We start from the raw sequence: 57,013 nt of genomic DNA, 5'->3' as shown, positions 1-57,013 counted from the left end.
GCGCCTGGGCTTCATGTCGTTCTTCGTCAAGGCTGCTACCGAAGCGCTGAAACGCTTCCCGGCTGTCAACGCCTCGATCGACGGCAACGACATCGTCTACCACGGCTTCGCCGACGTCGGTGTTGCCGTGTCCAGCGACCGTGGCCTGGTGGTGCCGGTGCTGCGTAACGCCGAGTCGATGAGCCTGGCTGAAATCGAGAACGGCATCGCTACCTTCGGCAAGAAGGCCCGTGACGGCAAACTGTCCATCGAAGAGATGACCGGTGGCACCTTCACCATCACCAACGGTGGCACCTTCGGTTCGATGATGTCGACCCCGATCGTCAACCCGCCGCAGGCCGCCATTCTCGGCATGCACAACATCATCCAGCGCCCGATGGCCATCAATGGCCAGGTCGTGATTCGCCCGATGATGTACCTGGCGCTGTCGTACGATCACCGCCTGATCGACGGCAAGGAAGCGGTAACCTTCCTGGTCACTATCAAGAACCTGCTGGAAGATCCGTCCCGCCTGCTGCTGGACATCTAACCCTCTGGCTGCGTACCGTGCCGGGCCTGGCTTCGCAAGAAGCCAGGCCGCGCGGTTCGCGGCTTGTAGCTTGTAGCTGATAAGGAATCTTTTATGACCCAGAAATTCGACGTAGTGGTAATCGGTGCAGGCCCAGGCGGCTATGTGGCTGCCATCAAGGCTGCCCAACTTGGTCTGAAGACTGCCTGTATCGAGAAGTACACCGACGCCGAGGGCAAACTGGCCCTGGGCGGCACCTGCCTGAACGTAGGTTGCATTCCTTCCAAGGCGCTGCTGGACAGCTCCTGGAAGTACAAGGAAGCCAAAGAGAGCTTCAACGTCCACGGTATCTCCACTGGCGAAGTGAAGATGGACGTCGCCGCGATGGTTGGCCGCAAGGCCGGCATCGTCAAGAACCTGACCGGTGGCGTTGCCACCCTGTTCAAGGCCAACGGCGTCACTTCGATCCAGGGCCACGGCAAGCTGCTGGCCGGCAAGAAGGTCGAAGTCACCAAGGCTGACGGCACCACCGAAGTCATCGAAGCCGAGAACGTGATCCTGGCTTCCGGCTCGCGCCCGATCGACATTCCGCCGGCCCCGGTCGACCAGAATGTCATCGTCGACTCCACCGGCGCCCTGGAATTCCAGGCCGTACCGAAGCGCCTGGGCGTTATCGGTGCAGGCGTGATCGGCCTGGAGCTGGGCTCGGTATGGGCTCGCCTGGGTGCTGAAGTGACCGTCCTGGAAGCCCTGGACACCTTCCTGATGGCTGCCGACACCGCCGTGTCGAAAGAAGCCCAGAAGACCCTGACCAAGCAAGGCCTGGACATCAAGCTGGGCGCTCGCGTCACCGGCTCGAAAGTCAACGGCAATGAAGTCGAAGTGACCTACACCAACGCCGAAGGCGAGCAGAAGATCACCTTCGACAAGCTGATTGTTGCAGTCGGTCGTCGCCCGGTGACCACCGATCTGCTGGCTTCCGACAGCGGCGTGACCATCGACGAGCGTGGCTACATCTTCGTCGACGATTACTGCGCCACCAGCGTTCCGGGCGTGTACGCCATCGGTGACGTGGTACGCGGTATGATGCTGGCCCACAAGGCTTCGGAAGAGGGCATCATGGTCGTCGAGCGCATCAAGGGCCACAAGGCCCAGATGAACTACGACCTGATCCCGTCGGTCATCTACACCCACCCGGAAATCGCGTGGGTCGGCAAGACCGAACAGGCCTTGAAGGCCGAGGGCGTTGAGGTTAACGTGGGCACCTTCCCGTTCGCGGCCAGCGGCCGTGCGATGGCTGCCAACGACACCGGTGGTTTCGTCAAGGTCATCGCCGATGCCAAGACCGACCGCGTTCTGGGTGTTCACGTGATTGGCCCATCGGCTGCCGAACTGGTGCAGCAGGGCGCAATCGCAATGGAATTCGGCACCAGTGCCGAGGATCTGGGCATGATGGTCTTCAGCCATCCAACCCTGTCCGAAGCGTTGCATGAAGCAGCGCTGGCGGTGAATGGCGGCGCCATTCACGTGGCCAACCGTAAGAAGCGTTAATTATAAGAAACCACGGCGGGCTGCCCGTCGTGAGTCTTGCGTGCATGACTCACCGCGGAAAGTCCGCCGGACCGGATCACACGGGAAACCCGGGGTCAACGGTCACAGGTGGTGCGGCGCCACTGATGGCGCAGCGCCGAAGCGCAGTACCTAACGAAGACGGTAAAAAGCATGAATCTTCACGAGTATCAGGGTAAGCAGCTGTTCGCTGAGTACGGCCTGCCAGTTTCCAAGGGTTTCGCAGTCGACACCCCTGAGCAAGCTGCAGAAGCCTGCGACAAGATCGGCGGGAACGAGTGGGTTGTAAAAGCCCAGGTTCACGCGGGTGGTCGCGGTAAAGCGGGCGGCGTAAAGCTGGTTCGCAGCAAGGAAGACGCCAAGGCGTTCGCTGCACAGTGGTTGGGCAAGAATCTGGTTACCTACCAGACCGATGCCAACGGTCAACCCGTCTCCAAGATTCTGGTCGAATCCTGCACTGACATCGCCAAAGAGCTGTACCTGGGCGCTGTAGTCGATCGTTCGAGCCGCCGTATCGTGTTCATGGCTTCCACCGAAGGTGGCGTGGACATCGAGAAAGTCGCTCACGAAACGCCTGAGAAAATCCTCAAGGCCACCATCGACCCACTGGTTGGCGCTCAGCCGTTCCAGGGTCGCGAGCTGGCTTTCCAGCTGGGCCTTGAAGGCAAGCAAGTTCAACAGTTCGCCAAGATCTTCGTTGGTCTGGCCAAGCTGTTCAAGGATCATGACCTGGCGCTGCTGGAAGTGAACCCGCTGGTGATCAAGGCCGATGGCGACCTGCACTGCCTCGATGCCAAGATCAACATCGACGCCAACGCCATGTACCGTCAGCCGAAGCTGAAAACCTTCCACGACCCGTCGCAGGACGACGCCCGTGAAGCCCACGCTGCCAAGTTCGAACTGAACTACGTTGCCCTTGAAGGCAACATCGGCTGCATGGTCAACGGTGCCGGCCTGGCCATGGGTACCATGGACATCGTCAACCTGCACGGCGGCAAGCCGGCCAACTTCCTCGACGTTGGCGGTGGTGCTACCAAAGAGCGCGTTACCGAAGCGTTCAAGATCATTCTGTCCGACAGCAATGTCGCGGCCGTTCTGGTCAACATCTTCGGCGGCATCGTTCGCTGCGACATGATTGCCGAAGGCATCATCGGTGCAGTGAAAGAAGTCGGCGTTAAAGTTCCGGTCGTCGTTCGCCTCGAAGGCAACAACGCCGAACTGGGCGCTAAAGTACTGGCAGAAAGCGGTTTGAACATCATTGCGGCAACCAGCCTGACCGACGCTGCTCAACAAGTTGTCAAAGCTGCGGAGGGCAAGTAATGAGCGTCCTGATCAATAAAGATACCAAAGTCATCTGCCAGGGCTTCACCGGCTCGCAGGGTACTTTCCACTCCGAACAGGCCATTGCCTACGGCACCAAGATGGTCGGCGGCGTAACCCCAGGCAAGGGTGGCACCACCCACCTGGGCCTGCCGGTGTTCAACACCGTCAAGGAAGCCGTGGAAGCGACCGGCGCTGACGCTTCGGTCATCTACGTACCGGCTCCGTTCTGCAAAGACTCGATCCTGGAAGCTGCCTTTGGCGGCATCAAGCTGATCGTCTGCATCACCGAAGGCATTCCTACCCTGGACATGCTGGATGCCAAGGTCAAGTGCGACGAGCTGGGCGTGACCCTGATCGGCCCTAACTGCCCAGGTGTCATCACCCCGGGCGAGTGCAAGATCGGCATCATGCCAGGCCACATCCACTTGCCAGGCAAGGTCGGTATCGTTTCGCGTTCCGGCACCCTGACCTACGAAGCTGTGAAGCAGACCACCGACGCCGGCTTCGGCCAGTCGACCTGCGTCGGCATCGGCGGTGACCCGATCCCGGGCTCCAACTTCATCGACATCCTGAAGCTGTTCCAGGAAGACCCGAAGACTGAAGCGATCGTCATGATCGGTGAGATCGGCGGTTCGGCTGAAGAAGAAGCTGCGGCCTACATCAAGGCCCACGTCACCAAGCCTGTCGTTTCCTACATCGCCGGTGTTACTGCACCTGCGGGCAAGCGCATGGGCCACGCTGGCGCCATCATCTCCGGCGGCAAGGGCACTGCGGACGAGAAGTTCGCCGCCCTGCAGGACGCGGGTGTGAAAACCGTGCGTTCCCTGGCTGACATCGGCAAGGCCCTGGCCGAGCTGACTGGCTGGGAAGCCAAGAAGTAATACTGCTACACCCCCCACGCGCACAGAGGCCACCTTCGGGTGGCCTTTGTCGTATGTGGGGTTCGCAGGAGCGGGTTTACCCGCGAAGAGGCCGGTGCTGGCAATAGAGATTCTTCGATAGGTTTGATAGGAATTTTCACGCAGACGAATGTTTCAATCCGAGGATAATACCTGCCGTCCTCGGTCACACAGACGACAAACATGTACGCACATCGGACAAGCAGCACTGTGCCAGTGCGTTTGACTGACAAACCAGTTACATTACGCGTTCACTCTGTGCCCGTACCCCAAAAGGGAACGACACGCTAAACGGGTCTGGCCTATCAAGCCGGGCAGCATTTCCCCTTACCCAAAGGGAAATCCCCTCTCGAATCCCGATTTCAGCAGTGTGGTACTACCTTAAATGAAAGTTCTCAAAGGCCAGGATATCCTGGCGCTTGGCTTTATGACGTTTGCGCTTTTCGTGGGTGCAGGCAATATCATCTTCCCGCCTATCGTCGGCCTGCAGTCTGGCCCGCACGTATGGATGGCGGCCTTGGGCTTCCTGGTCACTGCCGTGGGCCTGCCGGTCATCACGGTGGTCGCTCTGGCCAAGGTCGGTGGCGGCATGGATGCACTGAGCAGCCCGATCGGCAAGTTCTTCGGCGGCCTGCTGGCAGCCGTGTGCTACCTGTCGGTCGGCCCATTGTTCGCCACCCCGCGTACGGCCACCGTGTCGTTCGAAGTGGGCGTTGCACCGCTGACCGGTGAAAGCCCGCTGGCGCTGTTCATCTACAGCCTGGTGTACTTCATCGTCGTGCTGGCCGTGTCCATGTACCCTGGCAAGTTGCTCGACACCGTGGGCCGCTTCCTGGCACCGTTGAAGATCATTGCCCTGGCAGTACTGGGCATCGCTGCCTTCGCGCTGCCCGCCGGTAGCATTGGTGACGCACAGCCTGCCTATGCCGCCGCTGCGTTCTCCAAGGGCTTCTCCGATGGCTACCTGACCATGGATACCCTGGGTGCCCTGGTGTTCGGTATCGTCATTGTCAATGCCATTCGCTCGCGCGGTGTCGAGTCGCCGAGGCTGATTACCCGCTACGCCATCATCGCCGGCCTGATCGCCGGTGTCGGGCTGGCCCTGGTCTACATCAGCCTGTTCCGCCTGGGTGCCACCAGCCACGACATCGCGGCTGACGCCACCAACGGTGCGGCGGTGCTGCATGCCTACGTACAGCACACCTTCGGCTCCCTGGGCAGCGGCTTCCTCGCCGTGCTGATCGCGCTGGCCTGCCTGGTGACCGCGGTTGGCCTGACCTGTGCCTGCGCCGAGTACTTCAGCCAGATCCTGCCGCTGTCGTACCGCGCGCTGGTGGTGATCCTTGCCGGCTTCTCGCTGCTGATTTCCAACCTTGGCCTGACCAAGCTGATCATGTTCTCGATCCCGGTGCTCACCGCCATCTATCCGCCGTGCATCGTGGTGGTTGGCCTGAGCTTCGTGAAAGACCTGTGGAACTCGCCAACGCGCATCCTGGCGCCCGTGATGCTGGTCTCGCTGCTGTTCGGCATGGTCGATGCGATCAAGGGCAGCAGCCTTGCCCACGTGTTGCCAGACTTCATGGCGCACCTGCCATTGAGTGATGCCGGCATGGCCTGGCTGGTACCTTCGGTGGTGACCCTGGTGGGTGCCGTGGCCTGCGACCGCATGCTCGGCAAGCCGCGCGAGGCGCTGGCCTGACTGAACAAGTTGAAGCCTGAGGGCGGCACCGGCCACAAGCCGAAGGGTGCCCGCCAAGGGTGAAAACAAGAGAGCCCCGTATCCGAAAGGATGCGGGGCTTTTTGCTGTTTGCCGGTTTCGGCCTCTTCGCAACAGGTAATGCATTTTTCAGTGTGCAGGTGTGCCTTTTGCCGCTTGCCAGCGTCGAAATCCGGTCCCTATCCTTTAGGCACATGGCCCTTTCGGTAACCCTGCATGAACTTCATCCAAAGCAACCTCAACAACCTGCTGGCCATCGCCTGGTTCGCCCTGTGCTGGGGTGGCTATACCCGCTATGCGATCTGGAAGGGGCGCGACACCGCGTGCCTGGCCAGCGTGCTGCACTTGTACCGCGAAGACTGGATGCGCCGCATGCTGCTGCGCGACAACCGCATCGCCGATGCCAGCGTGATCGGTAACCTGGAGCGCAACGCTTCGTTCTTCGCCTCCAGCACCCTGATCATTCTGGCTGGCATCCTCACCGTGCTCGGTGCCTCCGACCGGGCACTGTCGTTGCTGGCCGACCTGCCGCTGGTTCAGCAAACATCCCAGGGCATGTCGGAGATCAAGCTGCTGTGCCTGGCCATGGTATTTGTCTATGCCTTCTTCACGTTCAGCTGGTGCATGCGCCAATACAACTTTGCCGCCGTGCTGGTGGGCTCGGCGCCGATGATCGGCGAACGGCTGGTCAATGAGCTGGAGCGCAAGGCATTCGCCTCCCGCGCGGCGCGGGTATTGTCGTTGGCGGCTAACCAGTTCAACCTGGGGCTGCGTTCGTATTACTTCGGCATGGCCATGTTGAGCTGGTTTATCAGCCCATGGTTGTTCATGGCGATGAGTGTGGGAGTAGTGCTGATTCTGTACCGTCGAGAGTTCCATTCGGATGTACTCGATGTGATGGTGTTCACACCGACCGAAAGTGTACTGTCGGAGCCGGCCAAGGAAAGCTCGGTTGTTTCCAACTGAAACGATTAATCGAAAGTTCGCAGGCACAAAAAAACCCGACATCGTCGGGTTTTTTTGTTTTAGCCAATTACTGCTTGGCAGGTTCTGCCGGTGTAGTAGGAGCCGGAGTAGCCGGAGCGGCTTCTTCGGCAGCCTTCTGCTCGGCTTCGGCCTGATCTTTGGCAGCTTCGGCGTTTTCCTCGGCGGCTTCGTTCATCTTATCCTGAGCTTCACCCATTTTTTCCTGGGCTTGCTCGGCGTGTTGCTGTGCGTCCTGGGCTTTGTCTTCGCTCGCTTTATCGCAAGCAGCCAGGCCCATGGCAGCGGCCAGCATCAGAGCAAAAGCAAAAGGTTTACGCATGGGGGTGTTTCTCCTTGGTGGAATAAGTGACTTGTTCCTTCGAGTACAACTACGCGGAATAAGTTCAACGAAGATTACAGATATATAACGTCCCGTTCTACATGGACTTTTTAACGAATTTATGCCGCTGCCCTGCGGCCGATGGGAACAGCCGATGAGCGATTCAACCTTGATGGCAATGGCCGAGCGCTTTCTCTCGGCGTTAAAACATTGTCAGTTGTTGCAGATGCGCGTGGCGCAGGCTGATGGCGATGGCATGACCCTGGTCCTGCCGTGGTCGCCGGCGATTGTCGGCAACCCGCAAACCGGTGCCGTGCACGGCGGTGCGCTGACCACGCTGATGGACACTACCTGTGGCATGGCCACATTGTGTGTGCTGCCGCGCTTCGAAGTGTGCCCGACGTTGGACCTGCGCATCGACTACATGCACCCGGCTGAGGCCGGCAAGGACATCTACGGCCACGCCCAGTGCTACCGTGTTACCCGCGACGTGATCTTCACCCGTGGCACCGCCTACCAGGACGACCCCGACCAGCCCATCTGCCAGGTGGTGGGCACGTTCATGCGCCTGGGCCAGGACATCAAGGGCGGCATCCGTTTCGGCGACAGTCTGAAGGAGGGCAAGGCATGATTCCGCACGCGGTACGCCAACAGCTCAACGCCGCCCATGCGGTGGGCGACTATCGACCGTTGCTGGCACTGATTCCCTATGCCGGGCTGATCGGCATCGAATGCGAGCGTCAGGGCGATGACGTGTTGTTCCGCCTGCCGGCCAGCCCGGACAATATCGGCAACCCACTGCTACCGGCTATTCATGGCGGCGTGATCGCCGGCTTCATGGAGCTGTCGGCAGCGCTGTACCTGCTGATCTACAGCGAGAGCGCAAGCATTCCGAAGATCATCGACTTTTCCATCGACTACCTGCGCGCCGGCCATTTTCGCGATACCTACGCCCAGTGCCAGCTGTGGCGCCAGGGCCGGCGGGTGACCAACGTGGCCATCACCGCCTGGCAGGGCGACAGGCAGTCGCCGATTGCTACGGCCCGTGCGCATTTCAAGATCGAACCGGAAAAGCCCTTGAAATCATCCGGGCAGCCCCCATCTGCATGACATCCGCCGTTAACGCTGGCCGAACCGGCCGCCAGGCGCCAACGCCATCAGATCGGAGTTTCGAAGACCATGACTGTGGAAACACAAAAGGAAACGCTGGGCTTCCAGACCGAGGTGAAGCAACTGCTGCACCTCATGATTCACTCGCTGTACTCGAACAAGGAAATCTTCCTGCGGGAGCTGATTTCCAACGCTTCCGACGCCGCCGACAAGCTGCGTTTCGAAGCCCTGGCCAAGCCAGAGCTGTTCGAGGGCGATGCTGACCTGAAGATTCGCCTGAGCTTCGACAAGGACGCCGGTACCGTGACCCTCGAGGACAACGGCATCGGCATGAGCCGCGAAGACGTCATTGCCCACCTGGGCACCATCGCCAAGTCCGGCACTGCCGACTTCATGAAAAACCTCACCGGTGACCAGAAGAAGGACTCGCACCTGATCGGTCAGTTCGGCGTGGGCTTCTACTCCGCGTTCATCGTTGCCGACAAGGTCGACGTGTACAGCCGCCGTGCGGGCCAGCCAGCGGCCGAAGGTGTGCACTGGTCGTCGAAAGGCGAGGGCGAGTTCGAAGTCGCCACCATCGACAAACCACAGCGCGGTACCCGTATCGTCCTGCACCTGAAGAAGGACGAGCAGGAGTTCGCCGATGGCTGGCGCCTGCGCAACGTGGTCAAGAAGTACTCCGACCACATCGCCCTGCCGATTCAACTGCCGAAAGAGCAGGCCGCCGCCGAAGGTGAAGAGCAGCCGGCCGAAGAGTGGGAAACCGTCAACCGCGCCAGCGCCCTGTGGACCCGTTCGCGCACCGAGGTGAAGGACGAGGAGTACCAGGAGTTCTACAAGCACATCGGCCATGACTTCGAAAACCCGCTGGCCTGGAGCCACAACAAGGTCGAAGGCAAGCTCGAATACAACTCGCTGCTGTACGTGCCGGCCCGTGCGCCGTTCGACCTGTACCAGCGCGAAGCGCCACGCGGCCTGAAGCTGTACGTGCAGCGTGTGTTCATCATGGACCAGGCCGAGTCGTTCCTGCCGCTGTACCTGCGCTTCATCAAGGGTGTGGTCGATTCCAACGACCTGTCGCTGAACGTGTCGCGTGAAATCCTGCAGAAAGACCCGATCATCGATTCGATGAAGACCGCGCTGACCAAGCGCGTGCTGGACATGCTGGAGAAGCTGGCGAAGAACGAACCCGAGAAATACAAGGGCTTCTGGAAAAACTTCGGTCAGGTGCTGAAAGAAGGCCCGGCCGAAGACTTCGCCAACAAGGAGAAAATCGCCGGTCTGCTGCGCTTTGCGTCCACCCAGGACGACAGCGGCGAGCAGAGCGTCGCCCTGGCCGACTACCTGGCCCGCGCCAAGGAAGGTCAGGACAAGATCTATTACCTCACCGGCGAGTCGTACGCGCAGGTCAAGAACAGCCCGCACCTGGAAGTCTTCCGCAAGAAAGGCATCGAAGTGCTGCTGCTCACTGATCGCATCGACGAGTGGCTGATGAGCTACCTCAACGAATTCGACGGCAAGGCCTTTGTCGATATTGCCCGTGGCGACCTGGACCTGGGCAAGCTGGATTCGGAAGAAGACAAGAAAGCTCAGGAAGAAGTCGCCAAGGACAAGGAAGGTCTGGTCGAGCGACTGAAAGGTGCGCTGGGTGACAGCGTGGCCGAAGTGCGCGTCTCGCACCGCCTGACCGACTCGCCGGCGATCCTGGCCATTGGCGAGCAGGACCTGGGCCTGCAGATGCGCCAGATCCTGGAAGCCAGCGGGCAGAAAGTGCCGGAGTCCAAGCCGATCTTCGAGTTCAACCCGAGCCACCCGCTGATCGAGAAGCTGGATCACGAGCAGAGCGAAGACCGTTTCGCCGAGCTGTCGCACATCCTGTTCGATCAGGCGGCCCTGGCGGCTGGTGACAGCCTGAAGGACCCGGCGGCTTACGTTCGTCGCCTGAACAAGCTACTGGTCGAGCTGTCTGCTTGAGTTGATGCACAGCAAAGCCCGCTTCGGCGGGCTTTTTTATGACGAGTGCCAAAGGAGTGCTTGATGAGCAAAGTAATCGTCGAATCGCTGGTTTATCACCTGTCTGGCAAGACCTACGAAAGCCGTTTGGTCTATGAGCCGGGTGCGCTGGGCCGCCCAGGGCTGGTGATGGCGCCGAACTGGATGGGCATTGGTGAAGGTGCTGAGCGCATTGCCAAGGAAGTGGCCGAGAAGGGCTATGTGGTGCTGATCGCCGACCTGTACGGGCAATCGGTGCGCCCGTCCAATGCCGATGAGGCAGGCGTGGCGATGATGCCGCTGAAGAATGACCGTGGCGAACTGCGCAAGCGCATGCAGGAGGCCTTGGCGCAATTGCTGGGGCAGTCGAAGGCGTTGCTGGAGCCTGGCAAGGTGGCCACCTTCGGCTTCTGCTTCGGTGGCTGCTGTGCCTTGGAACTGGCCCGTAGCGGCGCTGACCTGCGTGCGGCCGTATCGTTCCACGGCACCCTGGACACGCCGAATCCTGAAGATGCCAAGCGCATCAAGGGCTCGGTGCTGGTGTTGCATGGTGCCTCTGATCCATTGGTGCCTAAAGAGCAGCTGCCGGCATTCGAAGACGAGATGAACGCAGCCAAGGTGGACTGGCAGTTGCTCAGTTATGGCGGCGCGGTGCACTCGTTTACCGACCCGAATGCCAATATGCCGGGCAAGATGCAGTATGACCGACGCACTTCCGAGCGAGCGTTCCGTTCGATGCATAATCTGCTGAGTGAAGTGTTCCAGCGTTGAGATTGCAGGGGGCTGCTTTGCAGCCCTTCGCGGGTGAACCCGCTCCTACGCGACGGCCTGCGCCCAATCACCAATGTGCGTTCACCCCCGATCAGGCGTAGGAGCGGGTTTACCCGCGAATACGGTAGCGGCGTCAACGGTGAACGGCGGGTGGAAATTGGCCGGCAGGTCCGGCCTCTTCGCGGGTAAACCCGCTCCTACACGACGGGCTGCGCCCAACCGTCGACCTGTGTCCACCCCCGATCACCGAGGTAACTCGATCCTCGAATGTTCCCCCGGCACCACCGGCCAATCCCCCGCAGCCCACCTGGCCCGAGCCCGCTCGATCAGCTCCGGGTCGCTGGCCACGAAATTCCAGTTCATCCGACGCGGCCCATCCAGCGGTGCGCCGCCAATCAGTACCAATTGGCATTCACCCTCCGCATACAACGTCACCTCTTCCCCCTCGGGCAGTACCACCAGGCTGCACGGTTCCACGTCTTCATCGTTCATCGTCAGCTCACCATCGAGCAGGTACAGCGCCCGCTGCACATGCTCATTCGGTACCAGCAAGGTGGTTGCCGGTTGCATCCGTACATGCGCATAAAGGGTAGGGGACAGCACCGGCACCGGCGACACCAGGCAGAACCCGCTGCCAGCAATCATGCAGATACGCACACCCAGGCTGTCACTGACGGGCAAGCTCGCGGCGGGGTGATGGCTGTAGCTTGCCGGGCCTTGCTCAAACTCGCGTGGCGATGCCAGCCATACCTGCAGCCCATGCAGGCGCGAGCCATGGGCCAGGGCATCTTCCGGGGTGCGCTCGACATGGGCGACGCCGCTGCCCGCAGTCATCCAGCTGACATCACCGGGCAGCACCCGCTGCGCCGAGCCGAGGCTGTCCTTGTGCAGGATTGCGCCTTCGAACAGGTAGGTCAGGGTCGACAAGCCGATATGCGGATGCTGGCGGATATCCATGCCATGCCCCGGGGCATAGTCTGTTTCGAGCATGTGGTCGAAGAACACGAACGGGCCGACGCTGCGGCACTGGGCTGACGGCAGCGGGCGCAGGATCGGCTGGCCCTCGACCGTCTCGGCTCGGGGGTGGATGACCAGTGGGCTGCTCATGGGGAAGGCTCCAGGCACGGTGGAAGTGCCTCAAGCATAGCGGTTTGCCCGCCGTGGCTGAACCGTCTTGGCGGCCGCCTGGTCTACTGGGTTCGTACTTGCAAGAGGAGGATGACCATGACCGCCAGAGCGCTGGCTTGTGTGCTGTTGTTCGGCTGGCTGTGCCAGGGGGCCCAGGCGCGCGAGTACCGCTACAGTGATGCCCACCTGCACTACGTGGACTTCTTCCAGGAAAGTGAAGGCATGCCGGCGCTGATCAAGGCCATGGATGCCGCAGGGGTTGAGCAGTCGATGATTTCAGGCATACCGGTGGCCAAGAAATGGCACGAAGACGAACCCAAGCGCCCGCGCTACTACGCCGGTGATGACGCTGATGCCTACTGGTACAGCGCCACTGATACTTACGTGGCGGCGGCGCTGCAGCAATTGCCAAGTGAGCAGCGCAAGCGCTTCCACCCGTTCCTCAGCGGTTTCAACCCGGTGGACAAGAATGCGGTCAGCCATATCGAGCGCATGCTCGATTTGTACCCGGGCCTTTGGCAGGGCATCGGCGAGGTGTTCACCCGACATGATGACCTGACAGCGCTGACCAGTGGCGACACGCCACGTGCCAATAATGAGGCCATGACGCGTATCTACCACCTGGCGGCCGAGCGCGACCTGCCCGTTCTGCTGCATTCCAACATCACCTCCAAGCGCGAGCGCAACCCGCTGTACCTGGCGGAGATCGAAGAGCCGCTGCGCAATCACCCGCATACGCGATTCATCTGGGCGCATGCGGGCAGCAGCATGGAGATACATCGCCACCAGACGCAGATGGACTTTCTACTGCCGGTGCTGACGCGATTGCTGGAGGACTACCCGAACCTGTATGTCGATTTGTCGTGGAGTGTGCTGCAGCCGTATTTGCTGGATGAGCAGGGCGCGCCGCGCAAGGAATGGCTGGCGCTGGTCGAGAAGTACCCGGAGCGGTTCATGCTGGGGTCGGATGTGGTGGGGCGGTTTGGCAGCCTGGGGGAGCAGATGCACGGGTTCAAGCCGTTTCTGGATGCCTTGCCGGAGTCGGTGGCGCACAAGGTGGCCCGGGAGAACTTTCTGGCGGTGTTGCCCAAGGCGCGCCATTAGCCTGCAATGGCCACAAGCACTGCAAATGACCTGTGTAGGAGCGGGTTTACCCGCGAAGAGGCCAGCACAGGCAACCCAAACAAAAACGCCCCGAACCAGTCGGGGCGTTTTCATTTACAGCAGCAGCGTCTTACTTGCCTTCCCAGCGCTTGAGCACCAGGGTGGCGTTGGTGCCGCCGAAGCCGAAGCTGTTGCTCATGACCGTGTCGATCTTGGCGTTTTCTTCGGTTTTACGCAGGATTGGCAAGTCGGCGACTTCCGCGTCCAGCTCGTCGATGTTGGCAGAGCCGGCGATGAAGTTGTTTTCCATCATCAGCAGGCAGTAGATCGCCTCGTGCACGCCGGCAGCGCCCAGCGAGTGACCCGACAGGCTCTTGGTGGAGCTGATCTTCGGAGCCTTGTCGCCGAACACGGCACGCACGCCCTTGATCTCGGCCACGTCACCGACCGGAGTCGAGGTACCGTGGGTATTCAGGTAGTCGATCGGGGTGTCGACAGTGGAGAGCGCCTGCTGCATGCAGCGGATGGCGCCTTCGCCGCTCGGTGCAACCATGTCGTAGCCGTCGGAAGTGGCACCGTAGCCAACGATTTCGGCGTAGATCTTGGCGCCGCGGGCCAGGGCGTGTTCCAGTTCCTCGACCACGACCATGCCGCCACCGCCAGCGATGACGAAACCATCACGGTCAGCGTCGTAGGCGCGCGAGGCCAGTTCCGGGGTTTCGTTGCGCTTGGTCGACAGGGCGCCCATGGCATCGAACAGGAACGACTGGCTCCAGTGCTCTTCTTCACCGCCACCGGCGAAGACGATGTCCTGCTTGCCCCACTGGATCTGCTCCAGTGCGGTACCGATGCAGTGAGCCGAGGTGGCGCAGGCCGACGAGATCGAGTAGTTGATGCCCTTGATCTTGAACGGGGTGGCCAGGCATGCCGAAACGGTGCTGCCCATGGTGCGGGTAACGCGGTATGGGCCGACGCGCTTGACGCCTTTCTCACGCAGGGTGTCCAGCGCTTCCATCTGGTTCAGGGTCGAGGCGCCGCCGGAACCCGCCACCAGGCCGGTACGCGGGTTGGAAACCTGCTCTTCGGTCAGGCCAGCGTCCTTGATCGCGTCCTGCATGGCCAGGTAGGCGTAGGCAGCCGCATGGCCGACGAAGCGGTAAACCTTGCGGTCGATCAGTTCTTCGAGGTTGAGGTCGATGGACCCGGAAACCTGGCTACGCAGCCCCATTTCCTTGTATTCCGGGTTGAAACGGATACCCGGACGGCTGTTGCGCAGGTTTTCGGTGACGGTAGCTTTGTCATTGCCCAGGCACGATACGATGCCCAGACCAGTGATAACGACGCGGCGCATGCGAATAACCCTTAGAAATTGTCAGTGGAGGTGAACACGCCGACCCGCAGGCCTTCGGCAGTGTAGATCTCGCGGCCGTCGACGCTGACCGAGCCATCGGCGATGGCCATGTTCAGCTTGCCCTTCAGGACGCGCTTGATGTGAATGTTGTACGTGACTTTCTTGGCTTCAGGCAGTACCTGGCCAAAGAATTTCACCTCGCCCGAACCCAGGGCGCGGCCACGGCCCGGCAGGCCCTGCCAGCCGAGGAAGAAGCCAACCAGCTGCCACATGGCGTCGAGGCCCAGGCAGCCCGGCATTACCGGATCGCCTTCGAAATGGCAGGCGAAGAACCACAGGTCCGGGTTGATATCCAGCTCGGCGACCAATTCACCTTTGCCGTACTTGCCGCCTTCTTCGCTGATATGGGTGATGCGATCGACCATCAGCATGTTCGGCGCGGGCAGTTGCGCATTACCTGGGCCGAACAGCTCACCGCGACTGCAGCGCAGCAGGTCTTCCCGAGTAAAGGCGTGTTGTTTGGTCATGCGAGCTCCTCAATAACCCCCTGCGGCAGGGGATGAATCTTCCCGGCCGGCCCGAAAACCAAGCGCTTCGAGACGGCAGCCTACAGGTAGACTATTGCGTTGTGGTGAAAGTCACAGCGCACCTGGTGAAAGAAGTACAGGTGTGCACTGAAACGTCTATTTTCAGGTCCGATGAAGGTCCTGTCCAGTGTTTAAGACTGCCGCACTTTAGCATTTATCGCCAGTCGCGGTTGTCTGACCGGGTAACCAGCGCTGCAGCACCTGCTGCAATTCGGTGCGGCGCAAGGGTTTGCTCAGGTAATCGTCCATACCGGCGGCCATGCAACGTTCACGGTCGCCCTGCAACGCGTTGGCGGTCAGGGCGATGATCGGTAGCCCGGCGCCGTTGGGCAACTGGCGGATGCGTCGGGTGGCTTCATAGCCGTCCAGGTGAGGTAGGCGGCAATCCATCAGCACGGCAGCAAAGCGCTGCCGGCCGACCAGCTCGACGGCTTCAAGGCCATCTTCTGCCGTGCATACTGCCAGCCCCAGGCTGCGCAGCATGGCTTCCACGACGCTCCGGTTGACCGGATTGTCCTCCACCAGCAGTACCTGATCATTGTCCGGCACCGTCGTTCGTACAGTCGTTGGCGGCGTCAACGGGACGGGGGCAGGGTTGGCAAGGGCCAACGGCATCTCCAGGGTGAAGGTCGAACCCAGGCCCTCACGGCTTTCACCGCGTAGCTTGCCGCCCATGCGCTCGGCCAGGGTACGAGCGATCGACAGCCCCAGCCCGGTGCCGCCATAACGACGGGAAATCGAGCTGTCGGCCTGCTGGAAGGCGACGAACATCATTTCCAGGCGGTCGCTGTCGATGCCGATGCCGGTGTCGCGCACGCTGCAGGTCAGCCAGATCAACTGCCGGTCGAGTACCTGCCAGCGTGCGTCGACTTGCACCTGGCCGCGTTCGGTGAACTTCAGGGCGTTGCCTATCAGGTTCAGCAGGATCTGGCGGATGCGCGTGGGGTCGCCGTTCACCTGCAGTTGCTCGATGCCGGCCGGCAGTTGCAGGTGCAGGCCCAGGCCGCGTTGCTGGGCGCTGTGCTGGAACGACTGGACACTGTTGGTGATCAGCTCGCCCAGGTTGAAGTCGATGTGCTCCAGCTGCAGCGCGGCGCGTTCGATGCGCGAGAAATCGAGGATGTCGTTGATGACCTTGAGCAAATGCCCGGTGGACTCGCTGGCCACTGCCGTGTAATCGGCCTGTTCACTGCTTAGCGGTGTGGTTTCCAGCAGTTGCAGCATGCCCAGCACGCCATTCATCGGGGTGCGCAACTCATGGCTCATCATCGCCAGGAAATCCGATTTGGCACGGTTGGCCTGTTCGGCCTCCTCGCGGGCCTGGATCAGTTCGGCGATGGCCTGCTTCTGTTCATCGCTGGCCTGCTCCAGGGCGCTGGCCAGGTTATTGATGTGGCGGGCCAAGTGGCCCAGCTCGCTGTCGTCGACGACCGGCAAGGGGGTGTTGTACTCGCCTTGCTGAATCGCCTTGACCGCGTGGCCCATGTCGCTGATCGGCTTGGCCAGGCTCAGGGCCAGGCGGCGTGCCAGCAAGAAGGTGAACAGCAGGGCGAACAACGCCAGGATCCCGGCCTTGATCACGATTTCCTGCTGGCGCTGACTGAAGGCGTCATCGGACATGCCGACGATCACGCGGCCCAGGTAGTCGTCACCGATGGCCGGGGTGGTGGCTTTGCCCTGTTGCAGGAAGTCGTTGTCCAGGCGGATTTGCTGCAGGCGAATGGGCGCCTGGAACACCTCGACCTGTTGCGCGCGGTTGGCACTTTCATCGGACTGCTCGACGTACACCAGGATGTGGTTGCGGCTGTCCTGCACTTCCAGAAAGCGCACGTGCGGGATGCTGAGGGTGGCACGCATCAGCCCTTCAAGCACTTCGTTGTTGCCCGAAATCACCCCATATTCCGACGCCGGTGCCAACTGGTTGGCGATCAGTTGCCCGGTGTGGTTGAGTTCCTGGCGCAGGTCCTGGATGCGTACGAAGGTAAAGAAGCTGATCAAGAGCAAGGTCAGTAGCAGCGCGGGGCCGAGACTGATGATCTGCGTGCGGGTATGAATGTCCCAGCTCAAGCGTTTGCTCATTGGGTGGGTTCTCCCTCGGCCAGGGCCTTGACGGCGGCGTTCTGATCGATTGGTTCAAGACCCAGGGCACGGGCCACCTGCTGGTTGCCACTGACGCCGTAACGCACCGGGTACAGGCTTCGCGGCCAGCGCGTCGGCGGCTGGTCGAGCAACTGGTCGAGCACCCACAGCCAGTCGTCCTGGTCGCTGTAGGTACTGGCCAGGGCGCCGGCGCGAACGAAGCCGGCGTTTGGGCCGATCAGTGCCATCTGCCGGCCATAACTGCTCAACAGCAGGTTCTTTGCAGTCTTGGAGTTGTACAAGTCAGGGTCGTCCAGGCCCAGGAGCACATCGCTGTTGCCCAGCAGGTGCTGCAGGGGCCTGTTGTCACGCGGGTCGGACCAGTCCTGGGCCACGATCTCCAGGCCTAGCGGCCGTGCAGCATGGCGCAGTTCGTCCAGCAGAAAGCTGCTGTGCTCGCCGTACAGCACGCCAATGCGCCTGGCCTGCGGCAACAGGTAACGTGCCAGGCGCAGTTGCCGTCCCAGCGGTGCGTCGCTCCACAGCAGTGTGAGGAACGCGGGGCGCGACTTTCCCAGGCGCTGTTCAGCCTGTACCCGGCTGACCCGCATGACCAGCGCCGGCGGGCCGGCGGTTTCCCCCAGGCGCCATTCCAGTGCTGCGTTGTCGAGCAGGATCAGGCGTTGGTCGGCTTTGAGCTTGCCTGGGCGCGGCAGGTTGGCGGTGGTTTGAAACTGCACATGATCGTGCGGCCGGCGGCTTTCCAGTGCGGCGATGAAGCTGCGGACACCGGGCTGGTCCTCAGCCCCAACCAGCAGGACTTCGCTGGCGGACAAAGGCCCCAACGGCCACAGGCAGAGCAGCAACAGGCGCAGCAGCAGGGCCATCAGAACTCCAGCTCCGCGCTCACGCTCAGGCGGTGACGGCTGTCGTAGCGGTTCTGCAGGGCCGAGGTGGGTTCATCGTCCAGGCGCTGCTGCCACAGCGCCGCCAGCTCCAGGTTGCTGCCATACACCCGAAAACGCTTGGCCAGGCGCAGGTCCAGACGCTCGTAGCGGTACTGGTTGAGGGCATCGTCGCCGTAGTAGAACAGCGCGCTCGACCAGCCGGCACCCCATTCGCGCATCCACCCGGCCGAGCCGCTGTTACGGGCGCTGAGGCGACGGTCGTCGGGGTTGCTGGCCCAGGCATCGACGTAGGCATAGGTCAGGCGCAGGCGGTCGCGCAGGGTGGGGCGCCAGTCCATTTGCGCCTCGCTGCCGCTGAAACGGGCCTTGTTGGCGTTGCTGGCGATGTACTGGTTGTTCCTCAGAGGCTCGCTGATCATGCCGGTGATCTCGTCATAGAACAGCTTCACATCCAGGCTCAGGTCGAGGTCGCTGAAGTAGCCGTTGTAGCCTAGCTCGCGCGAGCGCATGCGCTCCTGTTCAAGGTCGCCAGGGCCACGGGTCTTGACGAAGTACTCACCGTTTTGCAGGCCGAATGAATTGGGGGTGAGGTTCTTGACCGTGTAACTCCAGTTGACGTTGTTCTCGAACATGTCGGGCGAGCGCACCGCTTCGGAGTACACCGCACGCAGGCCGTGGCGCGGGGTGATCAGGTAGTTGACCGCCACGCGCGGGGTCAGCGAACTGCCAGACAGGCGCGAGTCTTCGAACATGGCCCCACCTTGCAGTATCCAGTGCTCGTCGGCCCGCCATTCCAGCTGGCCGAACAGGCGCCATGTCTGGTCGTCGATGCTGCCGTTGAAGTAGGTCTGCGAGTCGGCGCGATCATAGCGGTAGTTCATGCCACTGAGCAGACGCAGGCTGTCGGTCAGGCTCAGGGTGTCCTGGATTTCCAGGTCGTAGCGGGTTTCACGGGTGCTCTGATCGACATCGCCGCAGACCTGCTGCTTTCCACCCTCATCCCATTGTTGCTGCACTTTCTGCAGAAGCCCTTTCAGGGCAGGGTCGTCAGTGGAAAGGGGGGCGCCAGTCGCAATGCCGCGCGCCACTTTTTCGGCGAAGTCGGGGTTCATCTGCCAGAGCTGGGTCAGTTCGGGGCTGAACGACTGCAAGGCATCACAGGCGCGCCACACTTGCTGGCGATCAAAATGCTGGGCTGAGCCCTGGATATAAAGGCTGTGTTCAGCGCTGAAGTCCTTGGTCCAGCGCAACGAGCCCGCATAGTCCTTGGCGTTGACGTCGGCATTGTTCCCGGACTCGTACTGCTGGAACACCGGCTGGTAGGTGTAGGGCCGCTGATTGCTGCCTTCCTTGGCCGCCAGTTGCCACTCCAGGGTCTGGTCGACCGCCAGGTTGTGGTTGGCGCTGAGGTTGAAGCGGGTCAGGCGGCGGCTGTCGCGGTAGTCCTGGCCGAACTGGTTCTCATCGAAGCCGTCGTCCTGTTGGCCCGACAGCGACAGGCGCATGTCGCCACCGTCCCAACCCAAGCCGTGGCTGGCATAGAAGTCGTTGATACCGTCCTGGCCGCGTGTCACTTTCAGCCGCGTACCATGGCTGTCGGCGGGTTTGCGGGTGAGGATGTTGACCACCGCCATCAGCGCGTTGGCGCCATAGCTGACGGTATTCGGGCCGCGGAATACCTCGATGCGCTCGATATCCTCCATGGCCAAGGGGATGTCGCTCCAGTCCACCGTGGCCAGGCCTGCGCGGTATACCGAGCGGCCATCGATCAATACCTGCATGCGCCGTGCGTCGTTGACGTTGCTGCCGTGGTAGTTGACCGTGGGTTGATTACCGGCACCGTAGCCGATCATCATGCCCGGTACCAGGCGCAGCAGTTCGGGGATGTCACGGGCACCGCTGGCGCGAATCAGTTCGCTGTCGAGTACGGTCATGCTGCCCGGGACAGCGGCGGGGGATTGTTTCAGGCGTGTGGCGGTCAGAACCTGTGGCAGGTCGGTGTTGTCGATGAACAGGTCGTCGGCCACGGCCTGACCGCCGAGCAGGGCGGTCAATAACAGCAGGCGCGGGTACGGGGGCGTGCCAGGGAACACGGAGCGGCCTTTGTTTCAGGATTGAAACAGGCATGGTAACTGACCGTGGGGGTTTTGCCAGTGGGTGTCGGGCGTACGTCTTGAAAAGTACCGCGTGGCGGCGCTCGATCTCGACGGCTCCGAAAATGCCATGGCAAATACCGCAAACGCCCAGACACTGGTTCTGTAGCAGGCGAGCCGTATAATGGCGGGGTCGCCACTTAACTTTTGGCTTTAATGGATTGGATATGACTGAACAGCAACCTGTTGCGGTTCTGGGCGGCGGCAGCTTCGGCACCGCCGTGGCGAACCTGCTGGCGGAAAACGGTGTGCCGGTGCGCCAATGGATGCGCGACCCGGCGCAGGCCGAGGCCATGCGTGTGAATCGCGAGAATCCGCGCTACCTCAAGGGTATCCGCCTGCACGATGGGGTTGAGCCGGTCAACGACTTGCTGGCCACCCTGCAGGCCAGCGAGCTGATCTTCGTTGCCTTGCCATCGAGTGCCTTGCGCAGCGTGCTGGCACCGCATGCCGAGCTGCTGCGCGGCAAGGGCCTGGTCAGCCTGACCAAGGGCATCGAAGCGCAAAGCTTCAAGCTGATGAGCCAGATCCTCGAAGAGATCGCCCCCGAGGCGCGCATCGGCGTTTTGTCAGGGCCCAACCTGGCGCGCGAAATCGCCGAACATGCGCTGACTGCCACAGTGGTGGCCAGTGAGCACGAAGACCTGTGCCAGCAGGTACAGGCCGTGCTGCACGGGCGCACCTTCCGCGTCTACGCCAGTGCCGACCGTTTCGGCGTCGAACTGGGCGGTGCACTGAAGAACGTCTACGCGATCATCGCCGGCATGGCGGTGGCCTTGGGGATGGGCGAGAACACCAAGAGCATGCTGATTACCCGGGCCTTGGCCGAGATGACCCGTTTCGCCGTCAGCCAGGGCGCCAACCCCATGACGTTCCTCGGCCTGGCCGGTGTCGGTGACCTGATCGTCACCTGCTCCTCGCCCAAGAGCCGTAACTACCAGGTTGGCTACGCACTGGGGCAGGGCCAAAGCCTGGAAGAGGCGGTCAACCGCCTGGGCGAAGTGGCCGAGGGGGTCAACACGCTCAAGGTGCTCAAGACCAAGGCCCAGCAAGTACAGGTGTACATGCCGCTGGTGGCTGGCCTGCATGCCATCCTGTTCGAAGGGCGCACGCTGAACCAGGTGATCGAGCACCTGATGCGCGCCGAGCCCAAGACCGATGTCGATTTCATTTCCATCAGCGGTTTCAACTGAGCCCTTGGCGGCTCTGACACGAGCAAGGAGCAACACATGAACGATACGCCCGAACGCGCCCAGCGCGAGTCGATCATCCTGCGGGTGCTGTGGATGCTGGTGTTCCTGGTGGTCTGGCAACTGGCCGAGTTGCTGTTGGGTGGCCTGGTGCTGGTACAGCTGATCTACCGACTGGTGTATGGCGCGCCCAGCGCCAGCCTGATGAACTTCGGCGACAGCCTGAGCCAGTACCTGGCACAGATCGGCCGCTTCGGCAGTTTCCACAGCGACCAGAAGCCGTGGCCGTTCGCAGACTGGCCGGCCCCGCGTGCGCCGGAAGGTGAAGCAGCGCACGCCGTGGCACCGGCCGCGCATCCGGTGCGTGACGAGGAACCCAAGCTGTGAAGCTGTGGGTGCTGCGCCACGGTGAAGCTGAGCCGCGGGCCAAGACCGATGCCGAGCGCCGGCTGACTGCCCATGGTCGCGAGCAGGTGCTGCACAGTGCGGCTTACCTGATCGGGCAGCCATTGCAGGCGATTGTCGCCAGCCCTTACGTACGCGCCCAGCAGACCGCCGCGCTGGTGCATGACACCCTGGGCTTCGCCGAACCGGTGCGCACCGTGCCCTGGCTGACGCCCGAGGGTGATGTGCAGCAGGTCATCGGCGAAATCGAGCGACTGGGGCTCGAGCATGTGCTGCTGGTCAGCCACCAGCCGCTGGTAGGTACCTTGGTCGGCGCGCTGGAGCACGGCCACAGGCAGCAGCCGGCAGCCATGAGCACTGCCAGCCTGGCGGAGCTGGAAGGTGAGTGGCCGCTGGCCGGGTTGATGACGCTGCAGGCCATCCACTCACCCGCTTGAACTTCCCATGGCTTGTGCAGGCCACTGTTTCGCTCGCGTCTGAATGCTGGCATGGGTAAAGATCGATAAGGCAACTGGCATTTTTGTCAGTTGTCGCGCTTCACCACCGCTTGCTAGCGTTGCCACATGGCAAATATCAGGGAACGGCGAATGAGGGGTGAAATGCTGGAACTGTTGCGCTCCCTGGACCTGCAACCCACCCTGGAACAGGTTGACCAAGGTACTTCGCTGGATTTCGCCCAATACAGCCTGCTGCGTGAATCGGCCGATGCCAAGCTTTACCACCTGATGCGCAAGGTGACCGACAACCCCGGGCTGGACCCTGCTGCGAGGCAACAATGCGAGCAGGACCTGCGTACGCTGCAGGATGCCTGCCTGCGGGTCTCGCACTTGCTGCAAACCAGTTGTCTGGCCTTGCGCCGCCTGCAACTGGACTACCAGGACCAGCGTCTGGCCCGCGAGGCGCTGGAGAGCCAAGTGGCCTACATGCAGGCCTGCCTGCGTCGGTCGCTGAGCAGTTTCGACCGCTCGGCATGACCTGATCCCCCTCGCCGATGACCTTTATGGACATTGCCGAACTGCCCCGCGATGCCGACAATGGGCCATCATTCCGGTCCGGACCAGGCGCCATGTCGCAGCAGATCTTCTTCGCCCATGCCAACGGTTTCCCATCGGCCACCTACGGCAAGCTGTTTGCCGCGCTGGCGCCGGACTATCAGGTGCAGCACCTGGCCCAGCATGCGCATGACCCGCGCTTTCCCGTGGACGAAAACTGGCAAAGCCTGGTCGATGAATTGTTGCATCACCTGGCGCAGCAGGACCAGCCGGTCTGGGGCGTTGGCCATTCGCTGGGTGGCGTGTTGCACCTGCACGCGGCATTGCGCTGCCCCGAGTACTACCGGGGGCTGGTGATGCTCGACTCTCCGGTGCTCACCCGCGCTGATCAATGGCTGCTGCGCACAGCCAAGCGCTTTGGTTTCATCGACCGCATCACACCGGCCGGGCGCACCCTGGGGCGTCGCGAAACGTTCAATGACCGCGACAGCGCCCGGGACTATTTCGCTGGCAAATCACTGTTCCGCCATTTCGATCCCGATTGCCTCGACGCTTATGTGGAACATGGCCTGCAGGTGGTGGGGCAAGGGCTACAGTTGCGCTTCGACCCTGCTACTGAAATCAGCATCTACCGCAGCATCCCGCATACCAGCCCCGCCCCCGCGCGCCAGTTGCAGGTGCCGCTGGCCATGGTGCGCGGCAACCGCAGCAACGTCATTCGTCGCCACCACACCTTGGCTGTGCGCAGTATGCCCAAAGGTGAATACCACAGTGTACCGGGTGGGCACATGTTCCCGCTGGAGCGCCCGGCCGACACTGCCAGCCTGATCAAGGGCCTGTTCGACCGCTGGAGCCAGGCATGAGCGCACACGTTGAGGAAATTCGTCTGAGCCTTGGCCATATCGAACTGGCTGCACACCTGTTCGGCCCCGAAGACGGGCTGCCGGTGATTGCCCTGCATGGCTGGCTGGACAACGCCAACAGCTTTGCCCGCCTGGCACCGCAGCTGAAAGGTCTACGCCTCGTCGCCCTGGACCTGGCTGGCCATGGCTATTCGGAGCACCGCCCGCTCGGCGCCGGGTATGCCCTGGCCGACTATGCCCATGACGTGCTGCGCGTGGCCGAGCAACTGGGTTGGCCGCGTTTCGCCCTGTTGGGGCATTCGCTGGGCGCGATCATTTCGGTGCAACTGGCCGGTGCATTGCCCGATCGGGTCAGTCACCTGGCGCTCATCGACGGCGTCATCCCGCCGACCGGCGCCGAGCAGGATGCAGGCGAGCGTTTGGGGATGGCGCTGCAAGCCCAGTTGCGGCTGGATGGCAAACGCAAGTCGGTGTATGCGACATTGGAAGCAGGGGTGCAAGCCCGGATTAAAGGCATGGTCGCGGTCAGCCGTGAAGCGGCCGAGCTGCTGGCCCAGCGTGGCCTGATGCCAGTGCCCGGTGGCTATAGCTGGCGCAGCGACAGCCGGCTGACCCTGCCCTCGCCGGTGCGCCTGAGCGAGGCCCAGGCCATGGCCTATGTGCGGCGGGTGAGTTGCCCGGCGCTGTTGGTGGTGGCCGCCGACGGCATGCTGGCGCGCCACACCGGGTTGCTGGAGCAGCTACCCTTTGAACAGGTGACGCTGCCCGGCGGCCATCACCTGCACCTGAACGATGCGCAGGGCGCAGCCCTTGTTGCAGACTGTATCAATCGCTTCTTTGGCTTTGCTTGACTTGCACCGGACAAGTGTCGAGGCTTGGCGGGTTGAACAGGGAGACAACCATGCAACTGCCAGACATCCTGGAGCTTCAATTCGGCGCTGAGCGCCGCCTGGTTCGCCAATGAGCGTGCCTGTTTCCATTCGCACTGCCTTGGCTGCCTGCCTGGTGCTCGCCACCCCCGTGTCGTGGGCCGGCAGCCTGCCGGTCCCGCAGGACGCCAAGGTGGTCGATCAACGCCCGGCGACGGAGCAGGAGCGGGTCTACCCGATGGGCCCGCTACGCAAGATCAGTGGCCGCCTGCGGGTCGATGACAAAGTCGAGAGCCGCGGTCAGGTCAGCTCGGTGACCTACGAATTGCCCGTCGAGCGGACTGCACGCGAGGCCTTCACCAGTGCCCGCGAAGCACTTGTACGCGAGGGTGGCTACCCGTTGTTCTGGTGTCAGGGGCGTGATTGCGGTGAGGCCAGCCTTTGGGCCAATGATGTGTTCGCCAATGCCCGCCTCAACGGAGGCGACGAGCAGCAGGCGTTCATCCTGCTGCGCCGCTCGGCAGACGAGGCCGACACCCTGGTCGCGCTGTACAGCGTTACCCGTGGCAACCGTCGTGCCTATCTGCATGTGGAAGAGTTCATCTCAGGCAGCCCGCTGGGCGAGCTGCTGCCAACCGCCGCTACGATGCTGCGCGAAATGCGTGACACCGGCAAGCTCGACTACCCTGACCTTGCTGCACCGCAAGACGCCTGGGTAAACCTGCTGGCCCGCAGCCTGAACCTTGACAGCACCTTGCGCGTCAGCCTCAGTGGCGCCCAGGCTGAGGCCTGGCGCGAGGCGCTGGTCAAGGCCGGGGTGCGCAATCGCCGTCTTGAAGTCGGCAGTGCGCCTACAGACGGCCTGCACCTTGAACTGATCCCTTGAACGAGCACCCTCATGGTTAACAATGATCGCCTGCTGGTCCAGATTCTGCTGGTGGCATTGCTGGGGGCCGGCCTGTGGGTGATGGCACCCTTCATATCGGCATTGCTGTGGGGGGCCATCCTGGCCTTTGCCAGCTGGCCGTTGATGCGCTTTCTTACGCGCCTGCTGGGCGGTCGCGAGACGCTGGCCGCCGGCCTGCTGACCATGGCCTGGATCCTGATCGTGGCACTGCCGTTGGTGTGGCTGGGGTTCAACCTGGCCGATCACATTCGCGACGCTACGGCGTTCGTGCGTGACGTGCAGGTAGACGGCCTGCCCGATGCACCGGCCTGGCTGGGTGGCATTCCTTTCGTTGGCGAGCGTCTGGTCAACGGTTGGCAATCGCTGGACCAGCAAGGCGCAGCCTTGCTTACCTCGATCAAGCCTTACTTTGGGCAGGTGGGCAACTGGTTGCTGGCGCGCAGCGCGCAGATCGGCAGCGGCGTGCTGGAACTGACCCTGAGCCTGGTGTTCGTGTTCTTCTTCTACCGCGACGGGCCACGCTTGGCGGCATTCGTGCTGCGCTTGCTGCACCGGCTGGTGGGCGAGCGCGCCGAGTATTACCTGGACCTGGTAGCCGCTACCGTGCAGCGGGTGGTCAACGGGGTGATCGGCACGGCGGCCGCGCAGGCCCTGCTGGCACTGATCGGCTTCCTGATCGCCGGGGTGCCCGGGGCGATCGTGCTGGGGTTGGTGACTTTCATGCTCAGCCTGATCCCCATGGGGCCGCCACTGGCCTGGATCCCGGCCACCGCTTGGCTGGTGTGGAAGGGCGAATACGGCATGGCGGTGTTCCTGGGTGTGTGGGGCACGTTCGTCATCAGCGGCGTGGACAACGTGCTCAAACCGTACCTGATCAGCCGTGGCGGCAACCTGCCGCTGGTGATCGTGCTGCTGGGCGTGTTCGGCGGCTTGCTTGCCTTTGGCTTCATTGGCCTGTTCATCGGGCCGACCTTGCTGGCGGTAGGCTACAGCCTGCTACTGGACTGGAGCCGTAACGCGGCACAGCAGCCGCCACAACAATAAGCCTGTAACGGCCCTTTCGCGGGCTTGCCCGCTCCCACAGGTACTGCACAGCCTTCAAGGCCTGTGTGATACCTGTGGGAGCGGGCAAGCCCGCGAAAGGGCCGTTACAGGCAGACCACCACGCTGATTTTTACGCATTCTTTATACCCACCCCCACCCCCCGATCTCGCCCCTTTACGCCTCTCCCTCGGACAATTTCCCCAAAGCGGCCCAAGCCGTAACACGGGGAGATCCACACATGAACATGCTCGACGGGCTGTCACTGCTGCTGGCAGTGGCATTGGCGTTTTATCTGCTGGTGGCGCTGCTGCGCGCCGATCGCAGCTAGGGAGCGGCCATGCACAGTTACGATTTCGCCTTGCTCTTGGCATTCTTTGTCATCGTGCTGCTACCGGCACCCTGGCTCGGGCGGTTCTACTACAAGGTCATGGAAGGCCAGCGTACCTGGCTGACCCCTGTGCTGGGGCCGGTCGAGCAGGGCTGTTACCGGCTGGCGGGTGTGAACGCCAGCCAGGAGCAGAACTGGCGGCAATACACCCTGGCCCTGTTGGCGTTCAACCTGGTCGGCTTCCTGCTGCTGTTCGCCGTGCTGCTGTTGCAGGGCTACCTGCCACTCAACCCTCAGAACCTGCCTGGCCAGGAATGGTCACTGGCGTTCAACACCGCCGTCAGTTTCGTTACCAACACCAACTGGCAGGCCTACAGCGGTGAGGCGTCGGTCAGCTACCTGAGCCAGATGCTTGGCCTGACCGTGCAGAACTTTGTCAGCCCTGCCACCGGCCTGGCCGTACTGGTTGTCCTGTGCCGCGGTATCGCCCGGCGCAGCGCGACGACGCTGGGCAACTTCTGGGTCGACATGACCCGTGCCACCCTCTACGGCCTGCTGCCGCTGTGCTTGCTGCTGGCGCTGCTGCTGGTATGGCAGGGCGTACCGCAGACCTTTGCCGACTACGCCCACGCGCTGACCTTGCAAGGTGCCGACCAGACCATTCCGCTGGGGCCGGCCGCTAGCCAGATCGCCATCAAGCAGCTGGGTACCAATGGCGGTGGCTTCTTCGGCGTCAACTCGGCGCACCCGTTCGAAAACCCAACGGCCTGGAGCAACCTGTTCGAGGTGGCATCGATCATCCTCATTCCGGTGGCATTGGTGTTCACCTTCGGTCACTACGTGAAGGACCTGCGTCAGAGCCGCGCCATCCTCGCCTGCATGCTTGCCCTGTTCCTGATCGGTGGCAGCACGGCGCTGTGGTCCGAGTACCAGCCGAACCCGGCCCTGGAAAGCACGCAGGTGCAGCAGACCGCCCCCCTGGAGGGCAAGGAAAGCCGCTTCGGCACCACCGGTTCGGTGCTGTGGGCGGTCACCACCACCGCCGCCTCCAACGGTTCGGTCAATGCCATGCACGACAGCCTGAACCCGCTGACCGGTATGGTGGCGATGGTCAACATGATGGTCGGCGAGGTGATATTCGGCGGCGTCGGTGCGGGCCTCTACGGCATGCTGCTGTTCGTCCTTATCGCGGTGTTCCTGGCCGGGCTGATGATTGGCCGTACCCCGGAATACCTGGGCAAGAAACTGCAGGCCCGTGAAGTGCAGCTTCTGGTGGCAACCCTGCTGGTGATGCCGGTCGGCGTGCTGGTACTTGGCGCCATCGCCGCCAGCCTGCCCGGCCCGGCCGGGGCGGTCACCAACCCGGGGGCGCATGGTTTCAGCCAGTTGCTGTACGCCTATACCTCGGGCTCGGCCAACAACGGCTCGGCCTTTGCCGGGTTTGGCGCCAACACCGTGTATCACAACCTGATGATCGGCCTGGCCATGCTCATCGGCCGCTTCGGCTACATCCTGCCGATACTGGCGTTGGCCGGCAGCCTGGCGGCGAAAAAAAGCGCGCCGCTGGGGCAGAACAGCTTCCCGACTCACGGCCCGCTGTTCACCGGCCTGCTGCTGGTGACCATCCTGCTGGTCGGTGGGCTGACCTTCCTGCCGACCCTGGCCCTTGGGCCAATCGCCGAACACCTTAGCCTGGGTTTTTGAGGACCGATCATGAACATGCCCATTCCTGAAGTGAATAGCCGGCACAGTGCCAAGGACCAGACCCGCTTCGCCGCGCTGTGGCGCCCGGCGCTGGTGCAGGCGTTCGTCAAGCTCGACCCGCGTCAGCTCAAGCGCTCCCCGGTAATGCTGGTGGTGGCCCTGACCGCGGTGCTGACCACCGTGCTGTGTTTTGCCCCCGGCGGCGGCGTGAGCACCGGTGTTGCGGTGCAGATTGCCCTGTGGCTGTGGTTCACCGTGTTGTTCGCCAACTTCGCCGAGGCGTTGGCCGAAGGCCGTGGCAAGGCCCGCGCCGACAGCCTCAAGGCCGGCAGCCAGGGCCTGACCGCCCAGCGTCGTCTGCGTGATGGCAGCTACGAGACGGTGGCTGCAAGTGCGCTGCGCAAGGACGACGTGGTACGCGTGGTCGCCGGCGAAGTGATCCCCGGCGACGGTGAGGTGATTGAAGGCATCGCGGCCGTCAACGAGGCCGCCATTACCGGCGAATCCGCACCGGTAATACGCGAATCAGGTGGCGACCGCTCGGCGGTGACCGGCAATACGCGGCTGGTCTCCGACTGGCTGCTTGTCCGCATCACCAGCAACCCGGGCGAGTCGACCCTGGACCGGATGATCGCCCTGGTCGAGGGTGCCAAGCGGCAGAAGACCCCGAACGAAATCGCTCTCGACATCCTGCTGATCGGCCTGACCCTGATTTTCCTGATCGTGGTGGTGACCTTGCAGCCGTTCGCCCACTTCGTGGGTGGCAGCCTGCCGCTGATCTTCCTGGCCGCGCTGCTGGTGACGCTGATCCCGACCACCATCGGCGGCCTGCTGTCGGCCATCGGTATCGCCGGCATGGACAGACTGGTACGGCTGAATGTCATTGCCCGCTCGGGCCGCGCCGTCGAGGCGGCCGGGGACGTGCATACGCTGATGCTCGACAAGACCGGCACCATCACCTTCGGTAACCGCCGCTGCAGCGCACTGCATGCTGCACCTGGCATTACCGCCAAGGAACTGGGGGAGGGCGCCTTGCTGGCCTCGCTGGCCGACGACACCGCCGAAGGCAAGTCGATTGTCGAATACCTGCGCCAGTTGCACGACTTCGTCGACCCGCCTGCCGGGCAGTTCGAAGCGGTGGCTTTCAGTGCCGAGACACGCCTGTCGGGCATCGACTTCGAGCAGCACCGCTACCGCAAGGGCGCCGTCGATGCGGTGCTGGCATTCGTCGGTATGCAACGCCTGGAAATGCCGGCGGCGCTGGCCCGTGAAGTCGAACGCATCGCGCAGAGTGGCGGCACACCGTTGCTGGTGTGCGTCGACAAGCGTTTGCTTGGCGTGATCCACCTCAAGGACGTGGTCAAGCCTGGTATCCGCGAGCGCTTCGCCGAGCTGCGCAAGCTGGGCATTCGCACGGTGATGGTAACCGGCGACAACCCGTTGACTGCGGCCGCCATCGCCGCCGAAGCGGGGGTCGATGACGTGCTGGCCGAGGCCACGCCCGAGAAGAAGCTGGCGCGCATTCGCCAGGAGCAGAATGAAGGCCGCCTGGTTGCCATGTGTGGCGACGGTGCCAACGACGCCCCGGCACTGGCCCAGGCTGACGTAGGCATGGCCATGAACGACGGCACTCAGGCTGCGCGGGAGGCCGCCAACATGGTCGACCTGGACAGCGACCCGACCAAGCTGCTGGACGTAGTCCAGGTCGGCAAGGAGCTGCTGGTCACTCGCGGTGCGTTGACAACGTTCTCCATTGCCAACGACGTGGCCAAATACTTCGCCATCCTGCCGGCGCTGTTCGCTGCCATCTACCCGCAACTGGGTGTGCTCAACCTGATGCAACTGGCCAGCCCGCAGAGCGCGATCCTGTCGGCGATCGTGTTCAACGCGCTGATCATCATCGTGCTGATCCCGCTGGCGCTGCGTGGGGTGCGCGTGCAGGCGGCCAGTGCGGCGCACCTGTTGCGGCGCAACCTGCTGATCTACGGGCTGGGTGGCATTGTGGTGCCGTTTGCCGGGATCAAGCTGATCGACCTGCTGCTCAACGCCCTGAACCTGGTCTGAGGAGGCCGCCATGACTGCTTATCTACGCCCGGCATTGAGCCTGGCTTTGTTGATGACCCTGGTGACGGGCGCCCTGTATCCGCTGGCGGTGACCGGTATTGCCCAAGTCGCTTTCCCGAACCAGGCCAACGGTAGCCTGGTACGCGATGCGCAAGGCCAGGTGCGGGGTTCGGCATTGATCGCCCAGGACTTCCAGGGCGATGGCTGGTTCCACTCGCGGCCCTCGGCAGGTGCCTACGCGACTGTGGCCAGCGGCGCCAGCAACCTGTCGCCGAGCAACCCGGCGCTGGCTGAGCGGGTAAAGGGCGATGCGGCCACGTTGTATCAGGCGCAGCAGGGGCCAGTGCCGCAGGCGCTGCTGACCACCTCGGGCAGCGGCCTGGACCCGCACTTGCCACCGGAGGCCTTGGCCTATCAGATCCCGCGGGTGGCGGCGGCACGGCAGCTGCCGGTCGAGCGCTTGCAAGCCTTGCTGGAACAGGCCACCCTCCATCCATTGATCGGCCCGCCGGTGGTCAACGTGCTGGCGTTGAACCAGGCCTTGGAAAAGCTCGCCATTGTCAGGTAATCGAAGCGCTGGCAGGAAGCCTGTAGGAGCGGGTTCACCCGCGAATGCGGTGGTGGTGCCACTGACGTATTCGCGGGTAAACCCGCTCCTACACGTTAAGGGGGCTTTCCCTGAAGTGGCCGACTGCTGGAAAAAGCAAAGGATGAAACATGAGTGACTCCGCCCGCGCCGATGCGCTGTTGGCCAACCTCCCACGCACCGGCCGGGGCCGGCTGAAGGTGTTCCTTGGCGCTGCCCCCGGCGTCGGCAAGACCTTCGCGATGCTCCAGGCCGCACACGCCCAGCAACGCCAGGGCGTGCAGGTGTTGGCCGGGGTGGTCGAAACCCATGGCCGCGCCGAAACCGAAGCGTTGCTCGGAGGGCTGCATCAGCAGCCCTTGTTGCGTAGCCAGTACCGTGGCGTCACCCTCGAGGAAATGGACCTTGACGGCCTGCTGCGTGCCGCGCCGGCCTTGGCCCTGGTGGACGAACTGGCCCACACGAACGCCCCCGGCAGCCGCCACGCCAAACGCTGGCAGGACGTGCAAGAACTCTTGGCCGCAGGCATCGACGTGTACACCACGGTCAACGTCCAGCACCTGGAAAGCCTCAACGACAAGGTCCGCGATATCACCGGCGTGCAAGTGCGCGAGACCCTGCCGGACTGGGTGCTGCAGGAAGCGTTCGAGCTGGTGCTGATCGACCTGCCTCCGCGAGAGCTGCTCGAACGCCTGCGTGAAGGCAAGGTGTACGTGCCCGAGCAGGCTCGGGCGGCCATCGATGCGTATTTTTCGCAAACCAACCTCACCGCCCTGCGCGAGCTGGCCATGCAGACCGCCGCTGCTCAGGTCGATGCCGACCTGGCCCACGGCTATCGTCAGCGCGGCCAGGAGGCGCCGGCCTTGCGCGGCCGGTTGCTGGTGGGCATAGACGGTGACGACCAGGCCGAACGCCTGGTGCGCCATGCCAGCCGCGTGGCCCAGCGCCGCCACCTGCCCTGGAGCCTGGTGCATGTGGACAACGGCCGCCTGCGTGACGAAACCGCACGGCATCGTTTGCAAGCCGCGCAGCAACTGGCCGAGCGACTGGGCGGGGAGGTGGTGCTGCTGCGTGCTGGCGAAGTGGCCCGTACGCTGATCCAGCATGCTGTCGAGCGGCGGGCCAGCCTGGTGCTGGTCGGGCAGTCCCGCAACCGCCTGCGTCGGCGTTTGTTCGGCGCTGGTGTGGCGGCGCGGCTGCTGCGCGAAAGCCGTGGCCTGGAAATCAACGTGCTGGACCGCGACGTGCAGCCGCCAGCGCCGCGTTCAGCCGTGCGGCGGGTGTGGGTGTGGCGTCATTACCTGCTGGCGCTGCTGGCCACCGTGATGGCTGCGGGTCTGGCCTGGGCGGTGTCCAGTGTGCTCGCGTTGCCCAATATCTCGCTGGTGTTCCTGGCGGCGGTGTTGCTGGTCGCGGTGCGCAGTAGCCTGGGACCTGCGCTGGCTTGCGCTGCGCTGTCGTTCCTGGTCTATGACTTTCTGTTCATACCGCCCAACTTCTCGTTCACCATCCAGCGCGAAGAAGACGTGCTGACACTGGTGTTCTTTCTGTTGATGGCTGCGCTCACCGGCAACCTGGCCGCGCGCCAGCGTCGCCAGTTGCAGGCGCTGCGCGAGACCCAGGCGCAGACCAGCCAGTTGCTCGACCTGTCTCGCCGGTTGACGGTAGCCACCGACCGCCAAGCCATATTCAAGGCTGCCGGCCAGCACCTGGACGGCTGGCAGGACGCCCAGGTGTGCTTGCTGGAGCGCAACGCCGAAGGCCAGTTGCAAGTGGCCAGCGGGGAAGCCTGCACCTTCAGCGACACCGAACGGGCTGCTGCCGATTGGGCCTGGCAGCACGGGCAGGCCGCCGGCCACGGCAGCGATACCCTGCCTAATGGCCGCTGGTGGTGGTGGCCATTGGCGGTGGACGATCAGCCGCTGGCGCTGCTGGGTGTGCGCCCGCGCAACGGGCAGCCGCTCAGCGACCCACGCCGGCGCCTGCTCACCGCCCTAGGCCAGCCCCTGGCCCAGGCCCTGGCCCGCGCACGCCTGGCCGAACAGCTGGAAGCCGCACGCCTGCACGGCGAAACCGAGCAACTGCGCAGCGCCCTGCTGGCTTCCGTATCCCATGACTTGCGCACGCCGTTGACCGCCATGCGTGGCAGCATCGACAGCCTGCTGGCTTTGGGCGATGCGATCCCGGCTGAAGACCGCCGCGAGCTGCTGGAGGGCACCCGCAACGAGGCCGAACGCCTCGATCGCTACATCCAGAACCTGCTGGACATGACCCGCCTGGGCCATGGCGGCCTCAAGCTGGCCCGCGACTGGGTGGCCCCGGCGGATATCGTCGGCAGTGCGCTCAACCGCCTGCGGGTGGTGCTGGCGCCGCTGCGTGTGCACACGGACGTGCCGGCCGAGCTGCCATTGCTGTTCGTGCATGCGGCGTTGATCGAGCAGGCACTGGTCAACGTGCTGGAAAACGCCGCACGCTTTTCGCCGGCCAATGGTCGGCTTGAGCTTCAGGTGGCGGTGCATGACGACCAGCTGCGCTTGACCGTCAGCGACCAGGGCCCCGGCATTCCCGAAGCCGACCGCGAGAAAATCTTCGACATGTTCTACACCGCCGCCCGTGGCGACCGCGGCGGGCAGGGTACCGGGCTGGGCCTGGCTATCTGCCAGGGCATGATCGGTGCTCATGGCGGGCAGATTCTGGTGGGCGAAGGCATTGATGGCCAAGGCACCAGCATCACTCTATGCTTGCCGCTGCCTCCTCAACCTGAAGCCGAAAGCGAAACCCCATGAGCCAGTCCGTTACCCTGTTGGTCATCGACGATGAACCGCAGATCCGCAAGTTCCTGCGTATCAGCCTGGCCTCGCAAGGCTACAAGGTGCTGGAGGCCGCCACCGGTGCCGAAGGGTTGGCCCAGGCGGCACTGGGCAAGCCGGACCTGGTGGTGCTCGACCTGGGGCTGCCGGACATGGACGGCCAGCAGGTGCTGCGTGAGTTGCGCGAATGGAGTGCAGTGCCGGTGATGGTGTTGTCGGTGCGTGCCAGTGAAGTGCAGAAGGTCGATGCGCTGGATGGTGGTGCCAATGACTATGTGACCAAGCCGTTCGGTATTCAGGAGTTTCTCGCGCGCGTGCGGGCGTTGCTGCGTCAGGTGCCACAAGCCGGCGGCTCGGAAGTGGCAGCCAGCTTTGGTCCGCTGACGGTGGATTTTGCCTTCCGCCGGGTGACGCTCGACGGTGTGGAGGTGGCATTGACACGCAAGGAGTATGCTTTGCTGGCGATATTGGCCGGGCACCCCGGGCGGGTGATTACCCAGCAGCAGTTGCTCAAGGATATCTGGGGGCCGACCCATGCGGAGGATACCCACTACCTGCGCATCGTGGTCGGGCATCTGCGACAGAAGCTGGGCGATGACCCCACGGCGCCGCGGTTCATCATTACCGAGGCGGGGGTTGGCTACAGGTTGGTGGCCCCGACAGCATAACCCGCACACAGCCCAAAGGGCTGGGCGAACGCCTGCAGGGCCTGGACGCGCGCAAGGGAGTCAGGCCCTGGGTGGCTCCTTCTCGAACAGCTGGCGCATGACTTCCAGGTAGCGTCGCGTGCCCAGGCCCAACGGGCGCGACTTGATCCAGATGATGTCTACCCACAAGCGCAGGCGGTTGGCCATGTTGTCGAAGCGCACCTCGGCCAGTGCGCCCGAGGCAATCAGCGGTTCGACCAATGGCTGCGGCAGGTAGGCCCAGCCCAGCCCGGACTGCACCAGGTCCAGCGTGGCGAGGTAGCTGTCGGTCAGCCAGATGCGCCGGGACAGCACCATGCGCGGGTCCGATCCGGTAGCCTTGCCCGAAGCCACGATGATCTGCCGTTGTTCGGCAAAGGCCTCTTCAGGCAATGGCGAACCGCTGTTCTGCCCGGCTGGATGGCGCGGTGAGGCAACGGCCACCAGCAGTTGGCTGCCGGCCTCGAGGAATGACTCGCGCTCATCGATGCCGGGCCGTTCGAACACCAGGGCCAATTGCACACTGCCGTCATGCAGCAGGCGAATGGCTTCGGTCTGGGTGGCCGAACGTACCTCGACTTCCAGGCTGGGAAATGCCTGGGCGAGGATTTCCAGCGGCTGGCTCCAGCGGCCGGTCTGCAACTCGGGCGCCATGGCGATGGTCAGGCGCTTTTCCAGGCCTTTGTGCAATTGCAGGGCCTGGGCATCCAGCAGGTTGAGTTGGCAGATGACCTGCCTGGCCTGGGGCTCCAGCGCCAAGGCGGCGTTGGTGGGCAAGGCTTTGCGCGTGGCCCGGTCGAACAGGGGCAGGTCCAGTTCCGCTTCCAGCTGGGCGATTGCCATGCTCACGGCTGAAGGCACACGGCCCAGCTTGCGGGCGGCGGCGGAGAACGAGCCGGCATCGAGCACCGCGAGGAAAATCGCCAGGGAGTCGCTGGTAAAGGCCATTGTCAGTAAACCTGATGATGATCATCTTTTATTGCTAAAAATTATGAACATTAATGCACCTGCAGGACAGTCCCCTCAATGGAGAAAAGCGTGCACAGACCAACCGCGTGGCATGTCACCCACTGGAGTAGCGACCCGTTCAGCCTCGGTGCCTACAGTGCCTTGCTGGCTGGCGGATCGCCGTTGCATCGAAGCGCCCTGGGCCAAGTGCTGCATGGGCGCTTGGTCATCGCTGGAGAAGCTTGTAATGCCAGCGCTCCGGCAATGACTCATGGTGCGTGGAATGATGGGCTGCGTGCCGCCGAGGCAGCCGTGAGTGCCGGTGCGAGCAAGGTGATCGTGATCGGTGCGGGGTGTGCAGGCTTGGCTGCCGCTCAACGCTTGCGGGAAAGGGGTGTCGATTGCACTGTGCTGGAGGCGCGTGGGCGAACGGGTGGGCGCACGCACACTGTCGAGTTGGGCGGCGTGAAAGCAGATGAAGGTGCGGCATGGCTTCAGCATTTTGCCGAGAACCCATTGGCCGCTGTTGCACTTCAACATGGCTTGGCTTGCGTCGAGACCGATTTCAGTTGCCCGCTTGCAGCAGCACGCGGCGGGGCGGTGCTGGATATCGACGCCGCCTGGGATGCCTTGACCAGGCGTCTTGATCGGCAACAACCGCTGTCTGACGCGATCGATGGCTACATGGCCACACTCGACCCTGCGCTCGCGCGTGCCACGCAGTTCGCCATCGACGCCAACCTGGTACTGGAAGCGTGTTTGCCCGTCGAGCAACTGTCGGTCTGTGCCTTGGATGAAGAGGGGGTCGGGCATGGTGATCGTATGCTGCCAGGCGGCTACAGCGAGCTTGTCGGCTTGCTGTCGAAGCACCTGGATATCCGCCTGAACAGTCCTGTCACCCACATCGACTGGTCGAGCGCGCGCGTCATGGTGAATGAAGACGTGTGCGACTTCTGCATTTGCACAGTCCCGGTGGGGGTTCTGAAAACGTTGCACTTTACCCCTGCGTTACCTGAAACACAGCAGGGAGCGTTGGCGCATCTGGGGATGGGCAAGCTGGAGAAAGTGATTCTGCAGTTCGATGAGCGATGGTGGCCGTGTTCACCCTCAGGCTACCTGCGCTGGTACGACGTACCCGCCAGTTGGGGGGAATGGCTGGACCTGACCGATGCTGTCGGCAAGCCCACCATTGCCGGGCTGATCGCCGCCGATGCGATCGAGCGGCAGTTCACCGGGCGCACCGATGAACAGGTGGCCATGGCCGCGTGTGAGGCATTACAGGCGTGGGCCGCAGCCGTCGGGCCCACGCCTTGACACTTACAGGCCTTCGCCCAGCACCCGGTCAATGCTGTCGACAAAGTAGTCCACGCTCGCACGGCTGGTGCACATCGGCGGCTTGATCTTGAGGATGTTCAGGTAGTCGCCGGTCGGCTGCATGAAGATGCCCAGGTCACGCAGGCGATCGCACAGCATCATGGTTTCTTCGGTGGCCGGCTCCAGGGTGGTGCGGTCGCGCACCAGTTCCAGCCCCAGGTAGAAGCCCGAGCCATGTGCCGCGCCGGCCAGCGGGTGCTTGTCGACCAGCGCCTGCAGGCGTGCCTTGAAGTAGCGCCCGGTGTCACGGGCGTTGTCCCACAGGCCTTCCTCCTGCATGACATCCAGCACCGCCATGCCGATGCGGCAACTGACCGGGCTGCCACCGGCCGAGGAGAAGAAGTAGCCCTCGGCCTCCAGCGCCTCGGCGATTTCGCGACGGGTGATGACCACGCCCAGCGGCTGGCCGTTACCCATGCCCTTGGCCATGGTAATGATGTCCGGCACCACGCCCTGTTCCTCGAAGCCCCAGAAGTACTCGCCCAGGCGGCCATAGCCCACCTGCACTTCGTCGGCGATGCACACTCCGCCGCGGGCGCGGACCTTGGCATAGGCTGCGCGCAGGTAGCCTGCGGGCAGCGAGATACCGCCGGCATTGCCGTACACCGGTTCGCAGATGATGCCCGCCAGCTGACGGCCACGGGCGTCGAGGTCAGCCAGCTTGGCGTCGACGTCTTGCAGGTAGTCGGCGGCGCTGTCGGCCCCGCGGAAGCGGCCGCGGAAGGTGTTCGGTGCTTCGACCGGGTGAACCCAGTCCGGGCGGGTTTCCAGGGCTTGCGGGTTGTCGGCGATCGACGTGGAGATGGCATCGGTGGCCACCGACCAGCCGTGGTAGGCCTCCAGCACACTGAGCAGATCGCGCCCGCCACTGTAGGCCCAGGCCAGGCGAATCGCCAGGTCGTTGGCCTCGGTGCCGCTGTTGACCATGAACACCCGGTCGAAACCTTCGGGGGCCAGGTCCAGCAGGCGCTCGGAGAATTCGGTGATTGCTGCGTAATGGAAGCGCGAGTTGGTGTTCAGCAGCGACCACTGCCGCGCCGACTCGGCAACCATGCGTGGATGGCCATGGCCCAGCACTGCGACGTTGTTGAGCATGTCCAGGTAGGAACGGCCCTGCATGTCGATCAGGTAGTTGCGCCAGCCACGCTCAATGTGCGGCGGTTGCGCGTAGTAGTGCTTCTGCGAGCGGGCGAAGCTGGCATCGCGGCGGGCCAGCAGGGCTTGCGGATCAGGTAGCGGCTCGGCATCGCAATCGAAGCCCAGCAGTGCGGCTGGTGACGGGCACAGGGCCAGCCAGGCGGCGGCTTGTGACGGCGTGGCGAAGCGCGGCGGCTGGCTGCCATTGTCGAGGCATACCTGCACGCTAAGGAAGCCGCAGCTGCTGCCCAGGGACTGGCCTTTTTCCACGGCCTGGCCGTCTGCCGGTGCGTCTTCCAGGCCTTGCAGCCACAAAGCCCAATGCGGGGTGCGCAGGCAGCCCCGGCCGTCGCCGCTGTGCTGCCAGGTGCCGGCTGCCGGCGCTTGCACCGGGCTGCCGTTGGGCACATGCAGCTCGACGAAAAGGGCGCAGGTGGCGGGCTCCTCGGGGCGATCGATATGGGTTTGCGACAGGCGATACTGCCCGTGCAGGCTGCAGGCCGGGGCGGCTTGCGAAGTCAGCAGATGCTGGTCGTAACCGGGTTGCTCCCAGTTGCCGGCCTCGAAGTGTTTGCTGAGTACTCCCAGGTCCACCCGTGTGACAGCCTGCCCGGCCAGCTCGGGGAGCAGGGGGGCACAGTCGTTCCAGTCCGGCGCCGCGGGTTGCAGGCCCGCAGCCTGCAGAATGGCCGCCTCCATCAGGGCGAAAGGCACGGCGGTGGCCGTGTCGAAAATTTCCCATTCGTGGGCAATGTTGTCGCGGGTGTACTGGTTGCCCGGGTCGACGGTTAGCTGTTGTTCGCTGCTCAGCACCAGCACGGCAGCGCGGTTCAGCACCAGCGGCCACAGGGCGCGCAGTTCGGCCTCGGTCAGCGGGTTGAGCGCCTGGTAGGCCTGCACGGCTGGCAGGATGCGCAGGGGGTCGCCCTCGGCGTGGTGCAACAGCGCAGCGCAGGTCACCGACAGGTCGGCGATACGCCAGGTGCGCAGCAGGTCGCCGAAATCGATCACGCCTTGCAGTTGCCACTGACGCTGGGCATCACGGGCCCACACGGTGTTGTCGTTGGTGATGTCCAGGTGCACGGCCTGACTGGGCAGTTGATCGATCAGCGGCATCAGGCGCTCGTTGGCCTGTCGCGTGGCGTGTTCGATGCGGGCGCGCTGCCCGCTGTCCTGCAGCACCGGTAGCAGGTGATCGATCAGTGCCCCGGCATGCTGCGGGTCCCATTGCAAGGTGCGCGCAAGGCCCGGGTGATCGAAATGGGCAAGCGCCTTGTCCAGCTTTGCACAGAGCCCGCCCAGTTCAGCCATCAGGCGCGGCTCCATGTGCTTGAGGCGGGTCAGCGGTTGGCCTTCGATGTAATCGAGCAGGCGCAGGCGCAGTGGTTGCGCGTCGATGTCCAGTTCCAGCAACCCCATGCCGTTGTGGGCTGAGCGCACGGCGGGTACCGGCAAACCTTGATCGCGCAGGAAGGCCAGGGCGGCGTGCTGGGCTTCAAGCTCCAGCTGGGCGTAGCTGCCGTGGCAGGCCTTCAGCACATAGCCACCCTGCGGTGTGACCACGCGAAAGTTCAAGTCTTGCTGGCTGCCCAGTACCGAAAGGTTGCCGGCAAGGCCATAGTGGGCCTGCAGCACGGCGTGTGCCTGGGCTTCGCTCAGCGTTGGGCTGGGCAGGCCGGAGCGCTGGATCAGGGTGGCCAGGGCAGGGGAAGCAGGCTGGTGTTGTGGACTGGACATGGGCTCTACCGTGGGTACTGGGAGTTGACGGCGAAGAATTTATGCCCGATTCGGCTGATGATGGAAGACGATTATTGTCAGAAAAATTGATCACCGCTGCTTGATTCTGTTTGCGTGGTAACGAGCGGGGCTTTTCATAGGCTTGGTTTTACGTGCATGGCTGATCAATCCCGGATGATCCCCTTGCTGCCCAAGAAAGTCTGCTGGGCATACTCAGAGGAGGAACTTGAATGCCGAAAGCAGTTTCACTGTCTCGGGAAGCTTCTGCTGAAGCAGCCTGTCGAGATACTGCTGTACGCTGTGCGGTGGGTTCTTCAGCGATATTCGCTGCCGCTGGGCAGCTTCGAGGACTGCTGCCTTGTCCAGGTCCCAAAGGTCAGCGATGAAGTCGTCCGGATGCAAGGGTTCAATATCGAAGGCACCGAGAACCGCCTTGGGAAAATCCTTCAAATTGAAGGTGACGATAACCGAAGCGTTGCACTTGATTGCAGCTGCGAGAACATGTCGATCATCCCTATCTGGCAAGTCCAGCCCTTCGACCAGTGAATCGTAGTCAGTGACGAGTGCATCAGGCACCGCAGCATCCATCAGCGATGACGTGCGATCCAAATGTTCAGGCGTGAGGTCAGGCCGGTTGAGTAGCAGATTGCGCTTCCACTCGTCATGAATGCTCGCTGACCAACGTGCCCGGTAGATGCCCGTCAGCGCTAGGTTCATCAGGAAATCACGCAGTGGAGCAGGGTAAAGTACATTCGCGTCGTATATGGCCGTGAAGGGCGAGTGCTTCATTCGTACCCCATCTTCAATTCCTGAGCTTGGGCTGCCAGCGCATCCATCGCAGCGCGGCTCACCCCATCACGTTTGTCCTTGTAGGCAACCAGGTCGGAGAATTTGACACGACGATGGCGGCCTGTCTTGGTGTGCGGAATCACCGCTTCGTCGAGCAGCTTTACCAAGTGCGGCCGGGAGACGTTAAGCAGGTCTGCTGCTTCCTGGGTAGTCAGTTCGGCGTGGATTGGAACGACTTTGACTGAGTTACCCAGGGCCAGTTCGCTGAGAATCTCGCCGAATAGGCGTAGGGCGAAAGTAGGTACTTCAACAACCTGGCGCTGATTTTCCTCGTTGAGCAGTTCGATCCGTTGGGTATCTGATTTTGTCGAGAGGAACGCTGCCAGCGTGCGGCTTGACTCGACTGCCACGGCAATTTCTTTCTCGTCAGGAAGCACATGGCTAGAGAGGTTGGCGGTGGTCATGGGCATCTCCAGAGCGGTATCGATTGCGGGGCTGTGGCGACGATGCAACAGCCTGAGTTCGAGTTATATTCGAAATATTCGAAAATCGCAATAAACGAAACGACCGATCAAAGGATGATTGCTTGGCGAACACGCACCCTTTCCCTACTAACCCCCAACCTCCAGAAACGCCGCCTCCAGCAACTGTCGGGTATACGGATGCTGCGGCGCATGGAAGATCGCCTGCGCGTCCCCTTGCTCCACCACATGCCCATGCTTGATCACCATCAACTGGTGACTCAACGCCTTCACCACCGCCAGGTCATGGCTGATGAACAGGTAGGTCAGGTTGTACTTTTGCTGCAGGTTACGCAGCAATTCCACCACCTGGCGCTGTACGGTGCGGTCCAGTGCGGACGTGGGTTCATCCAGCAGAATCAGTGCTGGCTTCAACACCAGCGCCCGGGCAATGGCAATGCGCTGGCGCTGCCCGCCGGAAAACTCATGGGGGTAGCGATGGCGCGTGCGCGGGTCCAGGCCTACTTCCTCCAGGGCCGCGATAATCGCCGCTTCCTGTTCCTGCGCGGTGCCAATGCGGTGAATGCGCAGCCCTTCACCGACAATGTCCGCCACGCACATGCGCGGGCTCAGGCTGCCAAACGGGTCCTGGAACACCACCTGCATTTCCCGCCGCAGGGGGCGCACGGCTTTCTGGTTCAGCCCTTCGAGGTTCTGCCCATGAAAGCGAATGCCGCCCTGGCTGGAAATCAGCCGCAAGATGGCCAGGCCCAATGTGGACTTGCCCGACCCGGATTCGCCAACAATGCCCAGCGTCTGGCCCTGGGGCAAGCTGAAGTTGACCCCGTCCACCGCCTTCACATGGTCGACCGTGCGCTGCAGAAAGCCCTTCTTGATCGGGAACCAGACCTTGAGGTCATCCACCTCCAGCAACGGCGCGCCCACCGGGTTGTGCGCCGGCAGCCCGCTGGGCTCGGCATTGATCAGCATCTGTGTGTAGTGGTGCTGTGGCGAGCTGAACAGCGTGGCGCATTCGGCTTGCTCGACAATTTGCCCACGCTGCATCACGCACACGCGGTGAGCGATGCGGCGCACCAGGTTCAGGTCATGGCTGATCAGCAACAGGGCCATGCCCATACGCGCCTGCAATTCCTTGAGCAGCTCGAGGATCTTCAGCTGCACGGTCACATCCAGCGCCGTGGTCGGCTCGTCGGCAATCAGCAGCTCGGGCTCGTTGGCCAGCGCCATGGCGATCATTACCCGCTGGCGCTGCCCGCCCGACAATTCGTGGGGCAGGGCCTTGAGGCGCTTGTGCGGCTCTGGAATGCCGACCATATCCAGCAACTCCAGGGTACGCGCAGTCGCTTCCTTCCCGGTCAGGCCCTTGTGCAGCAGGAGGATTTCGTTGATCTGCTTCTCGATGCAATGCAGCGGGTTGAGCGAGGTCATCGGCTCCTGGAAGATCATGGCGATGCGGTTACCGCGAATGCGCTGCAGGGTCTTCTCGTTCTGCTGCAGCAGGTCCTTGCCTTCGTAGCGGATGCTGCCGCTGGGGTGCCGGGCCAGGGGATAGGGCAGCAGGCGCAGGATCGAGTGCGCGGTGACCGATTTGCCCGAGCCACTTTCGCCCACCAGGGCCAGTGTCTCGCCTTTGCGAATATCGAAGCTGACGCCGTCCACCACCCGGTTGACCTGGTCCCCGGTCACGAACTCCACGGCCAGGTCCCGCACTTCGATCAGGTTCTGTTCACTCATGTCACTTCCTCGGGTCGAAGGCGTCGCGGGCGGATTCGCCGATGAACACCAGCAGGCTCAGCATCAGCGCCAGCACGGCAAAGGCGCTGATACCCAGCCATGGCGCTTGCAGGTTGGACTTGCCCTGCGCCACCAGTTCGCCCAGCGAGGGCGAACCGGCGGGCAGGCCGAAGCCGAGGAAGTCCAGGGCGGTGAGGGTGCCTATGGCGCCGGTGAGGATGAACGGCATGAAGGTCATGGTCGAGATCATCGCGTTGGGCAGGATGTGCCGGTACATGATTGCGCCGTTGCGCATGCCAAGGGCGCGTGCGGCGCGCACGTATTCCAGGTTGCGCCCGCGCAGGAACTCGGCGCGGACCACATCCACCAGGCTCATCCACGAGAACAGCAACATGATGCCCAGCAGCCACCAGAAGTTGGGTTGCACGAAGCTGGCCAGGATGATCAGCAGGTACAGCACAGGCAGGCCGGACCAGATTTCCAGAAAGCGTTGCCCGGCCAGGTCGACCCAGCCACCGTAGAACCCCTGCAGGGCGCCTGCGATGACGCCGATAATGGAGCTGGCCACGGTCAAGGTGAGGGCGAACAGAACCGAAATGCGGAAGCCGTAGATCACCCGTGCCAGCACGTCGCGGCCCTGGTCGTCGGTGCCCAGCCAGTTGTCCGCCGAAGGTGGGGCGGGGGCGGGGACACGCAGGTCATAGTTGATGCTCTGGTAGCTGAACGGGATGGGCGCCCACAGCACGAAGCTGTCTTTCTTCGCCAGCAGTTCGCGGATGTAGGGGCTCTTGTAGTTGGCTTCCAGCGGGAATTCCCCGCCGAAGGTGGTTTCCGGGTAACGCTTGAACGCCGGGAAGTACCATTGGCCGTCGTAACGTACGGCGATCGGTTTGTCGTTGGCGATCAGTTCGGCGCCCAGGCTCAGCCCGAACAGAATCAGGAACAGCCACAGCGACCACCAGCCACGGCGGTTGGCCTTGAAACGCTCGAAGCGCCGGCGGTTGAGGGGGGACAAGGCCATGTCAGTGCTCCCGGCTGGCAAAGTCGATGCGCGGATCGACCAAGGTGTAGGTCAGGTCGCCGATCAGTTTCACCACCAGCCCTAGCAGGGTGAAGATGAACAGGGTGCCGAAGACCACCGGGTAGTCGCGGTTGATGGCCGCTTCGAAACTCATCAGGCCCAGGCCGTCGAGGCTGAAGATCACCTCGATCAGCAAGGAGCCTGTGAAGAAGATGCCGATGAACGCCGAAGGGAAGCCGGCGATCACCAGCAGCATGGCGTTGCGGAACACGTGGCCGTACAGCACCCGTGATCGGCTCAGGCCCTTGGCCTTGGCGGTGACCACGTACTGTTTGTTTATCTCGTCGAGGAAGCTGTTCTTGGTCAGCAGGGTCATGGTGGCGAAGTTGCCGATGACCAGCGCGGTGATCGGCAGCACCAGGTGCCAGAAGTAGTCCAGCACCTTGCCGGTGGTGCTCAGTTCGTCGAAGTTGTTGGAGGTGAGGCCACGCAGCGGGAACCAGTCGAAGTAGCTGCCACCGGCGAACAGCACGATCAGCAGGATGGCGAACAGGAACGCCGGGATGGCGTAGCCGACGATGATTGCCGAGCTGGTCCACACGTCGAAGTGGCTGCCGTGGCGCACGGCCTTGGCGATCCCCAGCGGGATCGACACCAGGTACATTATCAGCGTGCTCCACAGCCCCAGCGAGATCGAAACCGGCATCTTCTCGGCGATCAGGTCGATCACCTTGGCGTCGCGGAAGAAGCTGTCGCCGAAGTCCAGCTGGGCGTAGTTCTTGACCATGATCCACAGGCGCTCGGGCGGCGACTTGTCGAAGCCGTACATGCGCTCGATTTCAGCGATCAGCGCCGGGTCCAGGCCCTGGGCGCCGCGGTAGCTGGAGCCGGCCACGGAAACCTCGGCACCGCCACCGGCAATGCGGCTGGTGGCGCCTTCGAAGCCTTCGAGCTTGGCGATCATTTGCTCGACCGGGCCACCGGGGGCGGCCTGGACGATGATGAAGTTGATGATGAGGATGCCGAACAGGGTCGGGATGATCAGCAGCAGGCGGCGCAGGATGTAAGCCAGCATCTTAGTTGGCCTCGTCCGCAGGCGCTTCGCTGACCGCCGGGGTTACATCGGGCTTGATCCACCAGGTGTCGATGCCGATGTCGTACTTGGGCGACACGTTCGGGTGGCCGATGTGGTTCCAGTAGGCCACACGCCAGGTCTTGATGTGCCAGTTGGGGATCACGTAGTAGCCCCACAGCAACACGCGGTCGAGGGCGCGGCAGTGGTCGATCAGGCTCTGCCGAGAGTCGGCGTTGATCAGCTGGTCCACCAGTTGGTCGATGGCCGGGTCGCGCAGGCCGATGAAGTTGCGGCTGCCGGGGTTGTCGGCGGCGGCGCTGGACCAGAACTCGCGCTGCTCGTTGCCTGGCGAGTTGGATTGCGGGTAGCCGCCAACGATCATGTCGTAGTCACGCGAGCGCAGGCGGGTTATGTACTGCGAAACGTCGACGCGGCGAATGTTCAGCTCGATACCGAGGTCGGCAAGGTTGCGCTTGAACGGCAGCAGAATGCGTTCGAACTCGGTCTGCGCCAGCAGGAACTCGATGCTTGCCGGCTTGCCTTGGGCGTCGACCATCTTGTCGTCGACGATTTTCCAGCCGGCTTCCTGCAACAGTTTGTAGGCCTGGCGCTGTTGCTCGCGGATCATGCCGCTGCCGTCACTGACCGGGTTGTGGAAGACCTCGGTAAATACTTGCTCGGGCACTTTGCCGCGCAGTGGTTCGAGGATTTTCAGCTCGTTGGGACTGGGCAGGCCGCGGGCGGCCATTTCCGAGTTCTCGAAGTAGCTGCCGGTACGGGTGTAGGCGCCGTTGAACAGCTGTTTGTTGGTCCACTCGTAGTCCAGCAGCAGGCTCAGGGCCTGGCGCACACGCACATCCTGGAACACCGGGCGGCGGATGTTGAAAATGAAGCCCTGCATACCGGTGGGGTTGCCGTTGGGCAGCTCTTCCTTGATCAGGCGACCTTCGCGCACGGCGGGCACGTTGTAAGCGGTGGCCCAGTTCTTGGCACTGACTTCCAGGCCATAGTCGAATGCCCCGGCCTTGAGGGCCTCCAGGGCGACGGTGGTATCGCGGTAGGAGTCGAACGTCATGGCATCGAAGTTGTAGAAGCCGCGGTTGATGGGCAGGTCCTTGGCCCAGTAGTCCTTGACCCGTTCGTAGCGCACCGAGCGCCCGGCCTTGACCTCGGCGACCTTGTACGGGCCGCTGCCCAACGGGATTTCCAGGTTGCCGCGGTTGAACTCGCGGTTTTCGTACCAGTGCTTGGGCAGTACCGGCAGCTGGCCGAGAATCAGTGGCAGCTCGCGGTTGTTCTTGTGCTTGAACTTGAACAGCACCTTCAGCGGGTCTTCGGCGACCACTTCGGCGACGTCGGCGTAGTACTGGCGGTACAGTGGGGCGCCGTCCTTGATCAGGGCGTTGAACGTGAACACCACGTCGTCGGCGCGCATCGGATGGCCGTCATGGAAGCGCGCTTCGGGGCGCAGGTAGAAGCGCACCCAGCTGTTGTCCGGGGCCTTTTCGATCTTGCCGGCAACCAGGCCGTATTCGGTGAACGGTTCATCCTGGCTCTGGCGCATCAGGGTGTCGTAGATAATGCCGATGTTCTCGGCCGCCACGCCTTTGTTGATGAACGGGTTGAGGCTGTCGAAGCCGCCGAAGCTGGACTGGCGGAAGGTGCCGCCCTTGGGCGCGTCCGGGTTGACGTAGTCGAAGTGCTTGAAGTCGGCGGGGTACTTGGGTGGCTCATCGTAAAGGGTGAGCGCGTGCTGCGGTGCGGCCAGCGCGGGAAGGCTCAGGCAGGCGAGCAACAGGCTGCCTGCCAGCCGGCGCAGACGGTGCGTTGGCGTCATTGGGCTTTCTCCGAAGTCTTGATCCACCAGCTGTTCAGCCCAAGGGTGTAGGGCGGCGTGGTGACGAAGGCGAACCGGTTGCGGTAGGCCAGGCGATGGTTGTCGAGGTACCAGTTGGGGATCATGTAGTAGTGCCATGAGAGCACGCGGTCCAGGGCGCGGGCAGCGGCGACCTGGTCATCGCGGGTGCGGGCGGCGAGCAGGGTGTCGAGCAGGTGGTCGACCACCGGGTCCTTGACCCCAGCATAGTTCTTGCTGCCCTTTGTCGCGGCCTGGCTGGAATGGAAGTACAGCCACTGTTCGAGGCCGGGGCTGAGGGTCTGGTTCAGGGTCATCAGAATCATGTCGAAATCGAACTGGTCCAGGCGTTGTTTGTACTGGGCACGGTCCACGGTGCGCAAGCGCGCATCGATGCCGATGCTGGACAGGTTTTCGACATAAGGTTGCAGGATGCGTTCAAGGTTGGGGTTTACCAGCAGCAGTTCCATGCGCAACTGCTGGCCCTTGCTGTCGACCAGGCGCTGGCCGTGCAGCTTCCAGCCGGCCTCGGCGAGCAGGCCCAGGGCCTGGCGCAGGGTCTGGCGGCTGATACCCCGGCCATCGGTGTGGCTGACCTTGTACGGTTCGCTGAACAGCTTGGCCGGCAACTGGTCACGGAATGGCGCCAGCAGCAGCCACTCCTTGCCGGTGGGCAGGCCGCTGGCGGCGAACTCGCTGTTTGGGTAGTAGCTGGTCGAGCGGCGGTAGGCGCTGCTGAACAGCGCGCGGTTGGTCCACTCGAAGTCCAGCATCAGCCCCAGCGCCTGGCGTACCCGCGGGTCACTGAACGCGGCCCGGCGGCTGTTCATGAACAGGCCCTGTGTTTGCGTGGGGATGCTGTGCGGGATTTGTGCCTTGATCACTTCACCCCGGCGCACGGCAGGGAAGTTGTAACCGTTGGCCCAGTTTTTTGCCTGGTGCTCGATATAGATGTCGAACTCGCCGGCCTTGAAGGCTTCGAAGGCCACCGTCGCGTCACGATAGAACTCGTATTCGACCCGATTGAAATTGTACTTGCCACGGTTGACCGCCAGGTCTTTGCCCCAGTAGTTCTTCACCCGTTCGAACACCAGGCGTCGTCCGGGTTGTACCTGGGTGATGCGGTAGGGGCCGCTGCCCAAGGGGGGCTCGAAGGTGGTGGCCTTGAAGTCGCGCTTCTGCCAGTAGTGTTTGGGCAGCACCGGCATTTCGCCCAGACGCAGTATCAGCAGCGGGTTGCCGGCGCGTTTGAACACGAAGCGGATGCGTAGCGGGCCGAGGATGTCTACCCGCTGCACTTCCTGCAGGTTGGTGCGGTAGATCGGGTGGCCATCCTTGAGCAGCGTGCGGTACGAGAAGGCCACGTCAGCCGAGGTGATGGGCTGGCCGTCATGCCAGCGGGCTTCGGGGCGCAGGTTGAACACCACCCAGCTGCGGTCCTCGCTGTACTCCACCGAGCGGGCGATCAGGCCATAGCTGGAGGTTGGCTCGTCACCGGACGGGTCGTACTGGCCCGTGCCGACCATCAGTGGCTCGTTCAGCTCGCTGATGCCGTACTGCTGGAAATTGGGCGTGGTAATCGGGCTCGACCCTTTGAAGGTGTAGGGGTTGAGCGTGTCGAAGGTACCAAAAGCCATGGCCCGCAACGTGCCGCCCTTGGGCGCTTGCGGGTTGACCCAGTCGAAGTGGGTGAAGGTGGCTGGGTACTTGAGCGTGCCGAACTGCGCGTATCCGTGGCTTTCGCTCACGATCGCGGCTGCGGGAAAGCTCAAGGCCAGGCTGAGTGACAGCAGGAGGGGACGTATCAAATCGGCATCCGATCCAGAGGCGTTGGGCTTTGATCGAGTACAGTAACAGCTTGGTGGGGTTGGAAAAAGAGAGGGGCTGGGGTTTTCCAGTGGCTGGTTTTTCAGGCCCATTCGCGGGCACGCCCGCTCCCACAGGTACGGCACCGGCTTTGGGGGCTGTGAAAAACCTCTGGGAGCGGGCGTGCCCGCGAATGGGCTGCAAAGCAGCCCCTGTAACGACTCAATGCCCGAGGTATACGGTCAGGGTCTGGCCTGGCTTGAGGGCGTGGCCGCTGCGTGGGTTCCAGCGCTTGAGGTGCTTCATTTCCACATTGAAACGCTTGGCTACCAGGTACAGGGAGTCGCCCTTGCGGACCTTGTATTGCGTGGAGCGCTTCCCGGAGGCGGCAACCCGGTTGCCGGCGGCGCTTGGCGCATTGCCACCACGCAGGGCCAGAACCTGGCCCGCGCGCAGACTGTTGCCGGACAAGCGGTTCCAGCGCTTGATGTCCTTGACCGATACACGGTTGGCCTTGGCGATGGCGCTCAGGTTATCGCCACGCTTGACCCGGTAGCTGCGTGCCCCCACCGGTGCCTTGGCTTCGGCCACGGCCCGGGCAAACGCTGCTTTCGGGGGTTGCAGGCTGACCAGTTGCTCCGGGTTGAGGTTGGACAGGCTGGCACTGAGCAACTGTGCCTTGGCGGTGGGCACCAGCAGCTGCTTCGGGCCATCGACGGTCATGCGCTTCTTGAATGCCGGGTTGAGCTGGATCAGCTCGTCCTCGTCGATGTTGGCAAAGGCCGCGACCCGGGAAAGGTCCAGACGGTCATTGATCGCCACCGCTTCGAAGTACGGTTCGTTGGCGATCGGGGTGAGATTGACACCATAGGCTTCTGGCGTGGACACCACCTGCGACAGTGCCAGCAACTTGGGCACGTAGTCGCGGGTTTCCTGTGGCAGCGGCAGGTTCCAGTAGTCGGTCGGCAGGCCGAGCCTTTCGTTGCGCTCGATGGCTCGGCTGACGGTGCCTTCGCCGGCATTGTAGGCCGCCAGGGCCAACAGCCAGTCGCCGTTGAACATGTCGTGCAGGCGGGTCAGGTAGTCCAGCGCGGCGTTGGTCGACGCGGTGACATCGCGGCGGCCGTCATAGAAGTTGGTCTGGCGCAGGTTGAAGTGGCGACCGGTAGCCGGCATGAACTGCCACATGCCGGCAGCGCTGGCGCGTGAGTAGGCCATGGGGTTGTAGGCACTTTCGATTGCTGGCAGCAGGGCCAGTTCCAGCGGCATGTCGCGTTCTTCAAGGCGCTCGACGATGTAGTGCAGGTAGAGGCTGCCACGTTCCCCGGCGCTTTCGATGAAGGTCGGGTTGCTGGCGAACCACAAGCGCTGCTGCTCGATGCGCGGGTTGACATCGATGCTGTCCTGCAGGGCGAAGCCCTGCCGCATGCGCTCCCAGACATCCTGTGGCGCCTGTTCGGCCGGCTTGACCAGCAGCGGGGAAGGTTTGTGCTTGATCCGTGCCTGGTAGTTGTGCGCGCGAACGCTATCGGATTCGTCGAGCTGACGGGTGCTCTGGCAGCCCACCAGCGTGGCTGCCAGGGCCAGCGCGCTGATTTGGGCCAGGCGCGTCAGGGCGGCGGAATGAGAGGTTCTGCGGCTACGGGAAGACATCGGCTGACACAGGTATCCGGGCGAAAAATTTCGGCGATTCTAGAAACCGCTCCGGCCCGGGTCAACCTTCGGCCCTCACTTGCGATATATCTTGCGGTTATCAGAAGGTGTCCTTCCAAGACCTCAAGGCAGCAAAAACAGCGACATGCGAGTTGTTTGAATGTCCCTTCCATTCGTCTGCTTTTTGTTTAACTAATGTTTCAGCGGTACGCAGAAAGGGGTTGGTCAGGCGCTCCAGGCCGATCGTTGAGGGCAAGCTGATGCGATTTTCGGCGCGCAAACGGGTAACGTCCTCGAAGCGTTGCTGAACGTGCGGGTTGGTCGGTTCCACAGCCTTGGCGAAGCGCAGGTTGCTGAGGGTGTATTCATGGGCGCAGTACACTTGTGTCTGCTCTGGCAGGGACGCCAGGCGGGCGAGGGCGGGCTGCATCTGTTCGGGTGTACCTTCGAACATGCGCCCGCAACCGGCGGCGAACAGGGTGTCGCCACTGAACAGGATGGGCGTTGCTGGCTGGTCGCTGAAGAAGGCGATATGCCCCAGGGTGTGGCCGGGTACCGCCATTACCTGGAACGTTACACCCAGCACGTCCACCCTGTCGCCTTCGTCCAGTGCCAGGTCGCGGCCGGGAATGCGCTCGTTGGCAGGGCCACAGACCCGTGCGCCGGTCAATTGCCTGAGCCGTTCCACCCCGCCGACATGGTCATTGTGGTGGTGGGTGACGAGGATGTCGCTCAGCACCCATTCGGGGTTGGCAGCCAGCCAGCGCTCCACTGGGCCGGCATCGCCCGGGTCGACCACCGCACAACGGCGTTTGGCAGTATCCTGTAACAACCAGATGTAGTTGTCGGAGAAAGCGGGGAGAGCTTCGATCTGTATCATGGTGCGGATCCGATTCGCCTAGCGTGGCACATGAGGGCATCTTAGCCGCGATGGCGCGGTGGGAGAACCTTCGAGGGAGAGCGCAATGACCGACCAAGCCTTTGCCCAGGCCGACCCGGACTGGGTCGAGCTGATCAGCCTGGCCCGTGAGTGGTTCAACGGCCCACTTGGGCAACTGATGCTCAAGGAGGAGGACAAACTGCTGGAAGAAGAGCTCGGGCGCTTCTTTGGCGGTTATCTCGTGCATTACGGGCCCTGCGCCGAGCCACCGCCCAGAGCCCCCCAGGTGCAGCGTAACGTGCGCCTTGGTGCGCCCTTGCCGGGTGTGGAGATTGTCTGCGAAGAACAAGCCTGGCCGTTGAGCGAGCACGCTGCCGACGTGGTGGTGCTGCAGCATGGCCTGGACTTCTGCCTGTCGCCCCATGGCCTGCTGCGCGAGGCCGCCAGTGCCGTACGCCCGGGCGGGCACCTGCTGATCGTGGGGATCAACCCCTGGAGCAGCTGGGGCATGCGCCATTTCTTCAGTCACGGTGCTCTGCGCAAGGCGCGCTGCATCTCGCCGTCACGGGTGGGCGACTGGCTCAACCTGCTGGGCTTCGCGCTGGAGAAACGCCGCTTCGGGTGCTATCGTCCGCCGCTTGCCTCACCAGCCTGGCAGCAACGCCTGGAGGGCTGGGAACGACTGGCCGGCGGCTGGCAGGGCTCCGGTGGCGGGGTGTACCTGCTGGTGGCGCGCAAGATGGTGGTAGGCCTGCGGCCTTTGCGGCCGGAACGCCGCGAGCCAATGGGCAAGCTGCTGCCGCTGCCACTGGCGAAGGTCAACCGCACCGCAGCCAACCCCGAAACTGACAAGCACTGAATTCAAGAGTGGTACATGAGCGATAGCGTCGAGATGTTTACTGATGGTGCCTGCAAGGGCAACCCTGGCCCGGGTGGCTGGGGCGTGCTGATGATCTACAAGGGCGTCGAGAAGGAACTGTGGGGCGGCGAACGTGAGACCACCAACAACCGCATGGAGCTGATGGCCGCGATCCAGGGCCTGATGTCGCTCAAGCGTGAATGCGAGGTGGTGCTGACCACCGACTCGCAGTACGTGATGAAGGGCATCAACGAATGGATGGTCAACTGGAAGAAGCGCGGCTGGAAGACCGCCGCCAAGGAGCCGGTGAAGAACGCCGACCTGTGGCAGCAGCTCGATGAGCAGGTCAACCGCCACAAGGTGATCTGGAAGTGGGTGCGCGGCCATATTGGCCACCCCGGCAACGAACGCGCCGACCAGCTGGCCAACCGTGGGGTCGATGAGGTGCGCGCCCAGCGTTGAGCTGGGGTACAATCGCGGCCTTTGTAACGGATGCAAGTTGGAGCGCCCGCGTGGAGCAGCAGCAAGATAAACGGTTCGTCATTCTCGATACCGAAACCACGGGTATGCCGGTTGGCGAAGGCCACCGGATCATCGAGATCGGCTGTGTCGAGGTCATCGGCCGGCGCCTGACCGGGCGGCACTTCCACGTCTACCTGCAGCCCGACCGCGAGAGTGACGAGGGCGCGATCAACGTTCACGGCATCACGGATGCCTTCCTGGTCGGCAAGCCACGTTTTGGCGATGTCGCCGAGGAGTTCTTCCAGTTCATCCAGGGCGCCACGCTGGTCATCCACAACGCGGCGTTCGACGTTGGCTTCATCAACAACGAATTCGCCTTGCTGGGCCAGCAGGACCGCGCTGACATTTCGCAGCACTGCACCATTCTGGACACCCTGCTGCTGGCACGTTCGCGCCACCCGGGGCAGCGCAACAGCCTGGATGCGCTGTGCAAACGCTACGACATCGACAACTCGGGCCGTGAGTTGCACGGCGCACTGCTCGACTCGGAACTGCTGGCCGACGTTTACCTGGCAATGACCGGTGGCCAGACCAGCCTGTCGTTGGCTGGGAATGGCGCAGATGCCGAAGATGACGGGCAGGGCGCTGGCGGCAGCGAGATCCGCCGGATTGTCGGGCGTGCGCCAGGGCGGGTGATCATGGCCAGCGCTGAAGAGCTGGAGGCGCATGCCGAGCGGCTGGCGGCCATTGCCAAGTCGGCAGGTGGGCCTTCGCTGTGGCAGGCCCTGACTGAGACACCAGCCGGCTGATCTTTCGCCCTGCAACAGAAGTGGAGATCGTTGTAGGAGCGGGTTTACCCGCCGACTACGGTGGCGGCTGCGGCGGTGAATGGCGGGGGCAGACTGGCCAGCAGGCCCGGCCCTTTCGCGGGTAAACCCGCTGCTGCTGGGCACCGGTCGGTGATTGGACACAGGCCGTCGTAGGAGCGGGTTTACCCGCGAAAGGGCCAGTACACGCAATACAAGGCTCAACTACCCTGAAATGGACGCCATGTCCTTCGGAGGTAGCCACCTGATGTACAAGGACCTCAAGTTCCCGATCCTCATTGTCCACCGCGCCATCAAGGCCGACAGTGTTGCCGGCGAACGCGTGCGGGGTATCGCCGAGGAACTGCGCCAGGATGGCTTTGCCATTCTCGCCGCAGCCGACCACGCCGAAGCGCGCCTGGTCGCCGCCACCCACCATGGCCTGGCCTGCATGCTGATTGCCGCCGAAGGCGCTGGCGAGAACACCCATTTACTGCAGAACATGGCCGAGCTGATCCGCCTGGCCCGTCTGCGCGCACCCAACCTGCCGATCTTCGCCCTGGGCGAGCAGGTGACCTTGGAAAATGCCCCCGCCGAAGCCATGAGCGAGCTCAACCAGCTGCGTGGCATCCTTTACCTGTTCGAAGACACCGTGCCGTTTCTCGCCCGCCAGGTGGCGCGAGCCGCACACACCTACCTCGATGGCCTGCTGCCGCCGTTCTTCAAGGCGCTGGTACAGCACACCGCGCAGTCCAACTATTCCTGGCACACCCCGGGCCATGGTGGCGGTGTGGCCTATCATAAAAGCCCGGTAGGCCAAGCCTTTCACCAGTTCTTCGGGGAAAACACCCTGCGCTCGGACCTGTCCGTTTCCGTGCCGGAGCTGGGTTCGCTGCTCGACCACACAGGCCCGCTGGCCGAAGCCGAGGCCAGGGCGGCGCGCAACTTCGGCGCCGACCACACCTTTTTTGTCATCAATGGCACCTCCACGGCCAACAAGATCGTCTGGCACGCCATGGTCGGCCGTGACGACCTGGTGCTGGTGGACCGCAACTGCCACAAGTCGGTGGTGCACGCGATCATCATGACGGGTGCCATCCCGTTGTACCTGTGCCCGGAGCGCAACGAACTGGGCATCATTGGCCCGATCCCGCTCAGCGAGTTCAGCCCCGAGGCGATCGCCGCGAAGATTCAGGCCAACCCCCTTGCCCGTGATCGTGGGCAGCGTATCAAGCTGGCGGTAGTGACCAACTCCACCTACGACGGGCTGTGTTACCACGCCGGGCTGATCAAGCAGGCCCTGGGTGCCAGTGTCGAGGTGCTGCACTTCGATGAGGCCTGGTTTGCCTATGCCGCGTTCCACGACTTTTTCACCGGGCGCTACGCCATGGGCACCGCCTGCGCGGCAGACAGCCCGCTGGTGTTCAGTACCCACTCCACCCACAAGCTGCTGGCGGCGTTCAGCCAGGCCTCGATGATTCATGTGCAGGACGGTGCCAGGCGGCAGCTGGACCGGGACCGTTTCAACGAAGCGTTCATGATGCACATCTCTACCTCGCCGCAGTACAGCATTCTCGCCTCGCTGGATGTGGCTTCGACCATGATGGAAGGGCCGGCCGGGCGCTCGCTGCTGCAGGAGATGTTCGACGAGGCGTTGAGTTTTCGTCGTGCCCTGGCCAACCTGCGTGAGCACATTGCCACAGCGGACTGGTGGTTCAGCATCTGGCAGCCGCCAAGTGCCGAGGGCATCCCCCGTCTGGCCGCGCAGGACTGGCTGCTGCAGCCGGGGGCGCAATGGCATGGGTTTGGTGAAGTGGTGACCGACTATGTGCTGCTCGACCCGCTGAAGGTGACCTTGGTAATGCCGGGCCTGAGCGCAGACGGTGTGCTGGGCGCGCGCGGTATCCCGGCAGCGGTAGTCAGCAAGTTTCTCTGGGAGCGCGGGCTGGTGGTGGAAAAAACGGGCCTGTACAGCTTCCTGGTACTGTTTTCCATGGGCATCACCAAGGGCAAGTGGAGCACCCTGCTCACCGAGCTGCTGGAGTTCAAACGCCACTATGACGGCAACACCCCACTCAGCAGCTGCCTGCCCAGTGTGGGGGCTGCCGACGCCTTGCGCTACCAGGGCATGGGCCTGCGCGACCTGTGCGACCAGTTACATGACTGCTACCGCGCCAATGCCACGGCCAAGCAGCTGAAGCGGCTGTTCACCCGTTTGCCGGAGGTGGCCGTCAGCCCGGCCCAGGCCTATGACAAGATGGTGCGTGGCGAAGTGGAGGCGGTGTCGATCGAGGCATTGCTGGGGCGTGTGGCGGCGGTGATGCTGGTGCCGTACCCGCCTGGCATCCCGTTGATCATGCCGGGTGAGCGGTTCACCGAGGCGACCCGCTCGATCCTGGACTACTTGGCATTCGCCCGCGCATTCAACCAGGGCTTTCCCGGGTTTGTCGCCGATGTGCACGGCCTGCAGCACGAAGGGGGCCGCTACACGGTGGATTGCATCACGGAATGCGCGTGATCTCGACGCCGGAGCGTGCCAGTTCGAAACGGTTTTCACCCAGGTGGTTGACCTTGTCGCCGATGGCCAGGCGGTAGGTGGTGATGGGGGCGCCCAGCGTGCTGCCGTCGAGTTGCAGGGTGGATTCCTGAAACTCGTGCACGGGGTAGATGCGGCCTTCGGCGTCACGGGCGTGGAATTGGCCGACCATTACTGCTGCCATTTGGGTGGAAACCTCTGAATTACGTAGGAAATGTATGAAGGCATAGACCGTGAAACTGACTCGGAAGTTTTCGCCCTGCGGAAAAAAAAACTCAGGCGCCGGAGAACGGTCATCTATAACTACAACGTCTATTTAACCCGCAAAGGTTGGAATTGCCATGAGTCAGGTGTATTCGGTAGCAGTCGTCGTGGGCAGCTTGCGCAAGGAGTCCTACAACCGCAAGGTCGCCCGCGCACTTTCGGAGCTGGCGCCGTCCAGCCTTGCGCTGAAGATCGTCGAGATTGGCGACCTGCCGCTGTACAACGAAGATATCGAAGCCGAGGCACCGCCGGAAACCTGGAAGCGTTTTCGCGATGAAATCCGTCGCAGTGATGCGGTGTTGTTCGTCACCCCGGAATACAACCGCTCGGTGCCAGGCTGCCTGAAAAATGCCATCGATGTGGGTTCGCGTCCTTACGGGCAAAGTGCCTGGAGCGGCAAGCCGACGGCGGTGGTGAGTGTGTCGCCGGGGGCGATTGGTGGCTTTGGCGCCAACCATGCGGTGCGCCAGTCGCTGGTGTTTCTCGACATGCCCTGCATGCAGATGCCCGAGGCTTACCTTGGCGGTGCGGCGAGCTTGTTCGAGGATTCGGGCAAGCTCAACGATAAGACGCGACCGTTCTTGCAGGCGTTTGTCGACAGGTTTGCTTCATGGGTGAAGTTGAACAGGGCGGTCTGAACC

Annotated in this window: 50 protein-coding genes (1 of these 50 cut by a window edge); 31 read left to right on the top strand and 19 right to left on the bottom strand. The window is 63.0% G+C overall.

From position 1 onward, the window contains the following. The 6 genes from odhB to V7787_RS17150 all read left to right on the top strand — a co-directional run. Positions 1 to 529, top strand: partial view of a 2-oxoglutarate dehydrogenase complex dihydrolipoyllysine-residue succinyltransferase gene (gene odhB, locus V7787_RS17175; RefSeq protein WP_064493140.1) — the end only. 695 nt of this gene lie to the left of the window's left edge; only the last 529 of its 1,224 coding nucleotides appear in the window; its start codon lies off the left edge, out of view; the stop codon is at positions 527 to 529. Between the two features lie 93 nt (positions 530 to 622). After that, positions 623 to 2,059, top strand: coding sequence for a dihydrolipoyl dehydrogenase (lpdA, locus tag V7787_RS17170; RefSeq protein ID WP_010954949.1), 1,437 nt, complete (start codon positions 623 to 625; stop codon positions 2,057 to 2,059). Between the two features lie 171 nt (positions 2,060 to 2,230). Continuing rightward, positions 2,231 to 3,397, top strand: coding sequence for an ADP-forming succinate--CoA ligase subunit beta (gene sucC / locus V7787_RS17165; protein ID WP_003254205.1), 1,167 nt, complete (start codon positions 2,231 to 2,233; stop codon positions 3,395 to 3,397). Beyond that, the gene (sucD, locus tag V7787_RS17160) at positions 3,397 to 4,281 is read left to right on the top strand and encodes a succinate--CoA ligase subunit alpha (RefSeq protein ID WP_003254203.1); all 885 of its coding nucleotides are present in this window, start codon (positions 3,397 to 3,399) and stop codon (positions 4,279 to 4,281) included. Before sucC ends, sucD begins: the two co-directional genes overlap by 1 nt. A gap of 403 nt (positions 4,282 to 4,684) precedes the next feature. Next, complete coding sequence (brnQ, locus tag V7787_RS17155) at positions 4,685 to 5,998, top strand: branched-chain amino acid transport system II carrier protein (RefSeq protein WP_010954948.1); 1,314 nt, start codon at positions 4,685 to 4,687, stop codon at positions 5,996 to 5,998. A gap of 235 nt (positions 5,999 to 6,233) precedes the next feature. Continuing rightward, positions 6,234 to 6,983, top strand: a complete 750-nt coding sequence (locus V7787_RS17150; protein WP_010954947.1) for a DUF599 domain-containing protein — start codon at positions 6,234 to 6,236, stop codon at positions 6,981 to 6,983. A gap of 67 nt (positions 6,984 to 7,050) precedes the next feature. Here the strand turns inward: V7787_RS17150 and V7787_RS17145 are convergent, their stop codons facing one another. Next, a complete protein-coding gene (locus tag V7787_RS17145) occupies positions 7,051 to 7,323 on the bottom strand; it encodes a hypothetical protein (protein WP_019437947.1) in 273 nt (90 codons plus the stop codon). 154 nt (positions 7,324 to 7,477) lie between these two features. On the opposite strand from V7787_RS17145, the gene V7787_RS17140 reads away from it, so the two are divergent. The 4 genes from V7787_RS17140 (at position 7,478) to V7787_RS17125 (ending at position 11,196) form a co-directional block, all read left to right on the top strand. Then, positions 7,478 to 7,954, top strand: a complete 477-nt coding sequence (locus tag V7787_RS17140) for a PaaI family thioesterase (protein ID WP_010954945.1) — start codon at positions 7,478 to 7,480, stop codon at positions 7,952 to 7,954. After that, entirely contained in the window at positions 7,951 to 8,433 is a 483-nt protein-coding gene (locus tag V7787_RS17135; protein ID WP_003251519.1) for a PaaI family thioesterase, read from the top strand. Before V7787_RS17140 ends, V7787_RS17135 begins: the two co-directional genes overlap by 4 nt. Before the next feature lie 69 nt (positions 8,434 to 8,502). Continuing rightward, positions 8,503 to 10,407: a molecular chaperone HtpG gene (gene htpG / locus V7787_RS17130; RefSeq protein ID WP_014590273.1), complete on the top strand. Its 1,905-nt coding sequence runs from the start codon at positions 8,503 to 8,505 to the stop codon at positions 10,405 to 10,407. A 63-nt stretch (positions 10,408 to 10,470) separates the two neighbouring features. Then, positions 10,471 to 11,196, top strand: coding sequence for a dienelactone hydrolase family protein (locus tag V7787_RS17125; protein ID WP_010954943.1), 726 nt, complete (start codon positions 10,471 to 10,473; stop codon positions 11,194 to 11,196). 243 nt (positions 11,197 to 11,439) lie between these two features. Here V7787_RS17125 and V7787_RS17120 read toward each other — a convergent pair whose 3' ends face one another. Next, positions 11,440 to 12,303 (bottom strand): pirin family protein, encoded by an 864-nt coding sequence (locus tag V7787_RS17120; RefSeq protein ID WP_064493142.1) that lies wholly within the window; start codon positions 12,301 to 12,303, stop codon positions 11,440 to 11,442. A gap of 117 nt (positions 12,304 to 12,420) precedes the next feature. Between V7787_RS17120 and V7787_RS17115 the strand changes: the two genes are divergently transcribed. Then, positions 12,421 to 13,428: an amidohydrolase family protein gene (locus tag V7787_RS17115; protein WP_336088751.1), complete on the top strand. Its 1,008-nt coding sequence runs from the start codon at positions 12,421 to 12,423 to the stop codon at positions 13,426 to 13,428. 130 nt (positions 13,429 to 13,558) lie between these two features. On the opposite strand, the gene fabB is transcribed toward V7787_RS17115, so the two are convergent. From fabB to V7787_RS17090, 5 genes are all read right to left on the bottom strand, one after another. Next, positions 13,559 to 14,779, bottom strand: coding sequence for a beta-ketoacyl-ACP synthase I (fabB, locus tag V7787_RS17110; protein WP_010954940.1), 1,221 nt, complete (start codon positions 14,777 to 14,779; stop codon positions 13,559 to 13,561). Positions 14,780 to 14,790: 11 nt separating this feature from the next. After that, positions 14,791 to 15,306, bottom strand: a complete 516-nt coding sequence (gene fabA, locus V7787_RS17105; RefSeq protein ID WP_003251509.1) for a 3-hydroxyacyl-[acyl-carrier-protein] dehydratase FabA — start codon at positions 15,304 to 15,306, stop codon at positions 14,791 to 14,793. A 207-nt stretch (positions 15,307 to 15,513) separates the two neighbouring features. Next, complete coding sequence (locus tag V7787_RS17100; protein WP_020191660.1) at positions 15,514 to 17,445, bottom strand: ATP-binding protein; 1,932 nt, start codon at positions 17,443 to 17,445, stop codon at positions 15,514 to 15,516. Further along, positions 17,442 to 18,332 carry an ABC transporter substrate-binding protein gene (locus V7787_RS17095; protein ID WP_020191659.1) on the bottom strand — a complete coding sequence of 297 codons (891 nt, stop codon included), beginning with the start codon at positions 18,330 to 18,332 and terminating at the stop codon, positions 17,442 to 17,444. Before V7787_RS17095 ends, V7787_RS17100 begins: the two co-directional genes overlap by 4 nt. Beyond that, positions 18,332 to 20,446 (bottom strand): TonB-dependent receptor plug domain-containing protein, encoded by a 2,115-nt coding sequence (locus V7787_RS17090; RefSeq protein ID WP_064493145.1) that lies wholly within the window; start codon positions 20,444 to 20,446, stop codon positions 18,332 to 18,334. The genes V7787_RS17095 and V7787_RS17090 overlap by 1 nt, the downstream gene beginning before the upstream one ends. Positions 20,447 to 20,673: 227 nt before the next feature. Here V7787_RS17090 and V7787_RS17085 point away from each other — a divergent pair, with 227 nt between their 5' ends. The 14 genes from V7787_RS17085 (at position 20,674) to V7787_RS17020 (ending at position 34,936) form a co-directional block, all read left to right on the top strand. Next, positions 20,674 to 21,699 (top strand): NAD(P)H-dependent glycerol-3-phosphate dehydrogenase, encoded by a 1,026-nt coding sequence (locus V7787_RS17085; RefSeq protein ID WP_010954935.1) that lies wholly within the window; start codon positions 20,674 to 20,676, stop codon positions 21,697 to 21,699. Positions 21,700 to 21,735: 36 nt separating this feature from the next. Beyond that, on the top strand, positions 21,736 to 22,083 hold the full coding sequence (locus V7787_RS17080; protein ID WP_003251499.1) for a DUF4389 domain-containing protein: 348 nt from the start codon (positions 21,736 to 21,738) through the stop codon (positions 22,081 to 22,083). Further along, the gene (sixA, locus tag V7787_RS17075; RefSeq protein ID WP_019437943.1) at positions 22,080 to 22,538 is read left to right on the top strand and encodes a phosphohistidine phosphatase SixA; all 459 of its coding nucleotides are present in this window, start codon (positions 22,080 to 22,082) and stop codon (positions 22,536 to 22,538) included. The genes V7787_RS17080 and sixA overlap by 4 nt, the downstream gene beginning before the upstream one ends. A gap of 162 nt (positions 22,539 to 22,700) precedes the next feature. Next, positions 22,701 to 23,075, top strand: coding sequence for a hypothetical protein (locus V7787_RS17070; protein WP_064493146.1), 375 nt, complete (start codon positions 22,701 to 22,703; stop codon positions 23,073 to 23,075). Between the two features lie 92 nt (positions 23,076 to 23,167). Then, positions 23,168 to 23,956, top strand: a complete 789-nt coding sequence (locus tag V7787_RS17065) for an alpha/beta fold hydrolase (RefSeq protein ID WP_029615572.1) — start codon at positions 23,168 to 23,170, stop codon at positions 23,954 to 23,956. Beyond that, positions 23,953 to 24,807 (top strand): alpha/beta hydrolase, encoded by an 855-nt coding sequence (locus V7787_RS17060; protein WP_336088750.1) that lies wholly within the window; start codon positions 23,953 to 23,955, stop codon positions 24,805 to 24,807. The genes V7787_RS17065 and V7787_RS17060 overlap by 4 nt, the downstream gene beginning before the upstream one ends. Positions 24,808 to 24,916: 109 nt before the next feature. Beyond that, entirely contained in the window at positions 24,917 to 25,711 is a 795-nt protein-coding gene (locus tag V7787_RS17055; protein ID WP_064493147.1) for a DUF4892 domain-containing protein, read from the top strand. 12 nt (positions 25,712 to 25,723) lie between these two features. After that, positions 25,724 to 26,776 (top strand): AI-2E family transporter, encoded by a 1,053-nt coding sequence (locus V7787_RS17050; RefSeq protein ID WP_019750854.1) that lies wholly within the window; start codon positions 25,724 to 25,726, stop codon positions 26,774 to 26,776. A 238-nt stretch (positions 26,777 to 27,014) separates the two neighbouring features. Then, complete coding sequence (gene kdpF / locus V7787_RS17045; RefSeq protein ID WP_003251485.1) at positions 27,015 to 27,104, top strand: K(+)-transporting ATPase subunit F; 90 nt, start codon at positions 27,015 to 27,017, stop codon at positions 27,102 to 27,104. 9 nt (positions 27,105 to 27,113) lie between these two features. Then, positions 27,114 to 28,808 (top strand): potassium-transporting ATPase subunit KdpA, encoded by a 1,695-nt coding sequence (gene kdpA, locus V7787_RS17040; RefSeq protein ID WP_020192635.1) that lies wholly within the window; start codon positions 27,114 to 27,116, stop codon positions 28,806 to 28,808. Positions 28,809 to 28,817: 9 nt separating this feature from the next. Beyond that, positions 28,818 to 30,872: a potassium-transporting ATPase subunit KdpB gene (kdpB, locus tag V7787_RS17035; protein WP_064493155.1), complete on the top strand. Its 2,055-nt coding sequence runs from the start codon at positions 28,818 to 28,820 to the stop codon at positions 30,870 to 30,872. A gap of 10 nt (positions 30,873 to 30,882) precedes the next feature. Next, positions 30,883 to 31,440: a potassium-transporting ATPase subunit KdpC gene (kdpC, locus tag V7787_RS17030; protein ID WP_003251480.1), complete on the top strand. Its 558-nt coding sequence runs from the start codon at positions 30,883 to 30,885 to the stop codon at positions 31,438 to 31,440. A gap of 149 nt (positions 31,441 to 31,589) precedes the next feature. Next, complete coding sequence (locus V7787_RS17025) at positions 31,590 to 34,244, top strand: sensor histidine kinase (RefSeq protein WP_064493156.1); 2,655 nt, start codon at positions 31,590 to 31,592, stop codon at positions 34,242 to 34,244. Next, positions 34,241 to 34,936, top strand: a complete 696-nt coding sequence (locus tag V7787_RS17020) for a response regulator (RefSeq protein ID WP_020190230.1) — start codon at positions 34,241 to 34,243, stop codon at positions 34,934 to 34,936. Before V7787_RS17025 ends, V7787_RS17020 begins: the two co-directional genes overlap by 4 nt. A 60-nt stretch (positions 34,937 to 34,996) precedes the next feature. On the opposite strand, the gene V7787_RS17015 is transcribed toward V7787_RS17020, so the two are convergent. Next, the gene (locus V7787_RS17015) at positions 34,997 to 35,902 is read right to left on the bottom strand and encodes a LysR family transcriptional regulator (RefSeq protein WP_336088749.1); all 906 of its coding nucleotides are present in this window, start codon (positions 35,900 to 35,902) and stop codon (positions 34,997 to 34,999) included. A gap of 78 nt (positions 35,903 to 35,980) precedes the next feature. Between V7787_RS17015 and V7787_RS17010 the strand changes: the two genes are divergently transcribed. After that, entirely contained in the window at positions 35,981 to 37,216 is a 1,236-nt protein-coding gene (locus tag V7787_RS17010; protein ID WP_336088748.1) for a flavin monoamine oxidase family protein, read from the top strand. A gap of 3 nt (positions 37,217 to 37,219) precedes the next feature. Here the strand turns inward: V7787_RS17010 and V7787_RS17005 are convergent, their stop codons facing one another. The 10 genes from V7787_RS17005 to gloB all read right to left on the bottom strand — a co-directional run bounded on the left by V7787_RS17005 (position 37,220) and on the right by gloB (position 51,445). Further along, entirely contained in the window at positions 37,220 to 40,150 is a 2,931-nt protein-coding gene (locus V7787_RS17005; RefSeq protein ID WP_336088747.1) for an aminotransferase, read from the bottom strand. 213 nt (positions 40,151 to 40,363) lie between these two features. Then, positions 40,364 to 40,939 carry a PIN domain-containing protein gene (locus tag V7787_RS17000; RefSeq protein WP_104886398.1) on the bottom strand — a complete coding sequence of 192 codons (576 nt, stop codon included), beginning with the start codon at positions 40,937 to 40,939 and terminating at the stop codon, positions 40,364 to 40,366. Beyond that, positions 40,936 to 41,403, bottom strand: a complete 468-nt coding sequence (locus V7787_RS16995; protein WP_064493160.1) for a helix-turn-helix domain-containing protein — start codon at positions 41,401 to 41,403, stop codon at positions 40,936 to 40,938. Before V7787_RS16995 ends, V7787_RS17000 begins: the two co-directional genes overlap by 4 nt. Positions 41,404 to 41,550: 147 nt before the next feature. After that, positions 41,551 to 43,155 (bottom strand): ABC transporter ATP-binding protein, encoded by a 1,605-nt coding sequence (locus V7787_RS16990; RefSeq protein ID WP_020190226.1) that lies wholly within the window; start codon positions 43,153 to 43,155, stop codon positions 41,551 to 41,553. 1 nt (position 43,156) lies between these two features. Beyond that, entirely contained in the window at positions 43,157 to 44,176 is a 1,020-nt protein-coding gene (locus tag V7787_RS16985) for an ABC transporter permease (RefSeq protein ID WP_003251467.1), read from the bottom strand. A 1-nt stretch (position 44,177) separates the two neighbouring features. Further along, a complete protein-coding gene (locus tag V7787_RS16980; RefSeq protein ID WP_010954918.1) occupies positions 44,178 to 45,251 on the bottom strand; it encodes a microcin C ABC transporter permease YejB in 1,074 nt (357 codons plus the stop codon). A gap of 1 nt (position 45,252) precedes the next feature. Further along, entirely contained in the window at positions 45,253 to 47,088 is a 1,836-nt protein-coding gene (locus V7787_RS16975) for an extracellular solute-binding protein (RefSeq protein ID WP_104886396.1), read from the bottom strand. After that, the gene (locus V7787_RS16970) at positions 47,085 to 48,914 is read right to left on the bottom strand and encodes an extracellular solute-binding protein (protein ID WP_010954916.1); all 1,830 of its coding nucleotides are present in this window, start codon (positions 48,912 to 48,914) and stop codon (positions 47,085 to 47,087) included. Before V7787_RS16970 ends, V7787_RS16975 begins: the two co-directional genes overlap by 4 nt. A 220-nt stretch (positions 48,915 to 49,134) precedes the next feature. Beyond that, on the bottom strand, positions 49,135 to 50,565 hold the full coding sequence (locus V7787_RS16965) for a lytic transglycosylase domain-containing protein (protein WP_020190372.1): 1,431 nt from the start codon (positions 50,563 to 50,565) through the stop codon (positions 49,135 to 49,137). 100 nt (positions 50,566 to 50,665) lie between these two features. Next, positions 50,666 to 51,445 carry a hydroxyacylglutathione hydrolase gene (gene gloB, locus V7787_RS16960; RefSeq protein ID WP_104886395.1) on the bottom strand — a complete coding sequence of 260 codons (780 nt, stop codon included), beginning with the start codon at positions 51,443 to 51,445 and terminating at the stop codon, positions 50,666 to 50,668. 85 nt (positions 51,446 to 51,530) lie between these two features. Here gloB and V7787_RS16955 point away from each other — a divergent pair, with 85 nt between their 5' ends. From V7787_RS16955 to V7787_RS16940, 4 genes are all read left to right on the top strand, one after another. Then, positions 51,531 to 52,304, top strand: coding sequence for a class I SAM-dependent methyltransferase (locus V7787_RS16955; RefSeq protein WP_003251461.1), 774 nt, complete (start codon positions 51,531 to 51,533; stop codon positions 52,302 to 52,304). Between the two features lie 15 nt (positions 52,305 to 52,319). Then, on the top strand, positions 52,320 to 52,766 hold the full coding sequence (gene rnhA, locus V7787_RS16950; protein ID WP_020190374.1) for a ribonuclease HI: 447 nt from the start codon (positions 52,320 to 52,322) through the stop codon (positions 52,764 to 52,766). A gap of 50 nt (positions 52,767 to 52,816) precedes the next feature. Continuing rightward, positions 52,817 to 53,575: a DNA polymerase III subunit epsilon gene (gene dnaQ / locus V7787_RS16945; protein WP_020190375.1), complete on the top strand. Its 759-nt coding sequence runs from the start codon at positions 52,817 to 52,819 to the stop codon at positions 53,573 to 53,575. A gap of 265 nt (positions 53,576 to 53,840) precedes the next feature. Further along, entirely contained in the window at positions 53,841 to 56,090 is a 2,250-nt protein-coding gene (locus tag V7787_RS16940) for an Orn/Lys/Arg decarboxylase N-terminal domain-containing protein (RefSeq protein ID WP_104887836.1), read from the top strand. On the opposite strand, the gene V7787_RS16935 is transcribed toward V7787_RS16940, so the two are convergent. After that, on the bottom strand, positions 56,074 to 56,292 hold the full coding sequence (locus tag V7787_RS16935; protein ID WP_010954911.1) for a hypothetical protein: 219 nt from the start codon (positions 56,290 to 56,292) through the stop codon (positions 56,074 to 56,076). The genes V7787_RS16940 and V7787_RS16935 overlap by 17 nt on opposite strands. 157 nt (positions 56,293 to 56,449) lie before the next feature. Between V7787_RS16935 and chrR the strand changes: the two genes are divergently transcribed. Beyond that, positions 56,450 to 57,010 carry a class I chromate reductase ChrR gene (gene chrR, locus V7787_RS16930; RefSeq protein WP_003251456.1) on the top strand — a complete coding sequence of 187 codons (561 nt, stop codon included), beginning with the start codon at positions 56,450 to 56,452 and terminating at the stop codon, positions 57,008 to 57,010. The last annotated feature ends 3 nt before the right edge of the window (positions 57,011 to 57,013 follow it).

The organism is Pseudomonas sp. CGJS7 (assembly GCF_036961695.1).
The sequence above is the reverse complement of the archived record's forward strand: the minus strand, read 5'-3'. Positions and strand labels throughout refer to the sequence as shown.

What these genes read in the sequence shown, in the direction of transcription:
- V7787_RS17070 (WP_064493146.1), top strand. Translation starts at nt 22,701, where the DNA reads ATGCTGGAACTGTTGCGCTCCCTGGACCTGCAACCCACCCTGGAACAG.
- V7787_RS17015 (WP_336088749.1), bottom strand. Translation starts at nt 35,902, where the DNA reads ATGGCCTTTACCAGCGACTCCCTGGCGATTTTCCTCGCGGTGCTCGAT.
- V7787_RS16985 (WP_003251467.1), bottom strand. Translation starts at nt 44,176, where the DNA reads ATGGCCTTGTCCCCCCTCAACCGCCGGCGCTTCGAGCGTTTCAAGGCC.
- V7787_RS16965 (WP_020190372.1), bottom strand. Translation starts at nt 50,565, where the DNA reads ATGTCTTCCCGTAGCCGCAGAACCTCTCATTCCGCCGCCCTGACGCGC.
- V7787_RS17080 (WP_003251499.1), top strand. Translation starts at nt 21,736, where the DNA reads ATGAACGATACGCCCGAACGCGCCCAGCGCGAGTCGATCATCCTGCGG.
- fabA (WP_003251509.1), bottom strand. Translation starts at nt 15,306, where the DNA reads ATGACCAAACAACACGCCTTTACTCGGGAAGACCTGCTGCGCTGCAGT.
- V7787_RS17100 (WP_020191660.1), bottom strand. Translation starts at nt 17,445, where the DNA reads ATGAGCAAACGCTTGAGCTGGGACATTCATACCCGCACGCAGATCATC.
- V7787_RS16935 (WP_010954911.1), bottom strand. Translation starts at nt 56,292, where the DNA reads ATGGCAGCAGTAATGGTCGGCCAATTCCACGCCCGTGACGCCGAAGGC.
- sucC (WP_003254205.1), top strand. Translation starts at nt 2,231, where the DNA reads ATGAATCTTCACGAGTATCAGGGTAAGCAGCTGTTCGCTGAGTACGGC.
- kdpB (WP_064493155.1), top strand. Translation starts at nt 28,818, where the DNA reads ATGAACATGCCCATTCCTGAAGTGAATAGCCGGCACAGTGCCAAGGAC.
- V7787_RS17020 (WP_020190230.1), top strand. Translation starts at nt 34,241, where the DNA reads ATGAGCCAGTCCGTTACCCTGTTGGTCATCGACGATGAACCGCAGATC.
- V7787_RS16995 (WP_064493160.1), bottom strand. Translation starts at nt 41,403, where the DNA reads ATGACCACCGCCAACCTCTCTAGCCATGTGCTTCCTGACGAGAAAGAA.
- V7787_RS17115 (WP_336088751.1), top strand. Translation starts at nt 12,421, where the DNA reads ATGACCGCCAGAGCGCTGGCTTGTGTGCTGTTGTTCGGCTGGCTGTGC.
- kdpF (WP_003251485.1), top strand. Translation starts at nt 27,015, where the DNA reads ATGAACATGCTCGACGGGCTGTCACTGCTGCTGGCAGTGGCATTGGCG.
- V7787_RS17085 (WP_010954935.1), top strand. Translation starts at nt 20,674, where the DNA reads ATGACTGAACAGCAACCTGTTGCGGTTCTGGGCGGCGGCAGCTTCGGC.
- V7787_RS17000 (WP_104886398.1), bottom strand. Translation starts at nt 40,939, where the DNA reads ATGAAGCACTCGCCCTTCACGGCCATATACGACGCGAATGTACTTTAC.
- V7787_RS17135 (WP_003251519.1), top strand. Translation starts at nt 7,951, where the DNA reads ATGATTCCGCACGCGGTACGCCAACAGCTCAACGCCGCCCATGCGGTG.
- V7787_RS16980 (WP_010954918.1), bottom strand. Translation starts at nt 45,251, where the DNA reads ATGCTGGCTTACATCCTGCGCCGCCTGCTGCTGATCATCCCGACCCTG.
- V7787_RS17060 (WP_336088750.1), top strand. Translation starts at nt 23,953, where the DNA reads ATGAGCGCACACGTTGAGGAAATTCGTCTGAGCCTTGGCCATATCGAA.
- V7787_RS17140 (WP_010954945.1), top strand. Translation starts at nt 7,478, where the DNA reads ATGAGCGATTCAACCTTGATGGCAATGGCCGAGCGCTTTCTCTCGGCG.
- V7787_RS17005 (WP_336088747.1), bottom strand. Translation starts at nt 40,150, where the DNA reads ATGTCCAGTCCACAACACCAGCCTGCTTCCCCTGCCCTGGCCACCCTG.
- kdpA (WP_020192635.1), top strand. Translation starts at nt 27,114, where the DNA reads ATGCACAGTTACGATTTCGCCTTGCTCTTGGCATTCTTTGTCATCGTG.
- rnhA (WP_020190374.1), top strand. Translation starts at nt 52,320, where the DNA reads ATGAGCGATAGCGTCGAGATGTTTACTGATGGTGCCTGCAAGGGCAAC.
- V7787_RS16940 (WP_104887836.1), top strand. Translation starts at nt 53,841, where the DNA reads ATGTACAAGGACCTCAAGTTCCCGATCCTCATTGTCCACCGCGCCATC.
- sucD (WP_003254203.1), top strand. Translation starts at nt 3,397, where the DNA reads ATGAGCGTCCTGATCAATAAAGATACCAAAGTCATCTGCCAGGGCTTC.
- V7787_RS17120 (WP_064493142.1), bottom strand. Translation starts at nt 12,303, where the DNA reads ATGAGCAGCCCACTGGTCATCCACCCCCGAGCCGAGACGGTCGAGGGC.
- brnQ (WP_010954948.1), top strand. Translation starts at nt 4,685, where the DNA reads ATGAAAGTTCTCAAAGGCCAGGATATCCTGGCGCTTGGCTTTATGACG.
- lpdA (WP_010954949.1), top strand. Translation starts at nt 623, where the DNA reads ATGACCCAGAAATTCGACGTAGTGGTAATCGGTGCAGGCCCAGGCGGC.
- V7787_RS17145 (WP_019437947.1), bottom strand. Translation starts at nt 7,323, where the DNA reads ATGCGTAAACCTTTTGCTTTTGCTCTGATGCTGGCCGCTGCCATGGGC.
- htpG (WP_014590273.1), top strand. Translation starts at nt 8,503, where the DNA reads ATGACTGTGGAAACACAAAAGGAAACGCTGGGCTTCCAGACCGAGGTG.
- kdpC (WP_003251480.1), top strand. Translation starts at nt 30,883, where the DNA reads ATGACTGCTTATCTACGCCCGGCATTGAGCCTGGCTTTGTTGATGACC.
- V7787_RS17050 (WP_019750854.1), top strand. Translation starts at nt 25,724, where the DNA reads ATGGTTAACAATGATCGCCTGCTGGTCCAGATTCTGCTGGTGGCATTG.
- V7787_RS17010 (WP_336088748.1), top strand. Translation starts at nt 35,981, where the DNA reads ATGGAGAAAAGCGTGCACAGACCAACCGCGTGGCATGTCACCCACTGG.
- V7787_RS17095 (WP_020191659.1), bottom strand. Translation starts at nt 18,332, where the DNA reads ATGGCCCTGCTGCTGCGCCTGTTGCTGCTCTGCCTGTGGCCGTTGGGG.
- V7787_RS17055 (WP_064493147.1), top strand. Translation starts at nt 24,917, where the DNA reads ATGAGCGTGCCTGTTTCCATTCGCACTGCCTTGGCTGCCTGCCTGGTG.
- V7787_RS17025 (WP_064493156.1), top strand. Translation starts at nt 31,590, where the DNA reads ATGAGTGACTCCGCCCGCGCCGATGCGCTGTTGGCCAACCTCCCACGC.
- V7787_RS17150 (WP_010954947.1), top strand. Translation starts at nt 6,234, where the DNA reads ATGAACTTCATCCAAAGCAACCTCAACAACCTGCTGGCCATCGCCTGG.
- V7787_RS17125 (WP_010954943.1), top strand. Translation starts at nt 10,471, where the DNA reads ATGAGCAAAGTAATCGTCGAATCGCTGGTTTATCACCTGTCTGGCAAG.
- V7787_RS16955 (WP_003251461.1), top strand. Translation starts at nt 51,531, where the DNA reads ATGACCGACCAAGCCTTTGCCCAGGCCGACCCGGACTGGGTCGAGCTG.
- chrR (WP_003251456.1), top strand. Translation starts at nt 56,450, where the DNA reads ATGAGTCAGGTGTATTCGGTAGCAGTCGTCGTGGGCAGCTTGCGCAAG.
- V7787_RS17065 (WP_029615572.1), top strand. Translation starts at nt 23,168, where the DNA reads ATGTCGCAGCAGATCTTCTTCGCCCATGCCAACGGTTTCCCATCGGCC.
- fabB (WP_010954940.1), bottom strand. Translation starts at nt 14,779, where the DNA reads ATGCGCCGCGTCGTTATCACTGGTCTGGGCATCGTATCGTGCCTGGGC.
- gloB (WP_104886395.1), bottom strand. Translation starts at nt 51,445, where the DNA reads ATGATACAGATCGAAGCTCTCCCCGCTTTCTCCGACAACTACATCTGG.
- V7787_RS16990 (WP_020190226.1), bottom strand. Translation starts at nt 43,155, where the DNA reads ATGAGTGAACAGAACCTGATCGAAGTGCGGGACCTGGCCGTGGAGTTC.
- V7787_RS16975 (WP_104886396.1), bottom strand. Translation starts at nt 47,088, where the DNA reads ATGACGCCAACGCACCGTCTGCGCCGGCTGGCAGGCAGCCTGTTGCTC.